Source organism: Pseudonocardia sulfidoxydans NBRC 16205 (genome assembly GCF_007989085.1).
GTDB classification, from domain to species: domain Bacteria; phylum Actinomycetota; class Actinomycetes; order Mycobacteriales; family Pseudonocardiaceae; genus Pseudonocardia; species Pseudonocardia sulfidoxydans.
In genome coordinates this window covers 1-57,671 of the sequence record NZ_BJVJ01000026.1, presented here as the reverse complement: position 1 = coordinate 57,671, position 57,671 = coordinate 1, and the positions used below count along the sequence as shown (strand labels likewise).

The window sequence follows — 57,671 nt, the reverse complement described above, 5'->3', positions numbered from 1 at the left end:
CGCGCCCGACGTCATCGTCGTCAACACGTGCGGGTTCGTCGAGCAGGCCAAGAAGGACTCGATCGACACGGTGCTGTCGGCGTCCGACGTCGCCAAGGCCACCGGGGCCAAGGTCGTCGCCGTCGGCTGCCTCGCCGAGCGCTACGGCGCCGAGCTGGCCGAGAGCCTCCCGGAGGCCGACGCCGTCCTCGGCTTCGACGCCTACCCCGAGCTGGCCGAACGCCTCGGCGACGTCCTGGGCGGGCACGCGCCCGCGCCGCACACCCCGGTCGACCGCCGCACCCTGCTGCCGCTCACGCCGGTCGCGCGGCCCTCGGCGGCCGTCGACGTGTCGGTGCCCGGCCACGAGTGGGTCCCCGACCTGTCGCGGGTCCGGCTCTCCGACGGGCCCGTCGCCAACCTCAAGCTCGCCTCCGGCTGCGACCGGCGCTGCGCGTTCTGCGCGATCCCGTCGTTCCGGGGCGCGTTCGTGTCCCGCCTGCCCGCCGACGTGCTCGCCGAAGCCGCGTGGCTCGCCCAGCAGGGCGTCCGTGAGCTGGTGCTGGTCAGCGAGAACTCCACGTCCTACGGCAAGGACCTGCCCGGCGGCACCCGCGCCCTGGTCGACCTGCTGCCGCGGCTCGCCGCCGTCCCGGGCATCGAGCGGGTCCGTGCCTCCTACCTGCAGCCCGCCGAGATGCGACCCGACCTCGTCTCCGTGATCGCGACGACGCCCGGCATCGCGCCCTACTTCGACCTGTCGTTCCAGCACGGCTCCGCCGCGGTCCTGCGCCGGATGCGCCGCTTCGGCGGCCGCACCGACTTCCTGGAGCTGTGCGAGCGCATCCGCACCCTCGCGCCCGAGGCCGGCATCCGCAGCAACGTCATCGTCGGCTTCCCGGGCGAGACCGAGGACGACCTCGCCGAGCTCGAAGCCTTCCTCACCGGCGCGCGGCTCGACGCCGTCGGCGTCTTCGGCTACTCCGACGAGGAGGGCACCGAGGCCGAGGGCTACGACGGCAAGATCGACCCCGACGAGGTCCAGGCGCGGGTCTCCCGCATCTCCTCGCTGGTCGACGAGCTGATCGTGCAGCGGGCCGAGGACCGTGTCGGCACCGAGGTCGTGGTGCTCGTCGAGCAGGCCGAGGACGACGACTTCGAGTGCACCGGGCGCGCCGCGCACCAGGCCCCTGAAGTCGACGGCGAGTGCGTGCTGGAGCGCGGTTCCGGCCTGGAGGCGGGCGAGCTGGTGCGCTGCGTGGTCGTCGACACCGAGGGTGCTGACCTGGTGGTGTCCCCCCGCGAGGTCCTCCCCGGTGGTCGCGCCGGGCTCGTCGCGGCGGCGGCGTCGTGACCCGGGGGTGTCGATGAGCGAGCGGGCGAGCAGAGCGTCGACACTGCGCCCGCGCACTGCGCCGGACTTCCGTGGGCCGCGCCCGCGTAGCGAGGGAGAGCGATGAGCACCTCACCGGCGGACGCGTCGTCACCGCCGGTGCTCAACATCGCCAACGTCCTCACGGTCGTCCGGCTGTTGCTCGTCCCGGTCTTCCTCGTCGTGCTCTTCGTCGACGACGGGCACTCCGTCGCGTGGCGGCTCGTCGCCGCCGGCGTGTTCGCCGTCGCCGCGATCACCGACCGGCTCGACGGGCAGCTCGCCCGTAGCCGCGGCCTCGTCACCGACTTCGGCGCGGTCGCCGACCCCATCGCCGACAAGGCGCTCACCGGCGCGGCGTGGATCGGGCTGTCGCTGCTGGAGCTGATGCCGTGGTGGGTGACGATCGTCATCATCGGCCGCGAGGTGGCGGTCACGCTGCTGCGGTTCTGGGTGATCCGGCACGGCGTGATCGCTGCCAGCCGTGGCGGCAAGGCGAAGACGTTCGTGCAGAGTCTCGCGATCGGGCTGTACGTGCTGCCGCTGGACGAGCTGCTCGGCCCGTCGGCCACCCTGACCGGCCTGCGGTGGGCCGTCCTCGGGCTCGCGCTCGTGCTGACCGTCGTCACCGGCGTCGACTACGTGGTGCGCGCGGTCAAGCTGCGCCGCGCGGCCCGCCGCGCCGTCCACGACGAGGTGCCCTGAGCGGCCTGCCGGAAGGGCGGTGTTCGCCCTCGGCGGACACGTCCGACCGGCCCGGCAGGCGACGCGGAACGCCCCCAGTCGGTACGGTGAGGCCACCGGGTCGTCCGCGGCCCGGGCGCGTTCCATCGGCCCCCGTTCGGCCGGCCGGCGGGTCGCGGCACGTGTGGACGAGGAGGGTCGCATGGCTGTGCTGCTGCGTGAGGCGATCGGCGGCAGCCTTCGGCGTGCCCGGACCGCCCGCCGCCGGACGCTGCGAGAGGTGTCCCGGCAGGCCCGCGTGAGCCTCGGCTACCTCTCCGAGGTCGAGCGCGGCGTCAAGGAGGCGTCCAGCGAGCTGCTGGCGTCCATCTGCGAGGCCCTCGACATCTCGCTGCCCGACCTGCTCACCTCGGCCGCCGAGGAGATGGCGCTGTCGATGGCGACGCAGTCGATGCGGTCCCCGCTGATCGTGCCCATCGGGCAGCGCCACGCCGACCTGCGGATCGCGGGTTCCGGCTCCGCCGTCGTCAGCCCGCAGCCGGTCACCGCCCCGGCGTCGCCGGTGGCGAGCGTCAGCGCCGCGGCCTGATCGTCGCGGCTGATCTTCTCCGGATCTCCGACGGGCCCCCGGCCCGTCCTGCGCACCCGTCTGCCCGGCGCCCCCGGCCTGGGCGATTCGTGCTGGTGGCGCGCGTCGGCGCCCGGCCTCCGGGATGTCCCGCGATTCGGTAGCCTGGCCCCCGGGTCGCCCGGACGGCGGCCTCCGGACGATCCCCGATATCGTCGTCCCGCGCTGGCACATCGGTCGTGCGCGGTGCCACGATGGGGGCCGCAGCGCGCACCGGGACAGATGTCCGGAACGGCGCGGTGACTGATCGGTGTCGCACTCGGAGGTAAGGCGGAGCAGATGGCCAACGGTTTCGCGAAGGCCTGGAACTACCTGATGGCGCTGTTCTCGTCGAAGGTCGACGAGTACGCCGACCCGAAGGTGCAGATCCAGCAGGCCATCGAGGACGCCCAGCGTCAGCATCAGGCTCTCTCGCAGCAGGCGGCGGCCGTCATCGGCAACCAGCGCCAGCTCGAGATGAAGCTCAACCGGCAGCTCGGTGAGATCGAGAAGCTGCAGGCGTCGGCGCGGCAGGCGCTCGTCCTGGCCGACCAGGCGCGGGCGAGCGGCGACGAGCAGAAGGCGGGACAGTACGAGCAGTCCGCCCAGGCGTTCGCCACGCAGCTGGTCACGGCCGAGCAGTCGGTCGAGGACCTGAAGACGTTGCACGACCAGTCGATCGGCGCTGCGCAGCAGGCCAAGCAGGCCGTCGAGCGCAACTCGATGATGCTGCAGCAGAAGATCGCCGAGCGCACCAAGCTGCTCAGCCAGCTCGAGCAGGCCAAGATGCAGGAGCAGGCCGCGGCGTCGCTGCGGCAGATGAGCGAGCTCTCGGCGCCGGGCAACACCCCGTCGCTGGAGGAGGTCCGCGAGAAGATCGAGAAGCGCTACGCCAACGCGCTCGGGTCCGCGGAGCTCGCCCAGAACTCGGTGCAGGGCCGCATGCTCGAGGTGCAGCAGTCCACCGTGGACATGGCCGGGGCCAGCCGCCTCGAGCAGATCCGCGCGTCGCTGCACGGCACCCCGGTCGCGGGCGAGGTCACCTCGGGGCAGACCGCCCCGGCGCCGGCCCAGCCGCAGCCGGGTCCGTCGATCCAGAAGCAGCCCGGCACCACCTGATCGGCTTCGTCACGCAGCGCCCGCTCCGGTCCGCCGGGGCGGGCGCTGTTCCGTGTCAGTAGCGTCGGGGCGCGCCCGGGCCGGTCCGCCGGCGTGACTGCCGCGGTGTCGGGGCGGGCGCGGGGCCGGGCTGGCAGTGCGGGCACCAGTAGGCGATGCGCGCGTAGACGCCGTCGCCCTGGTTCGCCGTCAGGATCCGGGTGCCGCAGCGCCGGCACTCCCGCCCGCCGCGCTCGAACACCCAGTGCGTCTCGCCCCTGCGCGTCGACCCCGTCGTCGTCTGCTCGGGACGATCGGCGTTCGCGCACAACAGCTTGCGCGACAACGTGATCACCTCCGACGGGTCGGCCAGGTCACGCACCTTCGTCCACGGCGAGACGCCCAGCAGGAAGCACACCTCGGTCTTGTAGAGGTTGCCGACGCCGGCCATCACCCGCTGCTCCAGCAGCACCAGCCCGACCTCGTGGTCGGCGCGGGAGGTGAAGCGGCGCAACGCCTCCGCGGCCATCTCCGCGTCCCACGCGGGATCGAGGAGGTCGGGGCCGAGATGGCCGACGAGCCGGTCCTCCTCGTCGGTGGGGAGGAGTTCGAGGTCGTGCAACGCGAACCCGACCGCGACGCGCTCCTCGACGCCCAGCACCGCGCGGGCCTCGTGGTCGGGCCGGCGCCACGCCATCCCCGGCCGGTACAGGTGCCAGGAGCCGTCCATCCGGAAGTGGCTGTGCAGGCTGGTGCCGTCGTCGAATCGTGTGAACAGGTGCTTGCCGACGCTCTGCACGCCCGTGACGGTCAGCCCTGCCAGGTCGTGCTCCGCCCAGCGGGGGTGGCGGAGCTCGCCGCGCAGCAGCAGCTTGCCGGCGAGCGCGGCGTGCAGCCGTTTCCCGGCGAGGAAGACGGTGTCGCCCTCGGGCACGCCCCGACCGTATCCCGCCGCGCCCGCCCCCGCCTCCGGCCGTCTTTCGCGCGCAACCTCACTGCTGCCCACGGCCGGGTGGACGACAGTGAGGTTGCGCGCCGAACCCCGGCCGCAACCTCACTGCTGCTTCTCGGCGCTCGGACAGCAGTGAGGTTGCGCGTGGGGTGAGGGGATCGGCAAGCGCACCCGGATTTCCGCAGGTCGAACGCCGCTCACATGGTTGGGTCAGCCGATCGGTTGATGGGCTCATCCACCACGGGCTGCGGGCACTGCAGCCGCGCGTCCGATCCGCCGCGACGCCCACGACGACACCCTTGATGCATGACGGTCATCGAGGTCAACGGCCTGCAGAAGCGCTACGGCGAGCATGTCGCCGTGGCCGACGTGTCGTTCGAGGTGCAGGAGGGGGAGATCTTCGGCGTGCTGGGCCCGAACGGGGCCGGCAAGACGACGACGGTCGAGTGCGTCGAGGGCCTGCGGGTCCCCGACGGCGGCACGATCCGCGTGCTCGGGCTCGACCCGCAGCGTGACGTCGTCGCGCTGCGCCAGGTGCTCGGCGTGCAGCTGCAGGACAGCAAGCTGCCCGAGCGGATGACGGTGGCCGAGGCCGTCTCGCTGTACTCCACGTTCTACGACGACCCTGCCGACGGCGACGCGCTCGTCGACAGGCTGAACCTGGCACGCCAGCGCGACACCCGGTTCGGGAACCTGTCGGGCGGGCAGCAGCAGCGGCTCGCGATCGTGCTCGCGCTGCTGGGCAGGCCGCGGGTCGCGGTGCTCGACGAGCTGACGACGGGCCTGGACCCGCAGTCGCGCAGGCACACCTGGGAGCTGGTCGAGCAGATTCGCGACGACGGCGTCACGGTCGTGCTGGTCACGCATTTCATGGAGGAGGCCGAGCGCCTCTGCGACCGGATCGCGCTGATCGACGCGGGGCGGGTCGTCGCCGTCGACACCCCGTCCGGGCTGGTGGAGCGCACCCGGGCGCCGCAGGTGATCCGTTTCCGCCCGTCGGGGCCGGTGGACGAGGACATGCTGCGGGCACTGCCCGAGGTGGGGTCCGTCGTCACCCACCGCGACGGGCGCGTGGAGGTCACCGGCACCGGCGACGTCCTCGCGACCGTCACCACCGCACTCGCGCACGAGCGGATCATCGCCGCGGAGCTGCGCGTCACCCAGCCACGACTCGACGACGCGTTCGTCGCCCTCACGGGGGAGGGGACTCGATGACCACCACGACCTTGCCGACGACCGCGCACCGGCGCAGCCGCGGCCCGTTCGCCGGGCTGCGGGCGCTGACGCTGTCGGAGTCGCGGCTGTTCGCCCGTGACCGGGTCGGGGCCTTCTTCACGCTCGCTTTCCCGACGGTGCTGCTCCTGGTGCTGGGGCTGATCCCGTCGTTCAAGGAGCCGCTCGCCCCGGGCGGCCCACGGCTGATCGACGTGTACACGCCGATCATCGTCGCGATGGTGCTGTCGACGTCGGCCGTGCAGGGCCTGCCCGCCGTGGTTGCGACGTACCGCGAGCAGGGGGTGTTGCGCCGCATGCGGACCACTCCGGTCCGTCCGCAGACCCTGCTGCTCGCGATCATGGCCACGATGATGGGTGTCACGCTGGTGTCGACGGTCCTCGTGCTCGTCGTGGCCCGGCTGGCGTTCGGGGTGCCGCTGCCGCAGTCGCCGCTCGCCTACCTGGTGGCGCTGCTGTTCACCGGTGTCGCCGTGTACGGGCTGGGGCTGCTCGTCGCCGCCGTCGCGCCGAGCGGTCGCGCCGGCAACGCCATCGGCACGGTCCTGTTCTTCCCGCTGATGTTCTTCGGTGGGCTGTGGCTGCCGCGTGACGTGATGCCGGAGCTGCTGCGCGGGATCAGCGACTTCACCCCGCTCGGCGCGGGGGCGGGCGCACTGCAGGCCGCCGCCTGGGGGGAGTGGCCGCAGCTGCTGCACCTGGCGGTCCTCGCGGGCTGGGCCGTGCTCACGGCCGCGCTCGCGACTAGGTTCTTCCGCTGGGAGTAGGGGGCGCGATGACGACGCGGGAGCAGGACCGTCTCGACGCCGTCGAGGAGCGGGTGGACAACCTCATCGACCGCTTCGCGGCGGTGGTCGGCCTCGTCATCGGCCTCGTCCTCACGGCGGTCGCCCTCAGCGACGAGACGGCCGGGACCTGGGCCTGGATGGGCTCGCTGAGCGCGGTCGCCCTGGTCTGGATCTGGCTGTTCTCGGTCCGGCAACCGGTCCCGGCCCGCATCCCGTGGCTCGGCGCGGTCTACGTCGTCGGGCTGATCGTCCTGATGGCGGCGCTGACGTGGTTCTCGCCGTTCTTCGCGTTCATGACGATCGGCGCCTACGGTCACGCCGCCTGCTACCTCCATGGGAACTGGCGCTTCCCGGCCATTGCCGCGGCGGCGGCCTGCGCCGCGTTCTCCCAGATGGGTGGGCGGCTCGCCCTCCCGTGGAGCGCGGGCTGGCTGGGCGGCATGATCGCCCTGCTCATCGGCAACTCCCTGATCGCGGGTGGGTTCGTCTGGTTCTCGACGATGAGCGCGCAGCAGACCGTACGTCGCAAGAAGATGATCGCCGACCTGGAGCGGGCCAACGCCGAGCTGGAGGCCGCGCTCGCGGAGAACGTCCAGCTGCACGCGCAGCTCGTCGTCCGCGCCCGGGAGGCGGGTGTGCAGGACGAGCGCACCCGGATGGCGCGCGAGATCCACGACACGATCGCCCAGGGCCTCACGGGGATCGTGACCCAGCTGGAGGCCGCCGACGCCGCCGCCGACGACGCCGACGTGCGCGATCGCATGCGGATCGCCCGCGGCCTGGCCCGGGAGAGCCTCACCGAGGCCCGCCGATCGGTCGACGCGTTGCGCCCCGAGCCGCTGGAGGACGCGCAGCTGCCCGAGGCACTCGGCGACCTCGTCGACCGCTGGTCGGAGACCACCGGCATCCAGGTCCGCCGCGAGACCACGGGGGCGACGCGGCCGTTGCTGCCCGACGTGGAGGTCGCCCTGTTCCGGGTCGCGCAGGAGGCGCTCGCCAACGTCGCCAAGCATTCCGACGCGACGACCGTCGGCATCACACTGTCCTACATGGACGACGTGGTGGTCCTCGACGTCCGCGACGACGGCCGCGGTTTCGACCTGCCCGACCGCGCCGGTGGCGGGTTCGGGCTGACCGCGATGGAGCAGCGCGTGCACCGGGTCTCGGGCAGGCTGACGGTGGAGAGTGCGCCCGGTGAGGGGACCGCGCTGAGTGCGAGCGTGCCGGCGATCCCGGCCGAGATGCCGTCATGAGAGCCGCGATGCCGTCATGAGAGCCGCGATGCCGTCATGAGAGCCGCGATGCCGTCATGAGAGAGGTGTGCCCGTGAAGCCGCTGATCCGGGTCCTGATCGTCGACGACCACCCCGTCGTCCGCGACGGGCTGCGGGGGGTGCTGACGGCCGAGCCCGATCTGGCCGTCGTGGGCGAGGCGGGTGACGGCGCCGAGGCGCTCGCCCGGATCGCCGACGCCTCGGCGGCAGAACCGGTCGACGTCGTCCTCATGGACCTGCGGATGCCGGTCATGGGTGGTGTCGAGGCGATCAAGGAGCTGCGGCGCAACGGGTCCGGACCGCGCGTCCTCGTGTTGACGACGTTCGACACCGACCGCGACGTCCTGCCCGCCATCGAGGCCGGCGCCACCGGTTACCTGCTCAAGGACACCCCGCGCGAGGAGCTGCTGCGCGCCGTCCGCGCCGCGCACCGCGGCGAGGCCGTGCTCTCGCCCGCGGTCGCCGGCCGGCTGATGGGGCAGGTCCGCAGCCCCGCCGAGGAGTCCCTCTCGGCCCGCGAGCTGGAGGTGCTGCAGCTCGTCGCGGGCGGGGCCACCAACCGCGAGGCCGCCCGCAGGCTGTTCATCAGCGAGGCCACGATCAAGACCCACCTGCTCCACATCTACGCCAAGCTCGACGTCCGCGACCGCGCCAGCGCCGTGTCCGCCGCCTACCGGCGCGGGCTGTTGACGGCCTGAGTGCCGCGACGTCCGGTACCGTCGTCTGCGGCGAGGGGGTGACGATGCGCGGCGAGCCGATGGTGCAGGCCTTGGTCCTGCTCGTCCTGGGCTACGCGTTGCTCGCCGGCGAGCCCGGCGTCGTCATCGGCGTCCTCGGTGCCGCGCTGTGGGCGTGGGGGATGGCGCGGCACGCGTCCGCCGTCCTGCGCGTGGCCGCCGCACCGCTGCACGCCGTCACCGCCCGCGCCCTGCGCCAGGCCCGCTCACGCAGCGCGCCACCGCGTCAGGACGACCCGGACGCCGCCGGGCACACCCGGGCGCGAGCCCCGTCGGGTCCGCTCCCGGCGGTCTGACGCCTGTCCGGACCGACCGCCGGGACACCCCTGTCCCATTCCGACGGTCCTCCTGGAGCCCCACCGTGTCCTCATCCGGTCACGCGCGCGTCCCGAACGGGGCGGCGCCGTGCTGAACTTCCTCTACTACCCCGTCTCCGCCGTCATGTGGTTCTGGCACCAGGCGTTCGCGCTGGTCCTGGGCCCGTCGAGCGGGTTCGCCTGGGCGCTGTCGGTCGTCTTCCTGGTGCTGACGCTGCGCGCGATCATGATCAAACCGTTCCTGTCGCAGGTGCGGTCCGGGCGGCGGATGCGCGTCATCGCCCCGCAGCTCGCCGAGATCCGTCGACGCCACGCCGGCGACAAGCAGAAGATGGCCGAGGAGACCCAGAAGCTCCAGCGCGAGCACGGCGTCTCCATGATGGGTGGCTGCCTGCCGCTGCTCATCCAGATGCCGGTGTTCCTCGCGCTGCTGCACGTGCTGCGCTACTTCAACCGGCCCGGCCTCACGTTCGAGCAGAACTCGGCCATCGGCAACTACGTCTTCGGTCCCGACGAGGTGCGGTCCTTCCTGGAGGCCCGGCTGTTCGGGGCGCCGCTGTCGTCGTGGGTGCGGATGCCGCAGTCGCTGCTCGACTCGTTCGGCGCCCACGTCGACCGCTGGGAGGTGGTCGTCGTCGCGGTGCCGCTGATGCTGCTCGCGGCCGTCGCCACCCACGTCACCGCCCGCAACTCCCAGCGCCAGCAGCTGGCCACGCAGACCGTGGTGCCCGAGCCCGGCACCCAGGCCGCGCAGATGGCCGGGTTCATGAAGCTGACACCGTGGATCTTCCCGCTCGGCGTGATCGTCGGCGGACTGTTCTTCACGTTCCCGATCGCGATCCTGCTGTACTGGCTGACGAACAACTGCTGGACGATGGTGCAGCAGCACCTCGTCCACAAGGCGATGGACCGGGAGGACGAGCGCCTCGCCGAGCAACGCGCCGCCGCCGCGGTGGTCGCCGGGGACACCGCGCCGCGGCCCGGGGCCAGGCCTGCAACGCCGGCGCGCAAGCCGGGGGCCAAGCCCGTGGCGGCAGGTGCCCGCCGCGCAGGGCCGGCGCAGGTGTCCCCGGCCGCCCGCCGCCCGGCGGGGACGTCGGGGAAGGCGGCCGCGGGCCGTCGCAAACCGGGCGCCCGCAAGGGCGGACGGCACTGAGCTGCCGGTCCCCGTCGTCGCCCTCTCCGAACGAACGGCACAGTCGCGCAACTCAACGGCGTGACTGTGCCGTTCGTTCGTTCGCTCGGGAGCAGGCGGGTGGGCGCCGGCGGATTCGGTGGCGGGCATAGGGTCGGCGACGTGCCGGTGTCTGTGCGAGGTCCCGTCGGTCCCCGGTTGCGTCTGCTCCTCGGGGTGCTCGCCGCCGTCGCCGCGCTCACCGCCGGGTGCGCGCAGACCCCGCAGAACTCGACGACCTCCGCGCAGGCCTCCCGCGACTCCTCGCCCACGGCCCAGCGCGAGGACGTCGTCGACAAGCTCACCGTCTTCGCCAAGGACGAGTGCGCCACCCAGGACGCGACGCAGGTCTACCCGCAGTGCGCACGGTTCGCCCGGGAGGTCGCCAACGCGACCGTCGCCGCCCGCGCCGCCGCCCACGGCCCCGCCGAGGAGGCAGCAGTCACCGCGGCGGCGAACTCCGTCGACGGGTCGGTCGACCGGCTCACCCAGGGCGGGTGCCTCCTGCCGCCCGGCCAGGGCCCGGCCTCCGACCCGGCGGTGTGCGGGCCCGCGCTCGCGTCGCTGCAGGACTCCCTGCGCGCGCTGCGCACGGCGTTCGGCGCCTGACCCCCCAACTCCCGCCGAGCTCGGCGCGGGAGGCGGGTCAGGTGCGGGCGGCGTCCCGGTAGGCCGCGACCGCGTCGAAGTCGCTCACCGCGTCCGCGCTGATGACATCGGCGGGTTCCTTCCCGAGCAGCACCTGCTTGATCGGCTTCTCCAGCTTCTTGCCCGTCAACGTCCGCGGCACCGCGGGGACGGCCGCGATCACGTCGGGCGCGTGCCGCGGCGACAGCTCCGCGCGCAGGGTGTCGCGGATCCTGCCGCGAAGCGTGTCGTCGAGCTCGGCGCCGTCGCGCAGCACCACGAACAGCATCAGGTTCCCCGACGTCGCCCCCGTCGCGTCCTCCAGGTGCACGACGAGGCTGTCGTCGATCTCCGGCAGGTCCTCGACGACGGAGTAGAACTCGGCGGTGCCCAGCCGCACCCCGCCGCGGTTGAGCGTCGCGTCGGAGCGGCCCGTCACCACGAAGCTGCGGTAGCGGGTGCGGATCACCCAGTCGCCGTGGCGCCACACGCCCGGGTAGGTGTCGAAGTAGGCCTCGCGGTAGCGCTCGTCGCCGGGGTCGCCCCAGAACCGAACCGGCATCGACGGCATCGGCGCCCGCACCACGAGCTCGCCCAGCTCGTCGACGACCTCCTTCCCGTCGGGGTCGAACGCGGTGACGTCCACGCCCAGGCACGGCCCGGCGATCTCGCCCCGGTACACCGGCTGCCACGGCCCGCCGCCGACGAACGCGCTGCACACGTCCGTGCCGCCGCTGATCGAGTTGACGAGGACGTCGTCGCCGAACTGCTCGGCGATCCAGTCGAACGCCTCCGCCGGCAGCGGCGCGCCCGTCACCCCGATCTGGCGCAGGCCGGCGGCGCTGCCGCCGAGCAGCTCGGTCGGCCGGATGCCCTTCGCGCGGCACGCCATCAGGTAGCCGGGGCTCGTCCCGAGCAGCGACGCCCCCGTCTCGGCGACGATCCGCCACTGCTCCTGCAGGTCCGGGTAGAGCGGGTTGCCGTCGAGCAGCACCAACGAGCCGCCGACGAGCATCGCCGAGATCGTGATGTTCCACATCGCCCAGGCCGTCGTCGTGAACCAGAGCGCGCGGTCGCCGGGGCGGGTGTCGAGGTGCAGGGCGTGCAGCTTGAGGTGTTCGAGCAGGATGCCGCCGTGGGAGTGGACGATGACCTTGGGCAGCCCGGTCGTCCCCGACGAGAACAGCACGTAGAGCGGGTGGTCGAACGGCACCGGATCGAACTCGGGCGGGCCGGGCTCGGCGAGCAGCTCGTCCCACGACGTCGCGTCCGGCACCTCGACCGGCCCGAACGGCACCGCGACGACGTTGCGCACAGTCGGCAGGCCCGCCCGGATCGCGGCGACCTCCTTGGTCTTGTCGATCGCCTTGGCGCCGTGGGTGTAGCCACCGACGGTCAGCAGCACCGTCGGCTCGACCTGCGCGAACCGGTCGACCACCGACCGCGACCCGAACTCCGGCGCGCACGACGCCCACGTCGCCCCCAGGCTCGCCGCCGCCAGGAACGCGACCAGCGCCTCGGGGATGTTGGGCAGGTAGGCGACGACGCGGTCGCCGGCCTGCACCCCGAGCCGCGCCAGCCCGGCGCGTGCCCGCCCGACCTGGTCGGCCAGCTCCGCGAACGTCAGCTCCACCGGCTCCCGCGTCTGGGACCGGGCGATGATCGCGACGTCGTCGCCCGCGTCGCCGGACAGGGCGTGGCGCAGCATGTGGCCCGCGTAGTTGACCGTCGAGCCCGGGAACCACTGCGCCCCCGGCATCTCCGTCGACCCCAGCACCCGCTCGTGGTCGCCGTCGACGGCGAAGTGGTCCCAGATCGACTCCCAGAAGTCCTCCGGTTCCGCGACCGACCATTCCCACAGGGCAGCGTAGTCGTCGAACCGCAGGTCCCGCTCCGCGGCGAGCCACCCGACGTAGCGACCGATCGCGGTCGTGTCGAGAACATCCGCGGCGGGACGGCGCATGACAGGACCGAGGGCGTCGTCGCTCATGGACCGATCATCCGACGCCGGCGCCGCCGTGTCACCTTCGCCGGTTCATGATCGCAACCGTGTCCTGCTCCGGGCACGTCGCGACCAGCGCGTGGCCGTCCGGCATCTCGGCGATGCCGCCGGGCCCGCAGTCCAGCGCCACCGTCGTCACCTGCACGCGGCGCCGGACGTCGATCTCCGCGATCTCGGTGGCCGTCGTCCCGACGACGTAGGCGCGCGACCCGTCCGCCGACATCCGCAGCTCCGACGCCCCCTCCGCCGCGCCGAGCGTCGCGAGCAGCTCCGAGGACCGCGGATCGATCACGTACAGCTCGCTGCGCACCGGGTCGAGCGCCAGCAGCGTCGACTCGTCCGGGGACACACCGAGCTTGATCGGGTTCCCGATGGTCACAGCGCTCGCCGGCAGCCGGACCTCGCCCGCCACCACCCCGTCCCGGGTGAGCACCGCGATCGCGCGGTCCGCCGTCAGAGCGACGTACACGTGGGCGCCCGCGGCGACGACGTCGCTCGGTGACACCCCGACCGGACGGACCACCGCCGCCCCCGACGCCAGGTCGACCACCGTCACCGAGCCGCCCCGGCCGCTCGCCACGTAGGCCCGGGAGTCGTCCGGCGCGACCGCGACCGCCACCGTGTCGTCGGCGGAGATGCGCGCCACGACCGCCATCGACCGCGGATCGATCACCGTGACCGCCCCCGCCGAGCGAGAGAACGCGTACAGCCGGGCGCCCCGGTGGTCGGCGGTGAGGGAGTCGGTGAAGGGCGCGTCGACGGGAACGCGTTCCCGGCCGCTCGACGTGTCGACGGCGCGCACGACTCCGTCGGCCTGGTCGATCACGTAGGCGACGCCGCCGTCGGGGGACAGCGCCAGGTCGCCGGGGGAGTGGACGTCGAAGGTCCGGTCGCCTGCCGGTGACCCGGTGCACGCCGCGGCCACCAGGACGACGGCGACCGCGAGCCACCGCACGGCGGTGCTCGACGGCCGGCGTGTCATCGACAGACGCTCCCGTGATCCCGACGCTCCCGGAACGCAGGGTCGGCGCAACGCTGCGCGGGGCACCCAGGATGCTGCGGCCACGGACGATCCGGCAAGACGTGGCTCCCGCCGGCCTCGTCCGGTCGGGGCCGGGCGCAGTCCGATGTCGAGCTCGGCGGGTCGTGCCGACGGCAGCGCGACGGTTCCGGCTCCCGACCGGCGCTCCCCTACCCGAATGATCATGCTCACCGCGGGTGATGCCCTCCCGCGGCCCAGACCCCCCGAACGGCCGCCACGTCCCCCACGATCGACGGGACGAGGCCGGTCACAGGTGTCCCCGTCGCCGTGATCGAGCACCCCGTGGACGTCCGGTCCGAACGACGACGAGCCGTACGACGAAAGGAGAACGCGACCGTGATCACGCAGGAGATGACCCGCGACCTGATCGGCCGTCACGCCTACGACCAGCACGGTGAGAAGATCGGCAAGATCGGTCAGGTCTACGTCGACGACCGCGACGGCACCCCGAGCTGGGCGACGGTCAACACCGGTCTCTTCGGTCTGCAGGAGAGCTTCGTCCCGCTCGACGACGCCGACGTCAAGGGCGGCGACGTGGCCCTGGGCGTGGAGAAGGCGCAGGTCAAGGACGCCCCGCACGTCGGTGAGACCGCGGACCGCCTCGACGCCCGCGAGGAGGAGGCGCTGCGCCGCCACTACGGCCACTGGGACCCGTCGACGACGTCGCACGACGGCGGTCGGGGCGACGGCGGACACCGCGATGCTGCCGGGCGCAGTGATGCTGCCGGGCGCGGTGGTGCTGCCGGGCGCGGTGGTGCTGCCGGGCGCGGCGGTGCTGCCGGGCGCGGCGACGCGATGACCCGCTCCGAGGAGCGGATGCGCGTCGGCACGGAGGCCGAGGAGGTCGGCACGGTCCGGCTCCGCAAGTACGTCGTCACCGAGGAGCAGCAGGTGACGGTGCCGGTCAGCCACGAGGAGGTGCGGATCGAGCGCGAGCCGGTCACCGACGGCGGACGCGGCACCGGGCGGTCCACACTGGGCGAGGAGACCGAGGAGGTCACCGTGCACGCCGAGAAGCCCGTCGTGAGCACGACGACCGAGGAGGTCGAACGCGTCCGGCTCGGCACCCGCACGGTCACCGAGGACGAGACGGTGTCGGGGACGGTCCGCAAGGAGCAGATCGACGTCGACGACCCGCAGCACCACCTGCCGTCCGGCGACCGCCGCCGCGACAGCTGACGGCAGCGACAGCCGACGGTAGCGACAGCCGACCGCAGCGACGGCCGGCGAGCACCCGACGACAGACCGACCGCGCCCGCCGCGGGACCCGGCGCCACGGGTTCCGCGGCGGGCGCCGTCGCGGCCGCACAACACCACCGCCGAGTTCGACGCCGGACTGGTTCGATCATGGTCCGGAGGAGTACGACGTCGAAGTCGGCGCAGCGTGACGGCCGGGGTCAGGCGCGCAGGCGCAGGCCTTTCGGGGTGACGCGGAAGCCCGCCTCCGTGAGGACGTCCGCGAGGGCGGAGGTGAGCGACCCCACCCCGTCGGCCTTCTCGACCGCGAGCGACCCGAGCCAACCCTCGTGCACCGCGCCGGCCAGGGCCTCGGCCCCGGCGCGGAGCTCGCTGCGGTCGTCGGTGAACGACAGCAGGGACCGGCCACCGCGCTCCACGTACAGCGCGGGCGCCCCGTCGACGAGCACCACCAGCGCGCCCGCCTTGCGGCCGGGGCGATGCGCCGACTCGCCGACCGTCGACGGCCAGTCGAGTGCGGCGCCGTAGGGCTGGGCGGGGTCGGCGGCCGCGAGCACGACGGCAGACGGGCCGGAGGGTTCCTGCCGCCCACGTACGCCGCGGCGGCTCGTCCCCGGTCCGCCCGGGTCGGGGGCGGACAGCTCGCCGTCGAACTCGTCACCGGCAGGGGCGTCCGGGGCGGGGGCCGCCGACCCGTCGGGACGCGACAGCGCCCGCAGCCGGTCGATCGCGCCCGGTACCGCGAACTGCGCCGCCCCCAGCCCGTCGACGACGTACCCGCGCCGGCACCGTCCGGAGTCCTCCATCGCGCGGAGCACCCGGTAGACGGCGGCGAACCCGCCCTTGCCCCGCTCGGTGGACAGCGCCCCGCGGGTCAGGACGCCGTGTCGTTCGAGGTAGGCCTCGGCGCGGGCGTGGGCACGGCGCGTGGAGTCGGTCTCGCGACCGGTCGCCAGCGCCCAGCGTCCACCGACGGACGGCGGCCCACCACGGGTCGGCATCGCGGGACGGCCCGCGCGCAGCTGCGCGTAGCGGCCGCGGGGGGCCTGGCGGCGCTGCCTGTGCGCGCCGCCCCGGCCACCGGAGAGCTTGGCGCGCAACGGTCCGAGAGTGTCGTTGGTGAGCAGCCCTGCCCAGACGAGGTCCCAGACCGCGGTGCCGACGGCGTCGTCGGTGGGCGCCTGTTCGTCCTGGTCGAGCAGAGTGCGGGCGGCGGCGTCGGCGAGGCCGCGGAAGAACAGCGCGGCGCCGGGGTGCGCGGGCAGCTCGGTGGCGTCGGGCGGCATCCCGAGCGCACCGAGGATCGCCCGGTGCAGCGGCGTGGCCGCGACATCGGGTTCGGGCTCGGGCAACAGCAGGTCGGCGACGTCGGCGGGGGCGACCGCGAGCCAACCGTCGGCGCCGGCGAGGGTGCCGCACCCGGTCCAGGTGACCTCACCGGCGGCGGTGAGCTCGTCGAGCAGCGCGGGGGAGTAGCCGGGCAGCCGGGCGGGCAGGATCAACGACTCCAGCGCGCTCGCGGGCAGCGGCGCCCCGGCCAGCTGTTCGACCACGCCCATGACGTCCTCGGGGCCGGGTGCTGCGCGGAACCGGCCGCGCCGGCCCGGGGTCGCGGTCGCGGCGCGCACGCCCTGCCACGCGGGCAGGAACCGGCCGAGTGCCCGCTGCTCGACGGGCTCGACCTCGGACCGCAGCCGCGCCAGCGACGCCCGGCGCAGCCGGCGCAGGACCTCGGCGTCGCAGTACTCGATGCCGTCGGCGCCCGGGCGCAGCTCGCCACGGACGAGCCGTCCGGTGCCGGTGAGCCGGTCGAGCACCCCGGACACGACGGCGACACCGAGCCCGAACCGGGCGGCGACGTCGGCGGCCGGGAACGGGCCGTGCGAGCGGGCGTAGCGGATCACCAGGTCGCCCAGCGGGTCCGGGACGGGCTCGGTGAACGTCTCGGGCACCCCGACGGGCAGGGCGGCACCCAGCGCGTCGCGGACCCGGCCGGCGTCCTCGATCGCGAGCCAGCGCTGCTCCCCGCCGATGCGCACGCGGATGGCGCGGCGGGCGGCCTCCAGCTCGGCCAGCCACGGGGGCTGCACCCCGCGGGCGGCGGCCTCGGCCTCGGTGAGGTCGCCCAGGAACCGCAGCAGGTCGGCGGCGCCCTCGGCGTCGCGGGCGTGCCGGTCCTCGGCGGTGCGCTGCAGCGAGGCCTCGACCTCGGCGAGCACCTCCGGGTCGAGCAGCTCGCGGATCGCCTCCGACCCGAGCAGCTCGGCGAGCAGTGTCGAGTCGAGCGACAGGGCCGCGGCCCGGCGTTCGGCCAGCGGGGCGTCGGCCTCGTAGAGGAACATCCCGACGTAGCCGAACAGCAGGCTGCGCGCGAACGGCGACGGCTGCGACGTCGCGACCTCGACGACCTTGACCTTGCGCGACCCGACGTCGGCCATCAGCTCGCGCAGCCCGGGCAGGTCGTAGACGTCCTGCACGCACTCGCGCATCGCCTCGAGCGTGATCGGGAACTGCTCGTACTTCCCGGCGACCGACAGCAGCTGCGCGGACTTCTGCCGCTGCTGCCACAGCGGGCTGCGCCGGCGGGGGTCGCGGCGCGGCAGCAGCAGCGCGCGGGCCGCGCACTCGCGGAACCGCGACGCGTACAGCGACGACCCGCCCAGCTCGCCGACGACGATCTGCTCCACCTCGGCCGGGTCGAGCAGCACGTCCTCGGCGGTGGGGACGACCTCGGCGCCGTTGTCGTCGACCGCGTCGGGCAGGCGCAGGACGATCCCGTCGTCGGCGCCGGCGGCGCTGACCTCGACACCGCGCCGCTCCCGCATCCGGGCCGCGATCGCGAGCGCCCACGGCCCGTTGACCTGGGAGCCGAAGGGGGAGTGGACGACGAGGCGCCAGTCGCCCAGCTCGTCGCGGAAGCGTTCGACCAGGATGGTGCGGTCGGACGGGACGTGGCGGGTGGCGTCGCGCTGTTCGTGCAGGTAGGCCAGCAGGTTGTCGATGGCCCACTCGTCGAGACCCGCCGCGGCGGCGCGCTCGCGCGCCTGGTCGTCGGGCAGACCCGCCATCTCGCGGACGAATGCCCCGACCGCCCGGCCCAGCTCCAGCGGCCGCCCGATCGACTCGCCCTTCCAGAACGGCATCCGCGCCGGTTCCCCGGGCGCGGGCGTGACGATGACGCGGTCGTGGGTGATGTCCTCGACCCGCCAGCTCGACGTGCCGAGCAGGAACGTGTCGCCCACCCGGGACTCGTAGACCATCTCCTCGTCGAGCTCGCCGACGCGCGACCCGGCGCCGTCGGCGCCGCCCGGCGTCATGACGGTGAACAGGCCGCGGTCGGGGATCGTGCCGCCGGAGGTGACCGCGAGGCGTTGCGCGCCGGGGCGCCCGGCCAGCTCGTCGGTCACGCGGTCCCACGTGATGCGGGCGCGCAGCTCGCCGAACTCCTCCGACGGGTAGCGCCCGGAGAGCATGTCGAGGACCGAGTGCAGCGCCGAGTCGGGCAGCGCCGCGAAGGGCGCGGCCCGGCGGACGACGGCTGCGAGGTCGGACAGCGTCCACGTCTCCATCGCGACCATGGCCACGATCTGCTGGGCCAGCACGTCGAGCGGGTTGCGCGGGTAGCGCATCGACTCGATCGCGCCGCCGGCCATCCGCTCGGCGACGACCGCGCACGACACCAGGTCGCCCCGGTACTTGGGGAACACGACGCCGCGGGACACGGCGCCGACCTGGTGCCCGGCCCGGCCGACCCGCTGCAGGCCCGACGCGACACTGGGCGGCGCCTCGACCTGGACGACCAGGTCGACCGCGCCCATGTCGATGCCCAGCTCCAGGCTGGAGGTGGCGACCACGCAGGGCAGGAGCCCGCTCTTGAGCTCCTCCTCGACCTGGGTGCGCTGCTCGCGGGACATGGAGCCGTGGTGGGCGCGCGCGACCGTCGGCGGGGCGCCACCGCCGATCCCGGACTGCCCGATGGCCTCGGCGGGGAACGCCGCGCCGTCGGCGACCTCGTCGAGATCGATCGCCTCCGCCTCTGCCTCCTCGGCGGCCAGCTCGTTGAGCCGGGACGTGAGGCGCTCGGCGAGACGTCGCGAGTTGGAGAACACGATCGTCGACCGGTGCTCCCGGACCAGCTCTAGCAGCCGCCGCTCCACCGCAGGCCAGATCGACGGCTTGCGCGCGGTGCCCGCGGCCGAGCCGATGACCTCCTCGTCGGCGCTGCCGGGGGCGGGCTGCTCGTCGAGCGCTGCGAGGTCGGGCACCGGGACCTGGACGTCGACCTCGATGGTCTTCGGCGTCCTCGGCTGCACGATCTCGACGGGCCGCGCCCCGGCCAGGAACGTGGACACCTCGTCGAGCGGGCGGACCGTGGCCGACAGGCCGATCCGCTGCGCGGGACCGTTGCCCTGGCGGGTGAGCAGCTCGTCGAGCCGTTCCAGCGACAGTGCCATGTGCGCGCCGCGTTTCGTGCCGGCGACGGCGTGCACCTCGTCGATCACGACGGTCTCCACACCCAGCAACGACTCGCGGGCGGCCGAGGTGAGGATCAGGAACAGCGACTCCGGCGTGGTGACCAGCACGTCGGGCGGGGTGCGGCCGAAGCGGCGGCGCTCCTCGGCCGGGGTGTCGCCGGTGCGCATGCCGACCGTGACGTCGGGGACCGGCAGGCCCATCCGCTGAGCGGCCTGCCGGATTCCGGTGAGCGGTGAGCGGAGGTTGCGCTGCACGTCGACCGCGAGGGCCTTGAGCGGGGAGACGTAGAGGATGCGGCAGCGGCGTCGTGGGTCCTCGGGGACCGGTTCGGTGGCCAGCCTGTCGAGCGCCCAGAGGAACGCCGCGAGCGTCTTGCCGGACCCGGTCGGCGCGACGACCAGCGCGTTGCGGCCCGCCTGCGCCGCCGCCCACGCGCCCTCCTGCGCGGGTGTGGGCGCGGCGAAGGCACCCGTGAACCAGTCACGGGTGGCGGGCGAGAAACCGTCGAGCGCGCTCACGCCGACCATCATGCGACTCGGCACCGACAATTCGCCTGTCGGAGCGGAACAGCACCAGCGTGACGCCGACGGCCGTCAGCGCGACGCCGGGCAGCGCCAGCAGGCCGGGAACCTGGCCGAACATCAGGTACGCCCAGATCATCGTGGTCGGCGGGGTCAGGTAGAGCAGCGTGCTCGCGCGCGTCGGACCGCTGCGGCGCACCACGAACAGGTAGGCGCCGTACCCGCCGAACGTCGACAGCCCGACGACCCACGCGACCGACCACCAGAACCCGGGATCGGCCGGCGGGGCCAGCCGCCCGCCCACCGCGGCGACGATCGTGAACAGGACGGCGGCGGTGACGGCCTGGATCGTCAGCGACTCCAGCGGCGACTCGGTCGTCCCCGCCCGCCGGGTGAGCAACGTCCCCGCCGAGAGCACGAACATGCTCGCGACGGGCAGCAGGAACGCCCACCACGGCGCCCCGTCGGAATGGACGTCCCCGCCGACGACGAGCGCCACACCGGCCAGCCCCACCAGCAGTCCCACCCGCTGACGCCGCCGCAGGTGCTCGCCGAGCAGCGGGCCCGCGAGCGTCGCGACGACCAGCGGCTGCGCGGCGGCGATCAGCGCGGTCGTGCCCGCGGGGACGCCGAGCGCGATGCCGGTGACCGTCCCACCGAGGCAGAGGAACAGGCTGAGCACCCCGAGTGGGACGTGCCGGCGCAGCGCGGCAGGTCGGAATCGGGCGCCCCGGGCCAGCGCGACCGGCCCCAGGACCACGGCCGCGACCAGGAACCGCCAGGCCAGCAACGTGTCGGGTGCGGCGTGGGACGTCCCGAGGACGGCTCCGACGAACCCCGAGCTCCACAGGACGACGAGTGTTGCGGCGGCGAGGGCGTCGGTACGGGATCGGATCACGTCGACGACGTAACCATACCGGTCGGTATACTCGCAGTGGAGTTGTGAGGAGGACCGCCGTGCTCGAACCCCTGCCCGTGCTCACCCCGGCCGGGACGCGACTGCTCGACGCCGCGTCCACGCTCTTCTACGAGCACGGCATCCGTGCCGTCGGCGTCGACCTCATCGCCGAACGCGCCGGGACCACGAAGAAGACGCTCTACGACCGGTTCGGCTCCAAGGACCGGCTCGTGGCGCTCTACCTGCGCCGCCGCGCCCAGCGGATGCACGAGTTCGTCGACAGCAGGAATGCCGACGTCCCGCCCGGACCGGCCCGCGTCCTCGCCGTCTACGACGCTCTCGCCGAGTGGCTGTCCATGCAGGGACGGGGCTGCGGGTTCGTCAACGCCTACGCCGAGGTCGGCGGGACCGACCACCCGGCCGTCGAGGTCATCCGCGCCGAGAAGGCGTGGACGCGCGAGCTGTTCGCCGGGCTCGCTCGCGAGGCCGGACTGGCCGAGCCGGACCGCGTGGCCACCGAGCTCCACCTGCTCTACGAGGGGGCGACCGTCATCGCGACCGCGGGCGGCGACCCCGACGTGCTCGCGGCCGCCCGCGCCGCCGCCGCGCGGGTCGTCGCCGGGGCGTGATCAGCGCTTGCGCTGCTGGATCCACCAGCGCAGGAGCATCACCAGCGACGCGAGGAGCGCCAGCAGCACGACGACCTGGCCGACCGTCGAGGACAGGCCCGTGGGGTCGCCCTGTGCAGCAAGACCCAATGGAACGGACACGACGGACAGGCTACGTCGCCGCCTTCCCCGTCGGCCACGTCGCGGGCGCCGCGCCGTACGCAGGTGGGGGAGCCGGCCAGCGCAGGGTCCTCCCGTCGACGGTGCCCGGCGGCGACGCGAGCGTCAGCACCCCGTCCGGCGTCGCGACCTCCTCGGTCCACGGCGTCGCGTCGACGACCTCGGCCGTCGTCGGCTCCGCGGTGCGCGGCAACGACTGCAGCCACGACGCCGTCCCCGCCAACGCCAGCCGCACGTGCAGCGTCCCGCCAGAACGCCGCTGCCGGGCCAGCGCGAGCAGCGCGGCCGCCGCACCCAGGTAGCCCGTCGCGTGGTCGAGGACCTGCGCGGGCAGGGCTCCCGGCGCGCTCGCCGGGTCCGGGTCGCGACGCTCGCTCTCCCCGATCCCGCACGCGGCCTGGACGAGGCTGTCGAACCCGCGCCGCCCCGCCCACGGTCCCGGCTCGCCCCACGCCGACAGCGTCACCACGACCAGCCCCGGGAACCGCTCCGCCAACGTCTGCGGCGCCAGCCCGAACCGGTCGAGCGCGTGCGGCCGGTACCCGGTGACGACGACGTCCGCGCCCGCGAGCAGGGCGTCGAGCTGTTCCCCGCCGGTCGCCAGGTCGAGCAGCGCGCTGTGCTTGCCCGCCAACGTCTCCCACGCCTGCGCGGGCAGCTCGGGCCGGTCGGGCGCGTCGAGCCGGACCACCTCGGCGCCGTGCGCGGCGAGCGTCCGGGTGGCGACGGGACCCGCGATCACCCGGGTCAGGTCCAGCACCCGTGGCCGCCGCACGGGCCGCGGCGCGGCCTCGCCGAGTACCCGCGTACCGACCAGCGGCAGCGCGGCCGCCGCCACCCCGGCCGGGGTCGCCCGCCACTGCTCCTCCGTCCGGACGGCCGCCGCGACGCCGCCGTTGCGGTGGACGGCCGTCTCCAGCTCCTCCGCGTTCCAGTGCCGGGCCGCGGCGGCGACGTCGCCGGGACCGGCGTCGTCCGGAAGGTCGAGCACGCGCCGCGCCGCCGCCCGGTGCCACGGGTAGTTGGCGTGCAGCCGCAGCCAGCCGTCGGCCGTGCGGTGGTAGGCCGACAGCGGGTCGAACGGATCTCCCGGGCTCGCCCCGTCGCGGCGCAGGTACCGCTCGGACCGCATGGCGACGCCCAGCTGCCGCGTGTCGATGCCGACCTCCGGGCCCGCGCCGCCGGTGCCGTCGCCCGCGGTCGCCGCCAACAGCGCCGCCCCGACGACCGCCGCAGAGACGTCGGTGACCGGGAAGCGCGAGGTCAGCGTGGTCGGTGGGCCGGTGATCGTCAGCCTCTCCAGCTCCCCGGCCGCTCCGCCGAGGAGGTCCCACACCTGTCGGGTCAGCTCGTCGCGCACGCCTCCAGGCTGGCACGCGGCCGGTACGCTCGCCGCGTGCGACTGAGTCACTTCCGGGAGCTGATGGAGGGGGAGTTCGGCGTCGTCCGCGCGGGGTCGCTGGCCAAGGACCACGTGTTCGCCGAGCTCGACGGCCGCACGGTCGAGCAGGCCATCGAGGCCGGGATCGACCCCAAGCGGGTGTGGCGCGTGGTGTGCGAGGCCTACGACGTGCCCGTGGACCGTCGCTGACCGGTCGTTCCTCGCGGGCCGCGTCCCTCGTTGCGCGGGGCGGCGCACCGCTCGGCGCGACACAATAGCCGATCGGCGTGTCGGATCCCGCGATCGAACACCTGTTCGTATAGTCTCCGTCCACAACGCCCCCGGTTGTCCACAGCGGGGGACGCGCACGCCGGAACTGTCGGTCGGACCCAATACGGTTCTTCCGTGGCTCCCCGCAAGACATCGGCCAAGACGCCGGACCGATCCAGCACCGACAGCGCATCAGCGAGGTGGCAGACCGAGATGACCGCACCCGACCGCGAGAAGGCCCTCGAGCTCGCCCTCGCCCAGATCGAGAAGAACCACGGCAAGGGCTCCGTGATGCGCCTGGGCGACGACACACGTCCGCCCATCGGTGTGATCCCCACCGGCTCCATCGCGCTCGACGTGGCGCTGGGTGTCGGCGGGCTGCCCCGCGGCCGTGTCGTCGAGATCTACGGCCCGGAGTCCAGCGGTAAGACCACGGTCGCGCTCCACGCCGTGGCCAGCGCCCAGGCCGCCGGCGGCATCGCCGCCTTCATCGACGCGGAGCACGCGCTCGACCCCGAGTACGCCAAGGCTCTGGGGGTCGACACCGACGCGCTGCTCGTCTCGCAGCCCGACACCGGTGAGCAGGCGCTCGAGATCGCCGACATGCTGATCCGCTCCGGCGCGCTCGACATCATCGTCATCGACTCGGTGGCCGCACTCGTGCCCCGCGCCGAGATCGAGGGCGAGATGGGCGACAGCCACGTCGGTCTGCAGGCCCGCCTCATGAGCCAGGCGCTGCGCAAGATCACCGGTGCGCTGAGCAACTCCGGCACCACCGCGATCTTCATCAACCAGCTCCGCGAGAAGATCGGTGTCATGTTCGGCTCGCCGGAGACCACGACCGGTGGCAAGGCGCTGAAGTTCTACGCCTCCGTGCGCCTCGACATCCGCCGCATCGAGACCCTGAAGGACGGCACCGACATGGTCGGCAGCCGGACCCGGGTCAAGGTCGTCAAGAACAAGGTGGCCCCGCCCTTCAAGCAGGCCGAGTTCGACGTGCTCTACGGCGTCGGCATCAGCCGCGAGGGCTCCCTGATCGACGTGGGTGTCGAGCAGGGGATCATCCGCAAGTCGGGTGCCTGGTACACCTACGAGGGCGACCAGATGGGGCAGGGCAAGGAGAACGCCCGCAAGTTCCTCAAGGAGAACCCCGACATCGCGGCCGAGGTCGAGAAGCGCATCAAGGAGAAGCTCGGCATCGGCGCGGTGCTCGACGCCGAGGCGGTCGAGCCGCTCCCGGCGCCGGTCGACTTCTGATCGGGTGCCCGACTCGCACGACCCCGACCAGCCCGACAGCCCTCGCCGCGTGATCGCGGTCGCCGGCTTCGACTTCGACTCCGATCCGGATGTCTCCGACCCGGATGTCGACGACGACGCCGGCGGCGCGATCGGGCTCGCGAGGCTCCGGGAGGACGCGCCCGGGGCAAGGCGTGATGTCCCCGTCGTCGACCTGACGGAGCCGCTGAGCGTCGCCGGCGCGGAGCGATCCGTTCCGCAGGTCGCCGACATGAGCGCGGACCGTCCGGCAGCTGCGGCGGACGGCGACGAGGCGCCGGTCGTGGTCAGAGCCGCAGACCTCGCGCGGCCGAACGGTCGGGGCGGCCGAACCGGCGGCCGGCGGCCCCAGCGCGAACGGGTTCGTACAGTGCCGACAGCCGACGAGCCTGCACCCGAGCAGGACACCGGGCGGACGGACACCGGGCGGACCAGCCGCGGACGACGCGGCGGGCGCTCGGGTGAGCACAGCCGGCGCGCCGGACCGCCCGCGCCTCCCGACGATCCGGTGGCCGAGGCGAAAACGATCTGCCTGCGCCAGCTGGAGGTCCGGTCGCGGACGCGGCAGGAACTCGCCCAGACGTTGCGCCGCAAGGGTATCCCCGACGACGCCGCCGCTCAGGTCCTCGAACGCTTCGGCGAGGTCGGTCTGATCGACGACAAGGCCTTCGCCGACCAATGGGTCCGCTCCCGCCACACCTACAGCGGCCTGGGGCGCCGCGCGATCGCCATGGAGCTTCGCCGCAAGGGTGTCGACTCCGAGGCGGCGGGGGAGGCCCTCGCCGAGATCGACGACGCCTCCGAGGAGGCCCGCGCCCGCGCCCTGGTCGACCGCAAGCTCCGCACCCGCAGCGGCGTCCCCGACGAGGCCATGACCCGGCGGCTGCTCGGCATGCTGGCGCGCAAGGGTTACCCGGCGGGAATCGCGTACCGCGTCGTCAAGGAGGCCGTCGCCGAGCACGCGGCGGAGCTGGCCGACCAGATCCCCGACGGCGACGACGCAACCCTGTGAGCGGCAATAGTCGCTATCGCGACTATTGCCGCTCACGAGTCCTGACCTGGCCGGATACGCCGGGGCCCTCGCCAGTGCCGGACGCTCGCAGCCAACTTGAGCGCCGCTCGTGACGTTCAAGTCCCGCAAGCACGACCGCCACCAGCTGCACCGCCCGCGCTGCGGCGGCCCACCTGCGGCGGCCCTGCGGCAGCGGCCGTCTCACGGTGTGGGCGCGCGGTGCAGGACCTGGACGTCGGTACCCAGGTCGCCGATCGTCTCGGCCTCGGCCAGGAAACCCAGCAGCGTGTCCTGGAACACCTGCACCGCGGGAGTCGGGGACACGTCGGTACGGCGGGCGAGGGCCACGGTGCGGTACAGCGGCGGGGTGAGGGCGGTGCGGCGCAGCCGCGGCCGGCCCGCGAACACGAGGTCGGGCACCACGGCGACACCCGTCCCGGTCTCGACGAGGCGCAGCACGGCGTCCATCTCGCCGCCCTCCACGGCGAACCGCGGCTCGACGCCGGCGTCGGCGTAGGCGCGCAGGGTGACCTCACGCAGGTCGTAGCCGCGCCGGAACATCACGAGCGCCCGCCGGGAGAGCTCGGTGACCGACATCGTCCCCCGGCCCGACAGCGGCGGCTCGGAGCGCGGGGAGGCGACGGAGAGCCGTTCGCGCAGCAGCGGCGTCACCTCGAGGGAGGGGTCGAGGCCCTGGCGCGGCACGACGAGGACGGCGACGTCGAGCTCGCCGCGTTCGAGGCCGCTGACGAGCAGCTGGGAGCCGTTCTCGGACAGCTCGATCGACAGGTCGGGGTAGCGGTCGTGGAACACGGGGATGGCGTCGGCGAGGACGCCGATGCACAGCGACGGGGTGGCGCCGACGCGGACGCGGCCGCGGCGCAGCCCGACGACCTCGGCGACGGCGGCGCGGGCGTTGTCGGCGTCGGCGACGATGCGCCGGGCGAGGGGTAGGACGGCCTCGCCGGCGGGGGTGAGGGTCAGTGGGCCCTGGGACCGGTTGACCAGCAGGGCGCCGAGGCTTTCCTCGAGGGCTCTGAGCTGGCGCGACAGTGTGGGTTGGGCGACACCCATCCGATCCGCCGCACGAGTGAAGCTGCGCACGTCGGCGAGGGCGAGGAAGTACGCGAGCTGCTGCAGCGTCACGCCTATACCCTACGTGCATCAGTGTCGTCGTTCTCATGCATTGGACCTTTGGCGGGTGTGGGACGTCCACTTGACCCGTGACGACGACTGCCGACCGGCCCACCACCGCGGGGGCCACCCCTGCGAAGCGGCCGGTTCCCGTTCGCCGCCGTCGGCGAGTGCCGTCGGTGGTCCTCAAGTACGTGATGGCGGCCTCCGGTGCCGCGATGCTGCTGTACCTCGTGCTCCACATGATCGGCAACCTGAAGATCTTCTTCGGTGCCGACGCCCTCGACTCGTACTCGGCCTGGCTGCGCACCCTGCTGGAGCCGGCCGTGCCCTACGCCGGTGTGCTGTGGGTGATCCGTGTGATCCTCACGGTGGCGCTGGTCGCGCACGTCGCGTCGGCGATCGTGCTGGCCCGCCGGGCGCGCGCGGCCCGCCCGGTCCGCTACGTCCACCGTCAGCCGGTGCAGGGCAGCTACGCGGCCCGCACGATGCGCTGGGGCGGCGTGATCATCCTGCTGTTCGTGATCTACCACGTGCTGGACCTGACGACGGGCACGCTCAACCCGAACGGCGTGCACGGCGAGGTCCACTCGAACGTCGTGGCCGACTTCGACCCGTCGCGCTGGTACGTGACGCTGTTCTACACGCTCGCGGTGCTCACGGTCGGCTTCCACGTCCGGCACGGGCTGTGGAGCGGTCTGCAGACGTTCGGCCGCTCCAACGCCCTCGTCCAGCGATCGCTGAAGACGTTCGCGTTCGTGTTCGCGGCGGTCCTGGTCGTCGGATTCCTGTCGGTGCCGTTCGCCGCGACGTTCGGCCTGGTCTGAGGAGGGACACCATGACCACGTACTCGGACTTCACCGTCGGCGACCCGGCCGCCGACCGCGCCGCCCCCGACGGCCCCATCGAGACCCGGTGGGAGCGTCGCCGCTTCGGTGTGAAGCTGGTCAACCCGGCGAACAAGCGCAAGATGCACGTGATCGTCGTCGGCACGGGCCTGGCGGGCGGGTCGGCGTCGGCGACGCTCGCCGAGCTGGGCTACCGGGTCAGCTCGTTCTGCTACCAGGACAGTCCGCGGCGCGCGCACTCGATCGCGGCGCAGGGCGGCATCAACGCCGCGAAGAACTACCGCAACGACGGCGACAGCGTCTACCGGCTGTTCTACGACACGGTGAAGGGCGGCGACTTCCGCGCGCGGGAGTCCAACGTGCACCGCCTCGCCGAGATCAGCCGCCAGATCATCGACCAGTGCGTCGCGCAGGGTGTGCCGTTCGCGCGCGAGTACGGCGGTCTGCTCGACAACCGTTCGTTCGGTGGGGCGCAGGTGTCGCGGACGTTCTACGCGCGCGGTCAGACGGGCCAGCAGCTGCTGCTGGGCGCCTACCAGGCGTTGGAGCGCCAGGTCGACGCCGGCGGGGTCACCATGTACCCGCGGCACGAGATGCTGGAGCTGATCGTCGTCGACGGGCACGCCCGCGGCATCGTGGCGCGCGACCTCGTCACCGGTGAGACCCGCAGCCACCTGGCCGACGCGGTCGTGCTGGCGTCGGGCGGGTACGGCAACGTCTTCTTCCTGTCGACGAACGCGAAGGGCTGCAATGTCACCGCCTCGTGGCGGGCGCACCGCAAGGGCGCGTTGTTCGCCAACCCGTGCTTCACCCAGATCCACCCGACGTGCATCCCGGTGAGCGGCGACCACCAGTCGAAGCTGACGCTGATGTCGGAGTCGCTGCGCAACGACGGCCGCGTCTGGGTGCCGGCGCGCAAGGGCGACGACCGCGATCCGAACCTGATTCCGGAGGCGGAGCGCGACTACTTCCTGGAGCGTCAGTACCCGGCGTTCGGCAACCTGGTCCCGCGTGACATCGCGTCGCGCGCGGCGAAGAACGTGTGCGACGAGGGCCGCGGCGTCGGCCCCGGCGGACTCGGGGTGTTCCTCGACTTCGCCGAGGTCATCGGCCGTCTCGGGCGACCGGCGGTGGAGGCGAAGTACGGGAACCTCTTCCAGATGTACCAGCGCATCACCGGTGAGGATCCTTACCAGGTCCCGATGCGTATCTACCCTGCCGTGCACTACACGATGGGTGGCCTGTGGGTCGACTACGACCTGCAGTCGACGATCCCCGGCCTGTTCGTCGTGGGCGAGGCGAACTTCTCCGACCACGGTGCGAACCGGCTCGGTGCCTCGGCGCTGATGCAGGGCCTCGCCGACGGCTACTTCGTGCTGCCGTCGACGATCGGTGACTACCTGGCGACGTCCGGGCACGACCCCGTCGACCCCGACCACCCGGCGGTGCTGGCGGCCGAGCAGGACGTGGCGCACCGCATCGACACGCTGCTGTCGATCAAGGGGACGCGCACCGTCGACTCCTTCCACCGGGAGCTCGGCCACCTCATGTGGGAGCACTGCGGCATGGAGCGCACCGAGGCCGGGCTGCGCAAGGCGCTGGACCGGATCCCGGAGCTGCGTAAGGAGTTCTGGGAGAACGTGCTGGTGCCGGGCACCGGCGTCGAGCTCAACCAGAGCCTGGAGCGTGCGGGCCGGGTCGGCGACTTCTTCGAGCTGGCCGAGCTCATGTGCCTGGACGCGTTGCACCGCAACGAGTCCTGCGGCGGCCACTTCCGCGCGGAGAGCCAGACGCCCGACGGCGAGGCCGCTCGTGACGACGAGAACTTCTCCTACGCCGCGGCGTGGGAGTTCACCGGCCGCGGCGAGGCGCCGGTCCTGCACAAGGAGGACCTGGCGTTCGAGTACGTGGCCCCCACGCAACGGAGCTACAAGTGAGCCGGCGGAGCCAGGGATGAAACTTCACCTGAAGGTCTGGCGTCAGCGCGACGCCGACGACCGCGGCCACATGGCGACCTACGACGTCGACGACGCGTCGCCGGACATGTCGTTCCTCGAGCTGCTCGACGTCCTCAACGAGAAGCTGACCGTCGAGGGCGAGGAGCCGGTCGCGTTCGACCACGACTGCCGCGAGGGCATCTGCGGCGCGTGCAGCATGGTCATCGACGGGCAGCCGCACGGCCCGGAGAAGGCCACGACGACGTGCCAGCTGCACATGCGGCACTTCTCCGACGGCGACACGATCACGGTGGAGCCGTTCCGGGCGGGGGCGTTCCCCGTCGTGAAGGACCTGGTCGTCGACCGGGGAGCGTTCGACCGGATCATCGCCGCCGGCGGCTACGTCTCCGCACCGACGGGGTCGGCGCCCGATGCCCACGCCGTCCCCGTGCCCAAGGACCAGGCGGACCGCGCGTTCACCGCGGCGGCCTGCATCGGTTGCGGTGCATGCGTCGCGGCCTGCCCGAACGGGTCGGGGTCGCTGTTCCTCGGTGCCAAGATCACCCACCTCGGCGAGATGCCGCAGGGGCAGCCGGAGCGCAACAGCCGGGTCCTCGCGATGGTCGACGAGCACGACGCCGCGGGCTTCGGCGGCTGCACCAACACGGGCGAGTGCGCCGTCGCCTGCCCGAAGGAGATCCCGCTCGACGTCATCTCCCAGCTGAACCGTGACTACCTCGCGGCGCGGCGTGCGCGGAGGCGCAGCGCCTGACCGCGGGCGGCGCAGGGCGCCGCACGACGAGAGCCCGACCCCTCCGGAGGGGTCGGGCCCTTCGGCGTTCCCGGTGATCACCTCCAGCGGTGTGACCCGTGTCTCGACCTGCGGACTTCCGTCGGCCCGACGACACGGCCGGACGCCCGACGTCGTAGGCTCCGGCAAATCCAACAGCCCCGGCGTCGAGGCGGATCTCTGGTCAGAGTCAGCGACGACGCCTGGAACAGATGAGGATCCCGACGTGTCATCCACCACAGACGCGTCCACCGGCAGGGCGCAGATCAGCGAACGGACGCTGCGCACCGACCGGTGGTGGCTGTCGCCCCTGCTGAACGTCGCCGGACTGGGCGCATGGGTCATCTACGCGACCGTGCGGGTGTTCATGCAGTCGTACTACTTCACGGACCTCCCGGGTCAGCAGTACAGCTACCTGACACCGTTCTACTCGCCCTGCTTCTCGGTCGGCTGCACTCCCGAGGCCTCGCACTTCGGGCAGTTCCTGCCCGACTGGTGGTGGCTGCCCTACGCGGCGATCTCGCTGCCGTTCCTGCTGCTCTTCCGGCTCACCTGCTACTACTACCGGAAGGCGTACTACCGGGCGTTCTACCTGTCGCCGCCCGCGTGCGCGGTGGCCGAGCCGCACAAGAAGTACACCGGTGAGACCCGGTTCCCGCTGCTGGCCCAGAACCTGCACCGCTACTTCTTCTACTTCGCGGGGCTGGTCACGCTCGTCAACACCTACGACGCCGTCGTCGCGTTCATCAACAAGGACGGCAGCTTCGGGTTCGGGCTGGGCAACATCATCCTGGTGGCCAACGTCGTGCTGCTGTGGCTGTACACGATCTCCTGCCACTCCTGCCGCAGCATCATCGGCGGCCGGCTCAACCACTTCAGCAAGCACCCGGTGCGCTACAAGCTGTGGGGCCAGGTGTCCGTCCTGAACGGCAAGCACATGCAGCTCGCCTGGACGACGCTGGCCAGCCTGGCGATCACCGACTTCTACATCATGGCCGTGTCCGCCGGTTGGTGGGGCGACCCCCGGATCGTGGGGTGACCGAAATGACTGACGTGACTGAACACGACAAGACCGTCGAGGTCCACGACTACGACGTCGTCGTCATCGGGGCCGGCGGTGCCGGACTGCGCGCGGCGATCGAGGCCCGTGCGCAGGGCAAGCGGACCGCGATCATCTCCAAGTCGCTGTTCGGCAAGGCCCACACGGTCATGGCCGAGGGCGGCTGTGCCGCCGCGATGGGCAACGCCAACCCGAACGACAACTGGCGCGTCCACTTCGGCGACACGATGCGCGGCGGGAAGTTCCTCAACAACTGGCGGATGGCCGAGCTCCACGCCAAGGAGGCCCCGCAGCGGGTCTGGGAGATGGAGACCTACGGTGCGCTGTTCGACCGCACCAAGGACGGCAAGATCAGCCAGCGCAACTTCGGCGGGCACACCTACCCGCGGCTGGCGCACGTCGGTGACCGCACCGGCCTGGAGCTGATCCGCACCCTGCAGCAGAAGATCGTCTCCCTGCAGCAGGAGGACTTCAAGGCCACGGGCGACTACGAGGCCAACATCCGCGTCTTCCACGAGACGACGATCACCGACCTCTTCAAGGCCGACGGCGCCATCGCCGGCTGCTTCGGCTACTTCCGCTCGACGGGCACCTTCGTCCGCTTCAACGCGCCGGCGATCGTGCTGGCCACCGGCGGCGTCGGCAAGAGCTACTCGGTGACGTCGAACTCTTGGGAGTACACCGGCGACGGCCACGCCCTGGCCCTGCGCGCCGGCGCGACGCTGATCAACATGGAGTTCCTGCAGTTCCACCCGACGGGCATGGTCTGGCCACCGTCGGTCAAGGGAATCCTGGTCACGGAGTCGGTCCGCGGCGACGGTGGCGTCCTGCGCAACTCCGACGGCAAGCGGTTCATGTTCGACTACATCGCCGACGTCTTCAAGGACCTGTACGCGACGACGGAGGAGGAGGCGGACCGCTGGTACACCGACGCGGACAACAACCGCCGCCCGCCGGAGCTGCTGCCCCGTGACGAGGTCGCCCGCGCGATCAACTCCGAGGTCAAGGCCGGTCGCGGCACCCCGCACGGCGGCGTGTACCTCGACGTCTCCACCCGGCTCAAGCCCGAGGAGATCCTCAAGCGGCTCCCGTCGATGCACCACCAGTTCAAGGAGCTGGCCGACGTCGACATCACCAAGGAGCCCATGGAGGTCGGGCCGACCTGCCATTACGTGATGGGTGGTGTCGAGGTCGACCCCGACACCGGCATGTCGCGCGTGCCCGGCCTGTTCGCCGCGGGCGAGTGCTCCGGCGGCATGCACGGCTCCAACCGGCTCGGCGGCAACTCGCTGTCCGACCTGCTGGTGTTCGGGCGGCGCTGCGGCGCCGGCGCGTCGGAGTACGTCGACGGGCTGGCCGGGCGCCGTCCCGCGGTCGTCGAGACCGACGCGGCGGCCGCCGTCGACCGGGCCTTGCTGCCGTTCACCACGGCCGCGGAGGGCGGGGAGAACCCGTTCGTCGTGCACCTGGAGCTGCAGAAGACGATGCACGAGCTCGTCGGCATCATCCGCAAGGCCGACGAGATGGAGATGGCCCTCAAGAAGCTCGAGGACATCGCCACCCGCACGCGCACCGTCGCCGTCCAGGGCGACCGCAAGTTCAACCCGAACTGGCACCTCGCGCTCGACCTGCGCAACATGCTGCTCGTCTCGATGTGCGTGGCGAAGGCGGCGCTGGAGCGCCAGGAGAGCCGCGGCGGGCACACCCGAGACGACTTCCCGGTCATGGACGCCGACTGGCGCCACGTGCTGCTGGTGCTGTCGGCGCTGGGCGAGGACAACGTCGAGATGGTCCGCAAGGAGCAGATCCCGATGCGGCCCGACCTGCTCGACATCTTCGAGATGGACGAGCTGAAGAAGTACTTCACCGGCGAGGAGCTCGGTGGCCACCGGGCGGACCAGGGAGAGCGGGCATGAGCTACTGGGCCCATTTCCGGGTGTGGCGGGGCGACTCCGACAAGGGTGAGCTCGTCGACTACCCGGCCGAGGTGAACGAGGGCGAGGTCGTCCTCGACATCATCCACCGGCTCCAGCAGACGGAGGCCCAGGACCTCGCCGTCCGCTGGAACTGCAAGGCCGGCAAGTGCGGCTCCTGCAGCATGGAGATCAACGGCCGCCCGCGGCTGGCGTGCATGACCCGGATGAACACGTTCGCCGAGGACGAGGTCGTCACGGTCACGCCGCTGCGCACGTTCCCGGTGATCCGGGACCTCGTCACCGACGTGTCGTTCAACTACACGAAGGCCCGCGAGATCCCCAGCTTCGCGCCCCCGGAGGGTGTGGAGCCGGGCGAGTACCGGATGCAGCAGGTCGACGTCGAGCGGAGCCAGGAGTTCCGCAAGTGCATCGAGTGCTACCTGTGCCAGAACACCTGCCACGTGGTGCGCGACCACGAGGAGAACAAGGAGGCCTTCGCCGGCCCCCGCTACCTCATGCGCATCGCCGAGCTGGACATGCACCCGCTCGACTCGGCCGACCGCCAGCAGGCGGCGCAGGAGGAGCACGGCCTCGGGTACTGCAACATCACCAAGTGCTGCACCGAGGTCTGCCCCGAGCACATCAAGATCACCGACAACGCGCTGATCCCGCTCAAGGAGCGCGTCGTCGACCGCAAGTACGACCCGGTGGTCTGGCTGGGCAACAAGCTGTTCCGCCGCGGCGAGGCGGCGAACAAGAACCGCTGACCCCGACCCCGTGAGCGGTGATGGTCGCTATAGCGACCATCACCGCTCACGAGCCGGTCGCGACGAGGGCGACGGCCGCGGCCGTCGCCCTCTCGCGTGTCAGGCGCCGCCGAGAGACCGGCGGATCTCGTCCAGCTTCTCCTTGGCCTTCTTCTCGCGCTCGGCCTCCTGCTCGGCCACCGAGCGTCCGGCCTCGGTCTCGCCGGCCAGCTCGGCGGCGCCCAGCGACGTCGCCCAGCGGCCCTCGATCTTGTCGCGGACGTGGTCGAGGGTCGGGACGCCGCGGTCGGTGTAGCCGCTCGCGTTCTCGATCCCCGGGTCCGGCACCGCGGGTGTGATCGCCGCCGCGGTGCCGGCCGGGGGCGCCGGGGACTCGACGATCTCCGCGTCGACGGTGTCCGCGGGCTGCTCGTCACGGTTCGGGTCGTTGCTCATGTGTCGCTCCCGGGTGCCGACGGTCCGTGCGCGCCACGCTACGGGTTCGGCGTGCCGCGCGTCGGCCGCCCGGTGTGTCCTGGCACAGTTCGGCCATGACGACCACGGGGCCGCGCGCCACCTGGTCGCGACGCCTGCTCACCGGCGCCGCGGCCCTCGCCGTCGTGTGCGCCTTCGCCGCCACGACGGCCCTCGTCGCCGAACGCAACCTCGCCTCCGCCGCCTCCGCGCTGCTGCTGGCCCTCGTCGCCGGCGCCGCGGCAGGCGCGTCGGCGGTGTCGGTGGCCGACGCCGGCTCCCCGCGGATGACCCGCTGGACCGCCGTCGGCGTCGCCTTCGGCGCCGCTCTCGCCGCCGCCGTGCTGGGTGGCGTCGGAGCACTGCTGGGCCTCGTCGTGCCCGAGCTCGCGGCGGACATCGTCGTCGGCGTCGTGGCGCTCGTCGCCGTGCTCCGGGAGGCGGGCGTCCTGCGGTTCCCGCTGCCCGCCAACCCGTTGCGCATCCCCAAGGACGTCCCCGACGACGACGAATGGGGCGAGGCCCGCACCGGGTTCGCCGTCGCCACCCTCATGCGGGGCGGGGTCGCGGCGCGCCTCGTGTCGGGGCTGCCGTACCTGCTCGCTGTCGCGATGCTGTTCGCCGTGCCGTTCGGGATGGCGTTCGTCGTCGCCGCCGGGTATGCGGTGGGGACGATCACCGGGGCCGCCGCCCGGCCCGCCGGCCGTGCCCTCGTCCCGGCCGCCGGGGTGCGGCTGCTGCTCGCGCTCGTCTGCGGCGTTTCCGTCGGGGTGTCGATGACCATCTCGATCGGCGCATCCTGACCTCGTGGCCGCCCGGGTGCGTGAGCTCGTCGTCGTGTTCGACGTCGACTGCCCACGGTGTTCGCGGATCGCGCGCGAGCTGCCCGACTGCGTCACGGTGAAGGTGCGGGTGCGCTCCTGCGCCGAGGCGCGGCTCGCCGAGATCTACCCCAACCTGCCTGCACCCGTCGCTGCGTGCGGGCGGCCCGCGATCGGGGTGGTGCGCGTCGACGGTTCGGTGCGCTGGTGGACAGGACTGACCGGGGCGATCGGGGTCCTGCCCGTCCTCCGACCCGGAGCGGGGCCGCGTGCGGTCGCGCTGCTGCGCGAGGCCGCCCGCGGCCGCTGACGCTCCTGCGACCGCCCAGAAGCCGCGCGCAACCTGGCTGCTGTGTTCGACCCCCGCGGACAGCAGTGGGGTTGCGCTCGGATGGGACGGCGCGCCGTCACGGTCAGCCAGGATCCCCAGGGGTCGTGCGGCGGGGCGTGCACGCGGGGCCGGGCGGCTCCGTCCAGAATGACGCCGTGACCGCCCCCTTCGGCTCCTGGCCGACCCCAATCACGTCGGAACTCGTGGTGGCCGCCGCCGTGCGCCTCGGCGAGGTCCGGGTCGACCCCGCCGATCCCGGCTCCGGCACCGTCTGGTGGGCCGAAGGCCGCCCGGCCGAGGGCGGCCGCACGCAGATCGTGCGTCGCGACCCCGACGGCACCCTCACCGACCTGCTACCGGAGGGCTACGACGCCCGCACCGCGGTCCACGAGTACGGCGGCGCCGCCTGGTGGGTCCACGGCGGCGCGGTGTGGTTCACGAACTGGGCCGACCAGCGGCTGCACCGGCTCGGCGACGAGGCCGGCCCCGTCGCGGTCAGCCCCGAGCCGGAGGCGCCGCGGGGCGACCGGTGGGCCGACGGCGAGGCCGCCCCCGGCGGGGCGCTGGTGCTGGTCCGCGAGCACCATGCCGTGGGCGCCGGACCCGCGCAGGTGCGCAACGAGATCGCGCGCCTGGACGTCGACGGCAGCGTCGAGGTGCTGGTCAGCGGCCCCGACTTCGTCACCTCGCCCCGGCTCGACGCCGCGGGCACCCGGCTGGCGTGGGTGTCGTGGGACCACCCGTCGATGCCCTGGGACGACACCGTCCTCACCGTGCGTGACCTCGCCACCGGCGCCGACACGGTCGTCGCGGGCGGGCCGGGGGAGTCCGTGTCGGAGCCGCGCTGGCAGGCCGACGGGTCGCTCCTGTTCGTCTCCGACCGCACCGGCTGGTGGAGCCTCTACCGCTGGACACCCGCCGACGGCGTCGCCCCGGTCCTCGTCGACGAGGCAGAGATCGGCGTCCCCGGCTGGACGCTCGGCACCTCGCGGTACGCCACGCTGGCCGACGGGCGGATCGTCGCCGCCTCGCGGCGCGACGGATACGACCGGCTCCTCGTCCGCTCACCCGACGGCTCCGTCTCCGCCCTGGACCTCCCGCTGTCCGCGGCCGGCTCGCTGCAGGCCGCGGGCCCGGACGAGATCGTGCTCGTCGCCGGCAGCCCGACCCGCGAGGCGTCGGTCTGGCGGGTCACGCTCGGCACCGGTGAGTACGAGGTCCTGCGCCCCGCCCGCGACCTCGGCGTCGACGAGGGCTACCTGTCGGTGCCCGAGCCGGTGGAGTTCCCGTCGACCGACGGCACCGACGCACCCCGGACCGGCCACGCCCTGTTCTACCCGCCCGCCAGCGCCACCCACCGCGGCCCCGACGGCGAGCTGCCGCCGCTGCTCGTCGTCATCCACGGCGGGCCCACCGCGTCGGCGTCGCCGGTGCTCTCGGTCGGTGTGCAGTACTGGACGAGCCGCGGGTTCGCGGTCGTCGACGTCGACTACGGCGGCTCCACCGGGTACGGCCGCCCCTACCGCGACCTGCTGAAGGGCGCATGGGGGATCGTCGACGTCGCCGACTGCATCGCCGCCGCCCGCTGGCTCGGCGAGCAGGGTCGTGTCGACCCGCAGCGGCTCGCGATCCGCGGCGGCTCGGCCGGCGGGTACACGACGCTCGCCGCGCTCGCCCGCGACGACACCCCCTTCGCCGCGGGTGCCGACCATTTCGGTGTCGCCGACCTCGAGGCGCTCGCCGCTGACACCCACAAGTTCGAGAGCTGCTACCTCGACGGCCTCGTCGGCCGGTACCCGCAGGAGCGCGACGTGTACGTCGAGCGCTCGCCGATCCACCACGTCGAACGGTTCACGAAGCCGCTGATCGTGTTGCAGGGCAGCGAGGACGCGATCGTGCCGCCCAACCAGTCGCAGGCGATCGTCGACGCCCTGCGGTCGCGGAAGGTGCCCGTCGCGTACCTGCTGTTCGAGGGGGAGCAGCACGGGTTCCGGCGGGGGGAGAACATCCGCCGCGCGATGGACGCGGAGCTGAGCTTCTACGGCCAGGTCCTCGGCTTCGACCTGCCCGCGGACGAGGGCATCGAGCCGGTCGAGATCGAGCGCTGAGCCAGGCCGCACCACCCACGCGGCGCGCATCCGCGCAGGTCAGACCTCGTGAGCGGCAATAGTCGCCATAGCGACTATTGCCGCTCACAGGGCCTCTTATGTGGCGCTGCCACACTCGGTGCGTGGCCTCCGACCCGTTCTCCGTCGTCACGACGGGCCTACAGACGGCGCTCGACCGCCCCGAGGTGCTGGTCCCCGGCCTGGTGGCGCTGGCCGTCGTCGTGTGGACGCTGACGTGGCGGCTCACCCGCACCCTGGTGACCATCGCGCACGAGGGCGGGCACGCGCTGCTGGCCGTCGTCACCGGGCGTGGGCTGACCGGCATCCGGCTGCATGCCGACACCTCCGGGGTCACGCACTCGACGGGCCGGGGCAGCGGGCCGGGTGTCGTGCTGATGTTCCTGGGTGGCTACCCGGCGCCGCCGCTGCTGGGGCTCGCGGGCGCGCTCGCCGTCGCGGGGGGCCATGCCGACGTCGCGCTCTGGGTGGCGACGGGTCTGCTGCTGGTGACCCTCGTCCACATCCGCAACGCGTTCGGGGTGCTCGCGGTCCTCGCGGCGGGCGGCGCGACGGCGGGTGTCGCGTACGCGGCCCCGCCGGACCTGCGGACGGCGTTCGCGACGGCGGTGGTGTGGTTCCTGCTGATCGGTGGCCTGCGGGCGGTGCGCGAGCTGCAGCGGGGCCGCCGGATGGGTAGGCGGGGCAGTTCGGACGCCGATCAGCTCGCCCGGCTGACAGGCGTCTCCGGCGGAATATGGGCCGCGCTGTTCTGGTTGCTCGCGGCGGCGGCGTTGATCCTCGCCGTCTGGGTACTGCTGCTACGCAGCTGACCACGAGCGAAGGGACGGCCGTTGAGCGACTTCAACGCCAAGGTCATCGAAGAGTTCCGCACCAACGACGGGAAGGTCGGCCCCCCGTTCGAGGGTGCGCCGATGGTGCTGGTGCACCACCTGGGCGCGAAGTCGGGTACCGAGCGCGTGACACCGGTGGTGTACCTGCCCAACGGCGACCGCATCGCCATCTTCGCCTCCGCGGCGGGCGCCCCGAACCACCCGGCCTGGTACCACAACCTCAAGGCCCACCCCCGCGTGACGGTCGAGGTGGGCGACGGCAAGGGGCACGTCGAGACGTGGACCGCGCAGGCCACGGAGGTCACCGGCACCGAACGCGACGAGCTCTACGCACGCCAGGCGGCGGTGATGCCGGGCTTCGCGGACTACGAGGTGAAGACCGAGGGCATCCGCACCATCCCGGTGATCACGCTCACCCGCGCCGCCTGAACACCGGCCCCGACCTGGGGCGCTCAGCGAACCCTCAGGACCTGGCTGCGGGACACGCCGCCACGTTCGCTTGAATCATCGGCATGTCGTGGCTCGCGCGTCTGAGCCTGGCCAACCGTGCGGTCGTCGGTCTGGTCACGGTCCTGGTCATCGGTTTCGGTCTGTTCGCGACGACGTCGCTGCGCCAGGAGCTGTTCCCGTCGCTCGATGCGCCCGTCGCGACGATCCTGACGCCGTACCCGGGTGCGTCGCCGGACGTCGTCGAGCAGCAGGTCACCAGCCCGATCGAGGCGGCCGTCGACGGTGTCGACGGCGTGGAGGACACCCGGTCGACCTCGACGGGCGGGTCGTCGGTCGTCACGCTCGACCTGGCCTACGGCACGGACCTGTCGACGGTCACCGCGTCGTTGCAGCGCGCCGTGCAGGGGGTGGCTCTGCCGTCGGGGGTGACGTCGAACGTCGTCACGGGCAGCACCGACGACATCCCGGTCCTGGTGCTGGCCGTGTCGTCGAACCTGGGTGCCGACCGGGTGGCCGCCGTCCTGCGCGACCAGGTGCAGCCGCAGCTCGCGGGCATCGACGGCGTGTCGGGGGTGACGCTGTCGGGCGTCGCCGACCCGCAGGTCACCATCTCCGTCGACGCGGCGGCCGCGGCCGCACGAGGGGTGTCGCTCGCGAGCCTGACGTCGCTGCTGCAGTCCAACGGCGTCCGCATCCCCGCCGGTCAGCTGAGCCCCGACAGCAACCCCACGACGGTCGAGGTCGGCGGCCCGATCACATCGGTCGACGACCTGCGCAACCTCTACGTGACGCCGGGCGCCTCCGCGTCGGCCGGCGCGACCGCGGCCCGGCCGGGGGCGCCCGCCGCCCCCAGCGCCCCGGCCGCGGGCGCCCCCGTGCGGCTCGGCGACATCGCCACCGTCGACCAGGCCCCCGCGCCCGCCACCGGCTACACCCGCACCAACGGCGAGGACAGCATCGGCCTGTCGGTCACCAAGGCGCCCGACGCCAACACCGTCGACGTCTCGGCCGCGGTCCGCGACGCCGTCCCGTCGATCATCGACGCGCTCGGCGGCCCCGCCCAGAACGCCCAGGTCACAACGGTGTTCGACCAGGCGCCGTTCATCTCCAGCTCCATCGAGGACCTCACCACCGAGGGACTGCTCGGTCTGCTGTTCGCGATCCTGGTGATCCTCGGGTTCCTGCTGTCGGTGCGCGCCACGCTGGTCACGGCGGTGTCGATCCCGCTGTCGGTGCTCGTCGCGATGATCGTCCTCGACCTCACCGGCGAGACGCTCAACATCCTCACCCTCGGCGCGCTGACCATCGCGATCGGCCGCGTCGTCGACGACTCGATCGTCGTCATCGAGAACATCACCCGCCACGTGGCCAGAGGTGGGCCGCGCCGGCCCGCGATCGTCACCGCGGTGAAGGAGGTCGCGGGCGCGATCACGGCGTCGACGATCACGACGGTCGCGGTGTTCGCACCGATCGGGCTCGTCGGCGGCCAGGTCGGGGAGCTGTTCCGGCCGTTCGCGGTCACGGTCACCGCCGCGCTGCTGGCGTCGCTGCTGGTGTCGCTCACCGTGGTGCCGGTGCTGGCGTCGGCGGTGCTGAAGGTTCGCCCACCTGCACCCGGCGCCTCGCCGGAAGCCGACGAGGACAGCCCGCTCACGCACCCGACGCGGCTGCAGCGCGGCTACCTGCCCGTCCTGCGCGGCGCGCTGCGCCGGCCCGTCGTGGCGATCCTCGTCGCGATCCTGATCCTCGCCGGTACGTTCGCGCTCGTCCCCGGCCTGCGCACCGACTTCCTCGGCGACGCCGGCGGCAACACCGTCTCCATCAGCCAGGAGCTGCCTCCCGGCACCGGGCTCCCGGCCGCCGACGCCGCGGCCCGCCAGGTCGAGGGCGTCCTGCGCGACACCCCCGGCGTCGCGACCTACCAGGTCACCGTCGGCACACCCGGTGGCGCGCAGGGCCTCGGCCGGCCCGGCGGCGGCGGGGGAGCCACCCGGTTCTCCGTCACCCTCACCGACGACGCCGACTCCACCGCCGTCACCGACGACCTCCGCGCCCGCCTCGACGCCCTCGGCGGCCCTGACAGTGTCGGGAACCTGACCGTGCAGGGCGGCCAGGGCGGGTTCGGCTCCGACCAGCTGCAGGTCACCGTCCGCGCCGAGGACCCCGCCGTCCTCGAGGCCGCCGCCGGGCAGGTCGAGCAGGCCGTCGCCGCCATCCCCGGCGCCGCCGACGTCCGCAACAACCTCGCCGCCGCCCAGCCGTCGATCCGCGTCACCGTCGACCGGCAGAAGGCCGCCGTGGCCGGGCTCACCGAGGCCGCCGTCGGTCAGCTCGTCGCGGCCTCGTAGCGCGGCACCACGATCGGCACCGTCACCGTCGACGGCGTCCAGCAGGACGTCGTCGTCCGCTCCGGCACCGCGCCCGCCGACCTCGCCGCCCTGCAGGCCCTGCCCATCGCCGGACCGCTGCGCCTGTCCGACATCGCGACGGTCGCCGAGGTCCGCACCGCGCCGAGCATCAGCCACACCGACGGCTCCCGCAGCGCCCAGATCACCGCCCGCCCGGCCGCCGACGACCTCGGCGCCGTCACCCGCGACCTGCAGACCACCCTCGACGGCCTGCAGCTGCCCGCCGGGGCCACCGCGGAGATCGGCGGGGTGTCGACGCAGCAGTCCGACGCGTTCGCACAGCTCGGGATCGCACTGCTCGTCGCCATCGCCGTCGTCTACCTGGTCATGGTGCTGACGTTCGGCAGCCTCCTGCAGCCGCTCATCCTGCTCATCTCGATCCCGTTCGCCGCCACCGGCGCGCTCGGCTTGCTCCGCGCCACGAACACCCCGCTGGGCGTGCCGGCGCTGATCGGCATGCTGATGCTCGTCGGCATCGTCGTCACCAACGCGATCGTGCTCATCGACCTGGTCAACCAGCGCCGCCGCGCCGGGGTGCCGCTGCGTGAGGCGATCCTCGACGGAGCGGCGCAACGACTCCGGCCCATCCTCATGACGGCCGTCGCCACCGTGTTCGCCCTGCTGCCCATGGCGCTCGGGCTCACCGGCGGCGGGGTGTTCATCTCCCAGCCGCTCGCGATCGTGGTCATCGGCGGGCTGATCAGCTCCACGCTGCTGACGCTCGTCCTCGTCCCGGTGCTGTACTCGCTGGTGGAGCGCTTCCGCGACCGGCTCCGCCGCCGCCGCCGCGCCCCGGCCCCGGTGCTCCCCGGGGAGCCGGCCGCTGTGGAGGAGCCGCGCGAGTCGCCCTGGACCGAGCCCGAGACCGCTCCGCTGCCCGTCGTCCCCGGCGTGCACGGCCGCGTCGGCGACCGGTCGGGCCGGGCCCTGCGCGGGGTCGAGGTGTCGCTGTTCGACACCGCCGGCGAGCTCCTCACGACCACCGAGACCGCCCCCGACGGCACCTACCGCATCGACGTCGACGGCGGCGGCGAGTACGTCGTCGCCGCCAGGTCGGGCGAGCGCGAGCCCGTCGCCGAGCTGGTGACCGTCAACGGCGGGCCCGCCTGGTACGACCTCATCGTCGACGGCCCGGGCGCCGCGACCGGGGTCGTCCGTGACCCGGCCGGGCACGGCGTCGTCGCCACGGTGACGCTGGTCGACGACCGCGGCGAGGTCGTCGCGGCCGGGCGCACCGATGCCGCGGGCCGCTACGAGCTGCGTGACGTCGCGGCGGGGGAGTACCACTTGCTGGTCGCGGCGGCAGGCAGCTCCGCGACGACGAGGGTCACCGTCCCGGCCACCGGTTCCGTCACGACGGAGGTCGACGTCCCCGCAGCCCCCGTCGCCGCCCCGAACTGACGCCCGAAGACACCGCGCGCAACCTCACGGTCGGCCCTGGCCCTGTCGGCGACGCCGAGGTTGCGCCCGCAGATCGCGCGCAACCTCACGGTCGTTCCGGAGCCCGCTGACGACAGTGAGGTTGCGCGCGGTGTCGTGCCGCCGAGGTGAGGCGGCGCCCCACACGAGCCCGAGCCGCGCGCAACCTCACTGCTCCCGACGGCGCCGGAGACAGCAGTGAGGTTGCGCGCGGGTGGTTACAGCTCGCCGCCGACGGTGTCGTCGACCAGGGCGGCGCGGCCGGCCTCCAGGCGCGCGACCGGCACCCGGAACGGGGAGCAGGACACGTAGTCGACGCCCGCGTAGTGGAAGAAGTGCACCGAGTCGGGGTCGCCGCCGTGCTCGCCGCAGACACCGAGCTTGATCCCCGGCCGGGTCTCGCGCCCCTTCTCGACGGCCGTCCTGATCAGCGCGCCGACGCCGTCGCGGTCGAGCGACTCGAACGGCGACACCGTGAACACGCCCTTCTCCAGGTAGGCGGCGAAGATCGCGGCCTCGACGTCGTCGCGGGAGAAGCCCCACGTCGTCTGGGTGAGGTCGTTGGTGCCGAAGGAGAAGAACTCCGCCGACTCCGCGATCCGCTTCGCCGTCAGCGCCGCCCGCGGCAGTTCGATCATGGTGCCGATCGGGATGTCGAGGCGCACGCCCGCGGCCTCCTGGATCTCGCCGATGATCCCGTCGATCTCGTCGCGGATGAGGTGCAGCTCCATGACCGAGCCGACGAGCGGCACCATGATCTCGACGCGCGGCTTCCCGCCCGCCAGCGCCCGCTCGGCGGCGGCCTCGGTGATGGCGCGGACCTGCATGCCGTAGAGGCCCGGTACGAGGAGCCCGAGGCGGACGCCGCGACGGCCGAGCATCGGGTTGGACTCGTGCAGCCGCTCCACGGCGGCGAGCAGGCGCTCGTCCTCCTCGGAGGCGCCCTCGCCGGTGGCCTTGGCGACCGCCACCTTCACGGCCAGCTCGGTGTGGTCGGGCAGGAACTCGTGCAGCGGCGGGTCGAGCAGCCGGATCGTCGTCGGCAACCCGTCCATGGCCTCGAGCAGCTCGACGAAGTCGGCGCGCTGCAGCGGGAGCAGCTCGGCGAGGGCGGCGTCGCGGGAGGCGGCGTCGTCGGCGAGGACGAGGCGCTCGATCAGGACACGCCGGTCGCCGAGGAACATGTGCTCGGTCCGGCACAGGCCGATGCCCTGGGCGCCGAGGGAGCGGGCGCGGGTGGCGTCCTCGGCGCTGTCGGCGTTGGCGCGCACCGCGAGGCGCCGGGTGCGGTCGGCGTGGCGGAGCAGCCGGTCGACGGAGCGGACGAGGTCGGCGGCCTCCTCGTCGACGCCTTGGAGGGCGGCGTCGAGGCCGCTCTCCAGGTAGGTGACGACGGGCGACGGGACGACGGGCAGCTCGCCCGCGAACACCTCGCCGGTGGAGCCGTCGATGGACAGCAGCTCGCCCTCGGCGACCGTGGTGCCGTTGACGCGCAGCACCTTGTTCTCGGCGTCGACGTCGATCTCCTCGGCCCCGCACACGCAGGTGCGGCCCATCCCGCGGGCGACGACGGCGGCGTGGGAGGTCTTGCCGCCCCGGCTGGTGAGGACGCCGGTCGCGTGGATCATGCCTTCGAGGTCGTCAGGGTTGGTCTCGCGACGCACCAGCAGGACGCGGCGGCCCTCGGCGGCCCGGGCGACGGCGGTGGCGGAGTCGAACACGACCTCGCCGACCGCGGCGCCGGGCGAGGCGGCCATGGCCTTGGTGAGCAGGGTGCGGGGGGCGTCCGGGTCGAACTGGGGGAACATCAGCTGCGCGAGCTGATGGCCGGTGACCCGGGTGAGCGCCTCGTCGCGGGTGATGACCTGTTCGTCGACGAGGTGTGTCGCGATCCGGAACGCCGCGCCCGCGGTCCGCTTGCCGACGCGGGTCTGCAGCATCCACAGCTTGCCGCGCTCGACGGTGAACTCGATGTCGCACAGGTCGCGGTAGTGGGTCTCGAGGCGCCTCATGATGCGGGTCAGCTCGGAGTGCGACGCCGGGTCGAGCCGGGCGAAGTCCTCCAGCGACAGGGTGTTGCGGATGCCGGCGACGACGTCCTCACCCTGGGCGTTGACCAGGTAGTCGCCGTAGACGCCCTGCTTGCCGGTGGCGGGGTCGCGGGTGAAGCAGACGCCGGTGCCGGAGTCCTCGCCCATGTTGCCGAACACCATCGCGCAGATGTTGACGGCGGTGCCCAGGTCGTGGGGGATGCGCTCGCGGCGGCGGTAGATCCGGGCGCGGTCGGTGTTCCAGGAGTCGAACACGGCGCGCATCGCGAGGTCGAGCTGTTCGCGGGGGTCCTGCGGGAACTCGCGGCCGGTGGCGTCGGCGACGATGCCCTTGAAGTCCTCGACGAGGCCCTGCAGCGCGACCGGGGTGAGCTCGACGTCGGTGGTGACGCCCTCGCGGGCCTTGACCTCGTCGAGGCGGTCCTCGAAACGCTCGGACGGGATGTCGAGCACGGTGCGGCCGAACATCTGGATGAGGCGTCGGTAGGAGTCCCACGCGAAGCGCTCGTCCTTGGCGGCCTCGGCGAGCCCCTTGACGGAGTAGTCGTTGAGGCCGACGTTGAGGACGGTCTCCATCATCCCGGGCATCGAGACCTTGGCGCCCGAGCGCACCGAGACGAGCAGCGGGTCCTGGACGTCGCCGAGGCGGCGGCCCAGGCCGTCCTCGAGGCGGCGCAGCGCCATGGTGACCTGCACGCGCAGCGACTGCGGCTCCTCGCCGCGGTCGAGGTAGAACTTGCAGGCCTCGGTGGTGATGGTGAAACCGGGCGGCACCGGGAGCCCGAGCCGGGTCATCTCGGCGAGGTTCGCTCCCTTGCCGCCGAGGAGATCGGTCTGGGTACGGTCGCCGTCGGCGAAGTCGTACACCAGCTGGGCGCGGTCGCGCATCGCCGCTGTCATGGCTCCCCCAAAAATGCGTCGTGGGTCGATTGTCCGGCCCACGGGTCGGCGGGGGCGCAGGAACGAAGTAGAACCGACGTCGTCGCACAACTCAACACCGCCACCGCGGTGTTCGAACACCCTCGTCTCAACTCTGCGACACCTCGCGGCCCTCCTCGTGTCGCCGCGATGTCGCCTCGCCCCTGGTGAGGCCATCGTGACCGGCACCATCGGACCGACGTGCGGCGCCGGTGGCCCTGCGAGTGTGCGTGATCACGGAATGACGAACGCCACGAATCTTGATCGATTCCACTTCCGACCCCTTATCGATCCAGGTCAGACGGCCCGGCACACGGATCTCGCGCGGGCCCGCCGGGTCCGGGAGCGGTTCGGCGGGGTCACGTCCCGCAGTAGGTGACGTGCGGGAGCGCGTCCTCGGGCGGCGGCCCGGCCAGGTCGGCGAGATCGGCGCGCTCCGCGAACGGGGACGACACCGCGTCGAGCAGCCGCCGGAACGGCGCGAGATCACCGCGCTCGGCCGCGCGCAACGCGGGCTCGACGTGATGGTTGCGCGGAATGTACACGGGATTGACCCGGTTCATCGCGGCAGCCACCCCGTCCCGGTCGGCCGGGAGCAGCCCCTCACGACGGGCCGCCCAGGCGTCGAAGGCGTCGCGGTCGAGGAACAGGTCACGGGCGGTGCCCGCGGCGAGCGCCCGGAAGAACGACGTGAAGTCGATGCGCTGCGCGTGCAGCAGCGTCATCAGGTCGGTGCCCAGCTCGCGGTCCGGCGCGGCGAGCCCCAGCTTCGCGGCCATGCCCTCGGCCCAGCGCTGCGCGTAGACGTCCGGGAACGCGGCGAGGATCTCGTTGAGGGCCGCGCCAGCGGCGTCGAGGTCGCCATCACCGTCGCCGTCATCGTCGACCAGCAGCGGCACCAGCGCCTCGCCGAGCCGCGCCAGGTTCCAGGCCACGACCGACGGCTGGTTGCCGTACGCGTAGCGACCGCCCGCGTCGATGGAGCTGAACACCGTCGCCGGGTCGACGCGGTCCATGAACGCGCAGGGGCCGTAGTCGATCGTCTCGCCGGAGATCGTGGTGTTGTCCGTGTTCATGACGCCGTGCACGAAACCCACGAGCATCCACCGCGCCACCAGGGCGGCCTGGGCCGCGCAGACCCGGCGGAACAGCTCCAGGTAGGGCTGCTCCGCCTCGGCGGCCTCGGGATGGTGCCGGGCGACGGCGTGGTCGGCCAGGGCGCGCAGCGCGTCGCGGTCGCCGGTCGCGGCCGCGTACTGGAACGTCCCCACCCGCAGGTGGCTGGCCGCGACCCGGCACAGCACCGCGCCCGGCAACAGCCGCTCCCGCTGCACCCGCACCCCGGTGGCGACGACGGAGAGCGCACGGGTCGTCGGGACCCCCAGGGCGTGCATCGCCTCGCCCATCAGGTACTCCAGCAGCATGGGCCCGACGACCGCGAGGCCGTCGCCGCCCCGGGCGAACGGCGTGCGGCCCGACCCCTTGAGGTGCAGGTCCCGTCGGCGGCCGCGGACGTCGACGACGTCGCCCAGCAACAAGGCCCGCCCGTCGCCGAGGCGCGGCTGGTACATGCCGAACTGGTGGCCCGCGTAGACCTGCGCGACGGGCGTCGCGCTCTCCGGCAACCCCAGGCCGACGAGGAACCGCACACCGTCGGGCTCGCGCAGCGCCGCCGGGTCGGCCCCCAGCTCGGCCGCCAGCTCCTCGTTCAGCACCAGCAGCTCCGGCGCCGGGGCCTCGGCCGCCGACCACGGCAGCGACATGCCCGGCACCTCGCGGGCGTAGGTGGCGTCGAGCTCGAACAGGGTGCGTGCGGTGGTCACCCCACGAGCGTACGAGCCGTGTCGGGCTCGCCGCAGACGTCGGTGATCGGCCAGGATGCGGACGCCGGTCGAGCAGGGGAGTGCGATGAGCGGTGACGACCCGGCCACGACGGCCGAGCCGGAGGACGACGAGCCCGGCGACGGTGCCGTGGAACCCGCCGGAGTGGGCAGGCTGCTGGCGTTCAGCGACGGCGTCTTCTCGATCGCGTTCACGATCCTCGTCCTCGACATCGCCGTCCCCGACGACCTCAGCCCGGCGGGCCTGCGGAACGCGCTGGCCGGTCAGGTGCCGCAACTGCTGTCGGCGTTGCTCAGCTTCGCGGTCATCGGCCGGTTCTGGGTGTCGCACCACGACATGCTCCGGCAGGTCCGCGGTGCCGACGCCGGGCTGCTCGTGGTCAACACGGCGCTGCTGGCGGCCGTCGCGCTCATCCCGTTCACGACGTCGCTGCTGGCCGAGTACGGCGACCTCGTCGAACCGACCGTCTACTACGCGGGGATGGTCGCGATCACCGCGGCGCTGCAGCTGGTGATGCTGTGGTGGATCACCCGCCGCGGCCTGCTCCTGCCGGGGACGCCACGGTCCTCGCTCGAAGCCGCCGCCGGCGGGCTGGGCAGCTCCGTCATGGCGTTCGTCGTCTCGATCCCGGTGGCCTTCGCCTCGACGACGGCTGCGCAGCTGTGCTGGCTGCTCGCCTTCGTCCCGTTGGCGCCGCTGCTCCGCCGCCTGCGCCCGGCCCGCTGACCGCCACACACGACGACGGCCCGGCACCCCACGGAAAGGGACACCGGGCCGTTGGCTGGGGATCAGACGTCGTAGTACATCGCGAACTCGTAGGGGTGCGGGCGCAGCCGCAGCGGGTCGATCTCGTTCTCCCGCTTGAACGCGATCCACGTCTCGATCAGGTCGGAGGTGAACACGCCACCCTCGAGCAGGTAGTCGTGGTCGGCCTCGAGCCGGTCGATGACCGCGTCCAGGCTGGCCGGGACCTGCGCGATGTCCTTGGCCTCCTCGGGCGGCAGCTCGTAGAGGTCCTTGTCGATCGGCGCCGGCGGCTCGATCTTGTTCTTGATGCCGTCGAGGCCGGCCATCAGCATCGCGGAGAAGGCCAGGTACGGGTTGCCCGACGAGTCGGGGCAGCGGAACTCGATGCGCTTGGCCTTCGGGTTGTTGCCCGAGAGCGGGATGCGGATGCAGGCCGAGCGGTTACGGGCCGAGTAGACCAGGTTCACCGGGGCCTCGAAGCCGGGGACCAGGCGGTGGTAGGAGTTCACCGTCGGGTTGGTGAACGCCAGCAGCGACGGGGCGTGGTGCAGCAGGCCGCCGATGTAGTAGCGCGCCATGTCGGACAGGCCGCCGTAGCCGGACTCGTCGTGGAACAGCGGCGCACCGTCCTTCCACAGCGACTGGTGCACGTGCATGCCGGACCCGTTGTCGCCGAAGAGCGGCTTGGGCATGAAGGTCGCGGTCTTGCCCTGCGCCCACGCGACGTTCTTGACGATGTACTTGAACAGCATGATGTCGTCGGCGGCCGACAGCAGCGTGTCGAACTTGTAGTTGATCTCCGCCTGCCCGGCGGTGCCGACCTCGTGGTGCTCGCGCTCCACGTCGAAGCCCATGGCGGTCATCGTCGAGACGATGTCGGCGCGCAGGTCGGCGTAGTGGTCGACCGGCGGGACGGGGAAGTAGCCGCCCTTGTAGTTGACCTTGTAGCCGAGGTTGCCGCCCTCCTCCTCACGACCGGTGTTCCACCAGCCCTCGGCGGAGTCGATGTGGTGGTAGGTCTCGTGGGCGCTCGAGCCGAAGCGGATCGAGTCGAACACGTAGAACTCGGCCTCGGGCGCCATGTAGGCGGTGTCCGCGATGCCCGAGGCGGTCAGGTACTCCTGCGCTTTGCGGGCGACGTTGCGCGGGTCGCGGCTGTAGGGCTCACCCGTGATCGGGTCGTGCACGAAGAAGTTGATGTTCAACGTCTTGTGCTTGCGGAACGGGTCGAGCCGCGCCGTGGTCGAGTCGGCGAACAGGGCCATGTCGGACTCGTTGATGGTCTGGAAACCACGGACCGACGAGCCGTCGAACGCCGCGCCGTCCTCGAGGAGGTCGGCTGCGGTGTGGGCGGGGACGGTGAGGTGCTGCATGACGCCGGGCAGGTCGCAGAACCTGATGTCGACGTACTCGACCTTCTCGTCCGAGATGTACTTGAGTACCTCTTCGGAGTTGCTGAACACGCTCACTCGCTCCTTCGGATGGGCTCAGGGATCCGGCGAGTCCGCGATGACCCGCGTCTGTCGACGTGCGACGTCGACCGAATTTCGTCGGTGACGCTATGGCGACGGTGTTGCCCGGCCGTCACCCTCTCGTTTCACCGAGGTTAACGGCCGGACCTGGGACTGACCTCACAGCGCCCGCCTACGCTAGAGGGCATGAGCCGTTGGATCGACTCCTGGATGCCGGGTTCACCCACCGGATCCGAGCCCGCTTCCGGGGCGTCGCACCCGGGTGAGAAGTTCGGCCTGCCCGCGTCGGGGCCGGGATCGGTGGCCGGCTTCTGGCGCCGCTTCGGCGGCGTCACGATCGACTGGCTGCTGGGATACCTGGTGTCGCTGCTGTTCGTCGGGGCCGACTCGTTCGATCGGGGGTCGACGTTCGGCTGGACGATCTGGCTGGTGTGGTTCGGCATCAGCGCCCTGGCCGTCGCGGTGTTCGGGTCGACGCCGGGCATGCTCGCGCTGGGCATGCGGGCGGCCCCGGTCGACGGGCGCGCCGTGGTCGGGGTGCCGCGCGCCGTGGTGCGCACCCTGTTGCTGGGGCTGGTGATCCCGCCCCTGGTGCGCGACGACGACGGCCGCGGCTGGCACGACCGCGCCGGCGCGACCGTCGTCATCAGGACCCGCTGACGGCGGGCACCCTCGGCCTGCGGTCAGCGGCGGCGGACGGTGCGCTGCACGCTGCGGATCTTGGCGCCCTGCGGCATCGGGCCCTTGGGCATCGCGGCCGTTCCGGTGCGGGAGCCCAGCGCGGCGAGGCGTTTCTCCAGCGAGTCCATCTGGCTGCGCTGGATGTTGCGCGGCAGCTTGCGCAGGTGGACGTGCAGCTTCGACAGCGGGACCTGGCCCTCGTCGTTGCCGACGACGACGTCGTAGATCGGCACGTTGCCGACGACCCGCGCGGTGCGCTTCTTCTCCTGCGCGAGCAGCGACTTCACGCGGTGCGGCGCACCCTCGGCGACGAGGACGACCCCGGGCAGGCCGATGACCCGGTGCACGGCGTCGAGGTGGGTGGTGCCGGCGATGCTGGTGGTGACGCGCCACTGGCCGCGCAGGTTGTCGAGCGCCCAGCCCGCGGCGCCGGGCTGCCCGTCGGCCTTGGTGTAGACGGTGCGCTGCACGCGGCGGCCGAAGATGCTGACGGCGGCGAGTGCGCCGACGGCGACGCCCAGCGGCAGCGTGAACCACTGCAGGCCCCAGATGAGGCCGATGAGGAAGCCCAGTGCCGCGCCCAGCAGGACGCAGCCGACCATCAGCGGGATGAGCAGCTTGTCCTCGCGGCGCTGCATCTTGAACGCCTCGAAGATCTGGGAACGTCGCTGCTTGGACGCCGCGCGACGGGCGCGCTTCGCCTCTGCTTTCGCTGCCTTGTCGGGCTTGTCGGCCATGTGTCCCAGGATACGGGTCAGCTGCGTGCGAGCAGGGACCGAGCCTCCTGCGATGCGGCGCCTTCCGCGGCGAGGTGGGCCAGCGCCGGGGTCAGCTCCTCGCCGCGGGCGGCGACGGTCTGGGCGTAGAGCCGTCCGGCCCGGTAGGACGAGCGGACCAGTGGCCCGGCCATGACTCCGGCGAAGCCGATGGCCTCGGCCGTCTCGGAGTGGGCGACGAACTCCTCGGGCTTGACCCAGCGCTCCACCGGGTGGTGCCGCGGTGAGGGGCGCAGGTACTGGGTGATCGTGATGATCTCGCAGCCCGCGTCGTGCAGGTCGCGCAGTGCCGCGGTGACCTCGTCGGGGGTCTCGCCCATGCCCAGGATCAGGTTCGACTTCGTGACCAGTCCCGCGGCGCGCGCCTTGGTGATGACGTCGAGGGAGCGGTCGTAGCGGAACGCCGGACGGATGCGCTTGAAGATCCGCGGCACCGTCTCGAGGTTGTGGGCGAACACCTCCGGGCGGGAGGCGAACACCTCGTCGAGCAGCTCGTCACGGTTGTTGAAGTCCGGCGCCAGCAGCTCGACACCGGTGCCGGGGTTCATCCGGTGGATCTGGTCGACGGTCTCGGCGTAGAGCCAGGCGCCGCCGTCGGGGAGGTCGTCGCGGGCCACACCGGTGACGGTGGAGTAGCGCAGACCCATCTGCTGCACGGACTCGGCGACGCGGCGGGGCTCGTCGCGGTCGAGGTCGGCAGGCTTGCCCGTGTCGATCTGGCAGAAGTCGCAGCGTCGGGTGCACTGCTCGCCGCCGATGAGGAAGGTGGCCTCGCGGTCCTCCCAGCATTCGTAGATGTTGGGGCAGCCGGCCTCCTCACACACTGTGTGCAGCCCGCCGGAACGGACCAGACCCTTCAGCTCCGTGTACTGCGGGCCCGTCCGCGCCTTGGTGCGGATCCACGACGGCTTGCGCTCGATCGGGGTCTCGCTGTTGCGGACCTCCAGCCGGAGCAGCTTGCGACCTTCGGGTGCGATCGTCACGGCCGCCAGCCTACGCCGCGCACCTCACCGCGGATCGGGTTCGACCCCCGTCGCCGCGGCCGTCGCGTCCCACAGCCTGCGGGCCAGATCGACGTCGTGCGCCGCACCGCTGCGCCGCGCCGGACCGGGCCTGCCCGCGATCTCGAACGGGCCCCGCGGACCGATGTAGTCGCCGCCGCTGACCTGCCGGGACGTCGCCGCTGCCAGCTGCGGCAGCACCCCGGTCCGGACGGGCTGGGTGACGACGGCGTTGATCGGGCGGGCCAGCCGTCCCAGCAGCGCCGACCGCTGCCGCAGGGAGTTGCCCAACAGCTCCGACTGCGTCGACCCGGGATGCGCCGCGACGGAGATCACGGGATCACCCGCGGCGCGCAACCGACGGTCGAGCTCGGCGGTGAACAACAGGTTCGCGAGCTTCGACGCGCCGTAGCCGGCGGCGGGGGAGTAGCGACGCCGCTCGAAGCTCAGGTCGCCGGGATCGAGGCCGCCGCGGTTGTGCGCGATGCACGACACCGTCACCACACGGGCGGGGGCGCCGACGGCGCCCGCGCCGCGCAGGGCCGGCATGAGCAGCCACGTCAGCGCCGCCGGCCCGAGATGGTTGGTGCCGATCTGCAGCTCGAAACCGTCGACGGTCGAGCCCCGCGGCGTCGCCATCACCCCGGCGTTGTTCACGAGCACGTGCAACCGGTCGCCTGTCCGTTCCCGGACGTCGGCTGCGGCGGCACGGACCGAGTCGAGGTCCGCGAGATCGAGCTCGACGAGCTCCGCGCGCCCCGACACCTTCTCGAGGGCGGCCCGGCCACGCCCCCTGTCGCGTGCCGTCATCAGCACCCGGGCGCCCGCACCCGCGAACGCCTCGGCCGACGCGAGGCCCAGCCCCGACGTCGCCCCGGCGACGAGCACCGTGCGGCCGGACAGGTCGGGGAGCGCGATCATGGCTGAAGCATCCCTGTGAGTGGCAATAGTCGCTATAGCGACTATTGCCACTCACGACGTCGTCGCGCGGCGTCCAGGTCCAGGTCCAGGTCCAGGTCCAGGTCCGGCGTCCGGGTCCGGCGTCCGGGTCCGGCGGGCGCGGTCGGCGGGGGATAGCGTTGGGCGCGTGGACTTCCGGATCTTCACCGAGCCCCAGCAGGGTGCCCACTACGACGACCTGCTGCGCATCGCGCGGGCCGCCGAGGACGCCGACTTCGACGCCTTCTTCCGCTCCGACCACTACCTCGTCATGGGCGGTGCCAGCGGCGAACCCGGCCCCACCGACGCCTGGATCACCCATGCGGGCCTCGCCCGCGATACCACCCGGATTCGGCTCGGCACCCTCGTCAACGCCGCCACGTTCCGGCTCCCCGGACCGCTCGCGATCTCCGTCGCCCAGGTCGACCAGATGTCGGGCGGTCGCGTCGAGCTGGGCATCGGCGCCGGCTGGTACGAGGCCGAGCACGCCGCCTACGGCATCCCGTTCCCGTCACTGCGCGAGAGGTTCGACCGGCTCGAAGAGCAGCTCGCGATCATCACCGGGCTGTGGGGGACGCTGCCCGGCGACCGCTTCGAGTTCACCGGCGAGCACTTCACCGTCACCGACTCGCCCGCGATGCCCAAGCCCGTGCAGCAGCCGCGGCCACCGGTGATCGTCGGCGGGCGCGGCGCCAAGCGCACCCCGATGCTCGCCGCCCGCTACGCCGACGAGTTCAACCTCGCCTTCGGCTCGCCCGAGCAGGCCGTGACGCAGTTCGACCGCGTCGCCACCGCGTGCGGGGACATCGGCCGCGACCCGCGGGACCTGGTGTACTCCGTCGCCCAGACGCTCGTCCTGGGCCGTGACGACGACGAGGTCGCCCGCCGCGCGTTGACCATCGGCCGTGAGGCCGACCAGGTCCGGGCCGAAGGCCTCGCCGGCACCCCGGCCGAGGTCGTCGACCGCATCGGGGCTCTGCGCGACAAGACCGGTATCACCCGGCTCTACCTGCAGATCCTCGACATCGCCGACCTCGATCACCTCGAGCTGTTCGCCTCCGACGTCGCGCCGCAGCTGGCCTGAGGACGCTCGGCCCGCCGCTCGGGCGGCCTGTCGTCGACGACAGCGGGGTGTCGTCGACGTCCTTGCGGCGGGCCGGGAAACAACACGTCGATTGCGCTGATGCCAGGTCCGTTGCCGTCGGCGGCGGCTCCGTGATCTGCCGAGCTCGGCTCGGCGCGCCCCCGCCGGGCGACGCCGTGCCCGCGCCGGGTCCGGACCACCGGCGACCAACGACTCCCCGGCGAACGACGGTCGGCCACCCGCCACCGCGGCGTCGACCAGCGCGGCATCGCCGAGCGGGGCGCAAGGATGTCCGTTTCGCAGCGTGGCGTCGTTGACCCCGTTCGGCGGCTGGGGGACCGTGCGGGGACGGCGTACCTTCAGCCGACATGACGGCAGCGACACGTTCGACGTCCGGTGTGGAGTCCGCGATCCGCGGCGTGTGGTGGCTGGTGCTGCTGAGAGGCGTCCTGGCGATCCTCTTCGGACTCGTCATGCTCTTCACACCCGGCACCGCGCTGCTCGCGCTCGTCCTGGTGTTCGGCGTGTACGCGGTGCTCGACGGCGTCACCGCCGTCGTCGCCGGCATCCGCCACCGCGCCGACGACAACCACTGGGGCTGGCACGTCGTCCAGGGCGTGATCTCGGTGATCGCCGGTGTCGTCGCCTTCGCCTGGCCCGGTGTCACCGTGCTCGCGATCCTCTTCGTGATCGCGTTCTGGAGCATCGTCGGCGGCATCGCCGAGATCTCCGAGTCGATGACGATGCGCCGCAACGGCTCCTCGACCTGGGGCTGGGTGCTGGCCGCGGGGATCCTGAGCGTCGTCTTCGGCATCCTGCTGGTCGTCCAGCCCGGCGTCGGGCTCGTGACGCTCCTCTGGATCGCCGGGATCTGGGCGCTCGTCTTCGGTGTCGTCGTCGTGATCTGGGCGTTCCGGCTCCGCTCCGCGGTCAGCGCCGCCACCACCCCGCCGGCTGCCGCCCCGCCCACCGCCGCGCCTCCTGCGGGCCCCGACGGCCCGGCCCCGCAGGACACGCCGCCGACCAGCGGCGACCGGTAACCACCCGCGCCACCGTTCGGACGCAACCTGACGGTCGTGGACGGGCCGGGGGCGCTCGGGCCAGGCGCGCGCGGCGTCCGCCCGGGGCCGGTCGCGGGGGCTGCGCCCCGAACGTGTCGTCACCGCTTCGCAGCCGCTCTGGTGACACGCCGGGTGGTGCGGTCGTCGTCGAGCGTGTCTTCAGCGCGTTCGGGCCGCGCTCACGACACGTTGCGCGGCCTGATGCGCCCGGCCCTCAGCGGCCAGCACCCATGCGCATGTACCGCCGCGTCCGGGCGCAACCTCACGGTCGCGATCGGGCCGCGGGACGACAGTGAGGTTGCGCGCGGTTGTTCGGCTTCTCCGCGGGTGGTCAGTGGAGGCGGGGGTCCAGGCGCAGGTCGAGGCCCGCGGGGGTGGCGGGACGTTCCACCGTGTGGTCGGCGACCGCGAGGGTGCCTTCGAGGGCGGCGAGCACGGCGTCGCGGGCAGCGTCGCGGACCTCCTCGACCGTGACCGGCCGCTGCAGCTCCAGGCTCAGCGAGGTGACCCCGGCGTCGGTGATGCCGCAGGGGACGATCTTGGCGAACGAGGACAGGTCGGCGTCGCAGTTGAGCGAGAAGCCGTGCAGCGTCACCCCACCCTGGACGCGCACGCCGATGGCGGCGACCTTGCGCTCGGGGCGGCCCGCGTCGGCGGGGAGCCAGACGCCGCTGCGGCCAGCGACCCGCCCCGCGTCGGCGAGCCCGAGGTCGTGGCAGACCTTGATCATGGCCTCTTCGAGGCGGCGCACGTAGTCGACGACGTCGAGCGGCTCGGCGAGCCCGATGATCGGGTAGCCGACGAGCTGGCCCGGGCCGTGCCAGGTGATGAGCCCGCCGCGGTCGACGTCGACGACGGGGGTGCCGTCGGTCGGGCGGTCGGAGGGGCGGGTGCGCTTGCCCGCCGTGTAGACGGACGGATGTTGCAGCAGCATGAGGACGTCGGGGCCGCCGTCGCGGCGGGCCTGGGCGTGTTCGCGCTGCCGGTCCCAGGCCTCGAGGTAGCCGATCAGCTCGATGACCTCGACCTCGACGGGCCCCTCGGCGGTGCGGGCGCGGCGGGTGGCGGTGACGGCCGGGGTGAGCGTGTCGGACATGGTCCCACCGTACGTCAGCGCCCGGCCGGGTCAGACGGCCGCGGACAGGGCTTCGGTCACGCTGTTGTGCCGGTGCTGGTAGCCGGCGTCGAGCAGCGCGGTGGGCAGGGCGCGTTGCCCGAACAGGAGCATCTCCTCCCCCATCTCGCCGAGGACGGCCTTGATCACGAATGCCGGGACGGCGAAGGGGGCGGGCCGGCTGAGCGCGACGCCGAGGGCGCGCGTCATCTCCCGGTTGGTGACGGGTGTCGGTCCGGTGACGTTGACGGGCCCGGACAGCTCGGGGTTCTCGACGGCGAAGCGGATGGCGCCGACCTCGTCGTCGAGGGAGACCCACGACATGTACTGGCGGCCGTTGCCGAGCCGGGCGCCCAGGTAGAGCTTCCAGACGGCCTTCATCGGGCCGAGGAGGCCGCCGGCGGGGGAGAGGACAGGGCCGGTGCGGAGCCGGACGACGCGGGCGCCGGCGTCGGCGGCGGGCTGGGTGGCGGCTTCCCAGTCGCGGCACACGTCGGCGAGGAACCCTTGCCCGGGTGGGGCGGACTCGGAGACGGTGCGGGGGCCGGTGTCGCCGTAGTAGCCGACGGCTGAGCCGCTGACCAGCGTGGGCACGCCGTGGTCGGCGACGGCGCGGGCGAGGACCTCGGTGGGGACGTTGCGGCTGTCGCGGATGGCCTGCTTGCGTGATCCGCTCCAGGGGCGGTCGCCGATGCCGACGCCACCGAGGTTGACGACGGCGTCGACGCCGTCGAAGGTGCCGTCGTCGATGCGCGCGGCGGGCGGATCCCAGCCGCGTTCGTCGGGTGCCGCCGGTGTCCGCCGGACGAGGCGGACGACGTCGTGCCCGGCCGCGCGCAGGGCGGCGACGAGGCTGGTTCCGATGAGACCGGACGAACCGGCGACGACCACGCGCACAGCCGTGATCCTTCCCGAGCCGCGCCCGGCCCGCGACCGGAGCGTCCCGGCGGCCGTCGCGGGCCGCCGGGACGCCGGCAGGTCAGAGTCCC

General features: G+C 72.9%; 49 protein-coding genes and 1 pseudogene (1 of these 50 running past the window's edge). 33 read left to right on the top strand and 17 right to left on the bottom strand.

Annotation, left to right across the window (positions count from 1 at the left end; translation table 11 throughout):
- The 4 genes from rimO to PSU4_RS14575 all read left to right on the top strand — a co-directional run.
- Positions 1 to 1,333, top strand: partial view of a 30S ribosomal protein S12 methylthiotransferase RimO gene (gene rimO, locus PSU4_RS14590; RefSeq protein ID WP_147108053.1) — the 3' portion only. 155 nt of this gene lie to the left of the window's left edge; only the last 1,333 of its 1,488 coding nucleotides appear in the window; its start codon lies beyond the left edge, outside the window; its stop codon occupies positions 1,331 to 1,333.
- A 102-nt stretch (positions 1,334 to 1,435) separates the two neighbouring features.
- A complete protein-coding gene (gene pgsA / locus PSU4_RS14585) occupies positions 1,436 to 2,056 on the top strand; it encodes a CDP-diacylglycerol--glycerol-3-phosphate 3-phosphatidyltransferase (RefSeq protein ID WP_147108050.1) in 621 nt (206 codons plus the stop codon).
- Between the two features lie 181 nt (positions 2,057 to 2,237).
- On the top strand, positions 2,238 to 2,624 hold the full coding sequence (locus PSU4_RS14580) for a helix-turn-helix domain-containing protein (protein WP_147108047.1): 387 nt from the start codon (positions 2,238 to 2,240) through the stop codon (positions 2,622 to 2,624).
- 318 nt (positions 2,625 to 2,942) lie between these two features.
- Positions 2,943 to 3,761, top strand: coding sequence for a PspA/IM30 family protein (locus PSU4_RS14575; RefSeq protein WP_147108045.1), 819 nt, complete (start codon positions 2,943 to 2,945; stop codon positions 3,759 to 3,761).
- Between the two features lie 55 nt (positions 3,762 to 3,816).
- Here PSU4_RS14575 and PSU4_RS14570 read toward each other — a convergent pair whose 3' ends face one another.
- Positions 3,817 to 4,674, bottom strand: a complete 858-nt coding sequence (locus PSU4_RS14570; protein ID WP_147108043.1) for a DNA-formamidopyrimidine glycosylase family protein — start codon at positions 4,672 to 4,674, stop codon at positions 3,817 to 3,819.
- A gap of 324 nt (positions 4,675 to 4,998) precedes the next feature.
- Here PSU4_RS14570 and PSU4_RS14565 point away from each other — a divergent pair, with 324 nt between their 5' ends.
- The 7 genes from PSU4_RS14565 to PSU4_RS14535 all read left to right on the top strand — a co-directional run bounded on the left by PSU4_RS14565 (position 4,999) and on the right by PSU4_RS14535 (position 10,823).
- Entirely contained in the window at positions 4,999 to 5,907 is a 909-nt protein-coding gene (locus tag PSU4_RS14565; RefSeq protein WP_147108041.1) for an ABC transporter ATP-binding protein, read from the top strand.
- Entirely contained in the window at positions 5,904 to 6,692 is a 789-nt protein-coding gene (locus tag PSU4_RS14560) for an ABC transporter permease (protein WP_147108039.1), read from the top strand. Before PSU4_RS14565 ends, PSU4_RS14560 begins: the two co-directional genes overlap by 4 nt.
- An 8-nt stretch (positions 6,693 to 6,700) precedes the next feature.
- Positions 6,701 to 7,966 (top strand): sensor histidine kinase, encoded by a 1,266-nt coding sequence (locus PSU4_RS14555; protein ID WP_147108034.1) that lies wholly within the window; start codon positions 6,701 to 6,703, stop codon positions 7,964 to 7,966.
- Between the two features lie 82 nt (positions 7,967 to 8,048).
- Entirely contained in the window at positions 8,049 to 8,684 is a 636-nt protein-coding gene (locus tag PSU4_RS14550) for a response regulator (RefSeq protein WP_147108114.1), read from the top strand.
- Between the two features lie 44 nt (positions 8,685 to 8,728).
- On the top strand, positions 8,729 to 9,019 hold the full coding sequence (locus PSU4_RS14545) for a DUF6412 domain-containing protein (RefSeq protein ID WP_147108031.1): 291 nt from the start codon (positions 8,729 to 8,731) through the stop codon (positions 9,017 to 9,019).
- A 109-nt stretch (positions 9,020 to 9,128) separates the two neighbouring features.
- Positions 9,129 to 10,196, top strand: coding sequence for a membrane protein insertase YidC (gene yidC, locus PSU4_RS14540; RefSeq protein ID WP_147108028.1), 1,068 nt, complete (start codon positions 9,129 to 9,131; stop codon positions 10,194 to 10,196).
- A 141-nt stretch (positions 10,197 to 10,337) separates the two neighbouring features.
- On the top strand, positions 10,338 to 10,823 hold the full coding sequence (locus tag PSU4_RS14535) for a hypothetical protein (RefSeq protein ID WP_147108025.1): 486 nt from the start codon (positions 10,338 to 10,340) through the stop codon (positions 10,821 to 10,823).
- Positions 10,824 to 10,860: 37 nt separating this feature from the next.
- Here the strand turns inward: PSU4_RS14535 and PSU4_RS14530 are convergent, their stop codons facing one another.
- Positions 10,861 to 12,831 carry an acetoacetate--CoA ligase gene (locus PSU4_RS14530; RefSeq protein WP_147108022.1) on the bottom strand — a complete coding sequence of 657 codons (1,971 nt, stop codon included), beginning with the start codon at positions 12,829 to 12,831 and terminating at the stop codon, positions 10,861 to 10,863.
- Between the two features lie 31 nt (positions 12,832 to 12,862).
- Entirely contained in the window at positions 12,863 to 13,825 is a 963-nt protein-coding gene (locus tag PSU4_RS31280) for a YncE family protein (protein WP_186816946.1), read from the bottom strand.
- A 396-nt stretch (positions 13,826 to 14,221) separates the two neighbouring features.
- Here PSU4_RS31280 and PSU4_RS14515 point away from each other — a divergent pair, with 396 nt between their 5' ends.
- On the top strand, positions 14,222 to 15,064 hold the full coding sequence (locus tag PSU4_RS14515) for a PRC and DUF2382 domain-containing protein (RefSeq protein ID WP_307724788.1): 843 nt from the start codon (positions 14,222 to 14,224) through the stop codon (positions 15,062 to 15,064).
- Between the two features lie 218 nt (positions 15,065 to 15,282).
- Here PSU4_RS14515 and PSU4_RS14510 read toward each other — a convergent pair whose 3' ends face one another.
- Together PSU4_RS14510 and PSU4_RS14505 are read right to left on the bottom strand one after the other, a co-directional pair.
- The gene (locus PSU4_RS14510; RefSeq protein WP_147108013.1) at positions 15,283 to 20,088 is read right to left on the bottom strand and encodes an ATP-dependent helicase; all 4,806 of its coding nucleotides are present in this window, start codon (positions 20,086 to 20,088) and stop codon (positions 15,283 to 15,285) included.
- Positions 20,039 to 20,977 carry a DMT family transporter gene (locus PSU4_RS14505; protein WP_147108010.1) on the bottom strand — a complete coding sequence of 313 codons (939 nt, stop codon included), beginning with the start codon at positions 20,975 to 20,977 and terminating at the stop codon, positions 20,039 to 20,041. Before PSU4_RS14505 ends, PSU4_RS14510 begins: the two co-directional genes overlap by 50 nt.
- A 59-nt stretch (positions 20,978 to 21,036) precedes the next feature.
- Between PSU4_RS14505 and PSU4_RS14500 the strand changes: the two genes are divergently transcribed.
- Positions 21,037 to 21,606 carry a TetR/AcrR family transcriptional regulator gene (locus PSU4_RS14500; RefSeq protein WP_147108008.1) on the top strand — a complete coding sequence of 190 codons (570 nt, stop codon included), beginning with the start codon at positions 21,037 to 21,039 and terminating at the stop codon, positions 21,604 to 21,606.
- Here the strand turns inward: PSU4_RS14500 and PSU4_RS31275 are convergent, their stop codons facing one another.
- Entirely contained in the window at positions 21,607 to 21,747 is a 141-nt protein-coding gene (locus tag PSU4_RS31275) for a hypothetical protein (protein ID WP_186816945.1), read from the bottom strand.
- A gap of 10 nt (positions 21,748 to 21,757) precedes the next feature.
- Positions 21,758 to 23,125 carry a CoA transferase gene (locus PSU4_RS14495; protein ID WP_222596262.1) on the bottom strand — a complete coding sequence of 456 codons (1,368 nt, stop codon included), beginning with the start codon at positions 23,123 to 23,125 and terminating at the stop codon, positions 21,758 to 21,760.
- A 36-nt stretch (positions 23,126 to 23,161) separates the two neighbouring features.
- On the opposite strand from PSU4_RS14495, the gene PSU4_RS14490 reads away from it, so the two are divergent.
- From PSU4_RS14490 to recX, 3 genes are all read left to right on the top strand, one after another.
- Positions 23,162 to 23,356: a DUF3046 domain-containing protein gene (locus PSU4_RS14490; RefSeq protein ID WP_147108005.1), complete on the top strand. Its 195-nt coding sequence runs from the start codon at positions 23,162 to 23,164 to the stop codon at positions 23,354 to 23,356.
- 273 nt (positions 23,357 to 23,629) lie between these two features.
- Entirely contained in the window at positions 23,630 to 24,673 is a 1,044-nt protein-coding gene (recA, locus tag PSU4_RS14485) for a recombinase RecA (RefSeq protein ID WP_147108002.1), read from the top strand.
- A gap of 250 nt (positions 24,674 to 24,923) precedes the next feature.
- The gene (gene recX, locus PSU4_RS32770; RefSeq protein WP_147108106.1) at positions 24,924 to 25,703 is read left to right on the top strand and encodes a recombination regulator RecX; all 780 of its coding nucleotides are present in this window, start codon (positions 24,924 to 24,926) and stop codon (positions 25,701 to 25,703) included.
- 201 nt (positions 25,704 to 25,904) lie between these two features.
- On the opposite strand, the gene PSU4_RS14475 is transcribed toward recX, so the two are convergent.
- Positions 25,905 to 26,849, bottom strand: a complete 945-nt coding sequence (locus PSU4_RS14475; protein WP_147107996.1) for a LysR family transcriptional regulator — start codon at positions 26,847 to 26,849, stop codon at positions 25,905 to 25,907.
- Between the two features lie 77 nt (positions 26,850 to 26,926).
- Between PSU4_RS14475 and PSU4_RS14470 the strand changes: the two genes are divergently transcribed.
- From PSU4_RS14470 to PSU4_RS14445, 6 genes are all read left to right on the top strand, one after another.
- Positions 26,927 to 27,664, top strand: coding sequence for a succinate dehydrogenase cytochrome b subunit (locus tag PSU4_RS14470; RefSeq protein ID WP_307724787.1), 738 nt, complete (start codon positions 26,927 to 26,929; stop codon positions 27,662 to 27,664).
- 11 nt (positions 27,665 to 27,675) lie between these two features.
- Positions 27,676 to 29,622 carry a fumarate reductase/succinate dehydrogenase flavoprotein subunit gene (locus PSU4_RS14465; RefSeq protein ID WP_147107990.1) on the top strand — a complete coding sequence of 649 codons (1,947 nt, stop codon included), beginning with the start codon at positions 27,676 to 27,678 and terminating at the stop codon, positions 29,620 to 29,622.
- Between the two features lie 16 nt (positions 29,623 to 29,638).
- Positions 29,639 to 30,394 (top strand): succinate dehydrogenase/fumarate reductase iron-sulfur subunit, encoded by a 756-nt coding sequence (locus tag PSU4_RS14460; RefSeq protein ID WP_147107987.1) that lies wholly within the window; start codon positions 29,639 to 29,641, stop codon positions 30,392 to 30,394.
- 244 nt (positions 30,395 to 30,638) lie between these two features.
- The gene (gene sdhC / locus PSU4_RS14455; protein WP_147107985.1) at positions 30,639 to 31,451 is read left to right on the top strand and encodes a succinate dehydrogenase subunit SdhC; all 813 of its coding nucleotides are present in this window, start codon (positions 30,639 to 30,641) and stop codon (positions 31,449 to 31,451) included.
- 5 nt (positions 31,452 to 31,456) lie between these two features.
- Entirely contained in the window at positions 31,457 to 33,388 is a 1,932-nt protein-coding gene (locus PSU4_RS14450) for a fumarate reductase/succinate dehydrogenase flavoprotein subunit (protein ID WP_147107980.1), read from the top strand.
- On the top strand, positions 33,385 to 34,155 hold the full coding sequence (locus tag PSU4_RS14445) for a succinate dehydrogenase/fumarate reductase iron-sulfur subunit (RefSeq protein WP_147107978.1): 771 nt from the start codon (positions 33,385 to 33,387) through the stop codon (positions 34,153 to 34,155). Before PSU4_RS14450 ends, PSU4_RS14445 begins: the two co-directional genes overlap by 4 nt.
- Positions 34,156 to 34,254: 99 nt before the next feature.
- Here the strand turns inward: PSU4_RS14445 and PSU4_RS14440 are convergent, their stop codons facing one another.
- Positions 34,255 to 34,590, bottom strand: a complete 336-nt coding sequence (locus tag PSU4_RS14440) for a PspA domain-containing protein (protein ID WP_147107975.1) — start codon at positions 34,588 to 34,590, stop codon at positions 34,255 to 34,257.
- 95 nt (positions 34,591 to 34,685) lie between these two features.
- Between PSU4_RS14440 and PSU4_RS14435 the strand changes: the two genes are divergently transcribed.
- From PSU4_RS14435 to PSU4_RS32340, 7 genes and pseudogenes are all read left to right on the top strand, one after another.
- Entirely contained in the window at positions 34,686 to 35,411 is a 726-nt protein-coding gene (locus PSU4_RS14435) for a hypothetical protein (RefSeq protein WP_147107972.1), read from the top strand.
- Positions 35,412 to 35,415: 4 nt separating this feature from the next.
- Positions 35,416 to 35,739: a hypothetical protein gene (locus tag PSU4_RS14430; protein ID WP_147107970.1), complete on the top strand. Its 324-nt coding sequence runs from the start codon at positions 35,416 to 35,418 to the stop codon at positions 35,737 to 35,739.
- A 176-nt stretch (positions 35,740 to 35,915) separates the two neighbouring features.
- A complete protein-coding gene (locus tag PSU4_RS14425; RefSeq protein ID WP_147107967.1) occupies positions 35,916 to 37,868 on the top strand; it encodes a S9 family peptidase in 1,953 nt (650 codons plus the stop codon).
- A gap of 122 nt (positions 37,869 to 37,990) precedes the next feature.
- A complete protein-coding gene (locus PSU4_RS14420; protein ID WP_222596261.1) occupies positions 37,991 to 38,698 on the top strand; it encodes a M50 family metallopeptidase in 708 nt (235 codons plus the stop codon).
- 21 nt (positions 38,699 to 38,719) lie between these two features.
- The gene (locus tag PSU4_RS14415) at positions 38,720 to 39,148 is read left to right on the top strand and encodes a nitroreductase/quinone reductase family protein (RefSeq protein ID WP_147107961.1); all 429 of its coding nucleotides are present in this window, start codon (positions 38,720 to 38,722) and stop codon (positions 39,146 to 39,148) included.
- An 83-nt stretch (positions 39,149 to 39,231) separates the two neighbouring features.
- Positions 39,232 to 42,306: pseudogene (locus tag PSU4_RS14410) on the top strand (efflux RND transporter permease subunit); the annotation flags it as partial.
- A gap of 6 nt (positions 42,307 to 42,312) precedes the next feature.
- Positions 42,313 to 42,978, top strand: a complete 666-nt coding sequence (locus PSU4_RS32340) for a carboxypeptidase-like regulatory domain-containing protein (protein WP_246115120.1) — start codon at positions 42,313 to 42,315, stop codon at positions 42,976 to 42,978.
- 236 nt (positions 42,979 to 43,214) lie between these two features.
- On the opposite strand, the gene ppdK is transcribed toward PSU4_RS32340, so the two are convergent.
- Positions 43,215 to 45,947: a pyruvate, phosphate dikinase gene (gene ppdK / locus PSU4_RS14405; protein WP_147107958.1), complete on the bottom strand. Its 2,733-nt coding sequence runs from the start codon at positions 45,945 to 45,947 to the stop codon at positions 43,215 to 43,217.
- 377 nt (positions 45,948 to 46,324) lie between these two features.
- Positions 46,325 to 47,788 (bottom strand): protein adenylyltransferase SelO, encoded by a 1,464-nt coding sequence (locus PSU4_RS14400; protein WP_222596260.1) that lies wholly within the window; start codon positions 47,786 to 47,788, stop codon positions 46,325 to 46,327.
- 85 nt (positions 47,789 to 47,873) lie between these two features.
- Between PSU4_RS14400 and PSU4_RS14395 the strand changes: the two genes are divergently transcribed.
- Complete coding sequence (locus PSU4_RS14395) at positions 47,874 to 48,533, top strand: TMEM175 family protein (RefSeq protein WP_222596259.1); 660 nt, start codon at positions 47,874 to 47,876, stop codon at positions 48,531 to 48,533.
- 62 nt (positions 48,534 to 48,595) lie between these two features.
- Here PSU4_RS14395 and glnA read toward each other — a convergent pair whose 3' ends face one another.
- Positions 48,596 to 50,017, bottom strand: a complete 1,422-nt coding sequence (gene glnA, locus PSU4_RS14390) for a type I glutamate--ammonia ligase (RefSeq protein WP_147107948.1) — start codon at positions 50,015 to 50,017, stop codon at positions 48,596 to 48,598.
- 195 nt (positions 50,018 to 50,212) lie between these two features.
- Between glnA and PSU4_RS14385 the strand changes: the two genes are divergently transcribed.
- Positions 50,213 to 50,686 (top strand): RDD family protein, encoded by a 474-nt coding sequence (locus PSU4_RS14385; RefSeq protein ID WP_147107944.1) that lies wholly within the window; start codon positions 50,213 to 50,215, stop codon positions 50,684 to 50,686.
- 23 nt (positions 50,687 to 50,709) lie between these two features.
- Here PSU4_RS14385 and PSU4_RS14380 read toward each other — a convergent pair whose 3' ends face one another.
- The 3 genes from PSU4_RS14380 to PSU4_RS14370 are packed head-to-tail and all read right to left on the bottom strand — an operon-like array spanning position 50,710 to position 53,405.
- Positions 50,710 to 51,444, bottom strand: a complete 735-nt coding sequence (locus tag PSU4_RS14380) for a DUF4191 domain-containing protein (RefSeq protein ID WP_147107941.1) — start codon at positions 51,442 to 51,444, stop codon at positions 50,710 to 50,712.
- Between the two features lie 17 nt (positions 51,445 to 51,461).
- A complete protein-coding gene (gene lipA, locus PSU4_RS14375; protein WP_147107938.1) occupies positions 51,462 to 52,466 on the bottom strand; it encodes a lipoyl synthase in 1,005 nt (334 codons plus the stop codon).
- 24 nt (positions 52,467 to 52,490) lie between these two features.
- Complete coding sequence (locus PSU4_RS14370) at positions 52,491 to 53,405, bottom strand: oxidoreductase (RefSeq protein ID WP_147107934.1); 915 nt, start codon at positions 53,403 to 53,405, stop codon at positions 52,491 to 52,493.
- A 166-nt stretch (positions 53,406 to 53,571) separates the two neighbouring features.
- Between PSU4_RS14370 and PSU4_RS14365 the strand changes: the two genes are divergently transcribed.
- Entirely contained in the window at positions 53,572 to 54,507 is a 936-nt protein-coding gene (locus PSU4_RS14365; protein ID WP_147107930.1) for an LLM class F420-dependent oxidoreductase, read from the top strand.
- A gap of 368 nt (positions 54,508 to 54,875) precedes the next feature.
- Positions 54,876 to 55,547, top strand: a complete 672-nt coding sequence (locus PSU4_RS14360) for an HdeD family acid-resistance protein (RefSeq protein ID WP_147107928.1) — start codon at positions 54,876 to 54,878, stop codon at positions 55,545 to 55,547.
- Positions 55,548 to 55,899: 352 nt separating this feature from the next.
- Here the strand turns inward: PSU4_RS14360 and lipB are convergent, their stop codons facing one another.
- Positions 55,900 to 56,664, bottom strand: a complete 765-nt coding sequence (lipB, locus tag PSU4_RS14355; RefSeq protein ID WP_147107925.1) for a lipoyl(octanoyl) transferase LipB — start codon at positions 56,662 to 56,664, stop codon at positions 55,900 to 55,902.
- Between the two features lie 30 nt (positions 56,665 to 56,694).
- Positions 56,695 to 57,579: a TIGR01777 family oxidoreductase gene (locus PSU4_RS14350; RefSeq protein ID WP_147107922.1), complete on the bottom strand. Its 885-nt coding sequence runs from the start codon at positions 57,577 to 57,579 to the stop codon at positions 56,695 to 56,697.
- Between the last annotated feature and the right edge of the window lie 92 nt (positions 57,580 to 57,671).

Bases quoted from the DNA above. Each gene is read 5' to 3' on its own strand.
- pgsA (WP_147108050.1), top strand. From the start codon at position 1,436: ATGAGCACCTCACCGGCGGACGCGTCGTCACCGCCGGTGCTCAACATC.
- PSU4_RS14360 (WP_147107928.1), top strand. From the start codon at position 54,876: ATGACGGCAGCGACACGTTCGACGTCCGGTGTGGAGTCCGCGATCCGC.
- PSU4_RS14385 (WP_147107944.1), top strand. From the start codon at position 50,213: ATGAGCCGTTGGATCGACTCCTGGATGCCGGGTTCACCCACCGGATCC.
- PSU4_RS14370 (WP_147107934.1), bottom strand. From the start codon at position 53,405: ATGATCGCGCTCCCCGACCTGTCCGGCCGCACGGTGCTCGTCGCCGGG.
- PSU4_RS14380 (WP_147107941.1), bottom strand. From the start codon at position 51,444: ATGGCCGACAAGCCCGACAAGGCAGCGAAAGCAGAGGCGAAGCGCGCC.
- ppdK (WP_147107958.1), bottom strand. From the start codon at position 45,947: ATGACAGCGGCGATGCGCGACCGCGCCCAGCTGGTGTACGACTTCGCC.
- PSU4_RS14575 (WP_147108045.1), top strand. From the start codon at position 2,943: ATGGCCAACGGTTTCGCGAAGGCCTGGAACTACCTGATGGCGCTGTTC.
- PSU4_RS14445 (WP_147107978.1), top strand. From the start codon at position 33,385: ATGAGCTACTGGGCCCATTTCCGGGTGTGGCGGGGCGACTCCGACAAG.
- PSU4_RS14510 (WP_147108013.1), bottom strand. From the start codon at position 20,088: ATGATGGTCGGCGTGAGCGCGCTCGACGGTTTCTCGCCCGCCACCCGT.
- PSU4_RS14435 (WP_147107972.1), top strand. From the start codon at position 34,686: ATGACGACCACGGGGCCGCGCGCCACCTGGTCGCGACGCCTGCTCACC.
- PSU4_RS14565 (WP_147108041.1), top strand. From the start codon at position 4,999: ATGACGGTCATCGAGGTCAACGGCCTGCAGAAGCGCTACGGCGAGCAT.
- PSU4_RS14545 (WP_147108031.1), top strand. From the start codon at position 8,729: ATGCGCGGCGAGCCGATGGTGCAGGCCTTGGTCCTGCTCGTCCTGGGC.
- recX (WP_147108106.1), top strand. From the start codon at position 24,924: ATGAGCGCGGACCGTCCGGCAGCTGCGGCGGACGGCGACGAGGCGCCG.
- PSU4_RS14530 (WP_147108022.1), bottom strand. From the start codon at position 12,831: ATGAGCGACGACGCCCTCGGTCCTGTCATGCGCCGTCCCGCCGCGGAT.
- lipB (WP_147107925.1), bottom strand. From the start codon at position 56,664: ATGTCCGACACGCTCACCCCGGCCGTCACCGCCACCCGCCGCGCCCGC.
- recA (WP_147108002.1), top strand. From the start codon at position 23,630: ATGACCGCACCCGACCGCGAGAAGGCCCTCGAGCTCGCCCTCGCCCAG.
- PSU4_RS14440 (WP_147107975.1), bottom strand. From the start codon at position 34,590: ATGAGCAACGACCCGAACCGTGACGAGCAGCCCGCGGACACCGTCGAC.
- PSU4_RS14450 (WP_147107980.1), top strand. From the start codon at position 31,457: ATGACTGACGTGACTGAACACGACAAGACCGTCGAGGTCCACGACTAC.
- PSU4_RS14465 (WP_147107990.1), top strand. From the start codon at position 27,676: ATGACCACGTACTCGGACTTCACCGTCGGCGACCCGGCCGCCGACCGC.
- PSU4_RS14555 (WP_147108034.1), top strand. From the start codon at position 6,701: ATGACGACGCGGGAGCAGGACCGTCTCGACGCCGTCGAGGAGCGGGTG.
- PSU4_RS14560 (WP_147108039.1), top strand. From the start codon at position 5,904: ATGACCACCACGACCTTGCCGACGACCGCGCACCGGCGCAGCCGCGGC.
- PSU4_RS14580 (WP_147108047.1), top strand. From the start codon at position 2,238: ATGGCTGTGCTGCTGCGTGAGGCGATCGGCGGCAGCCTTCGGCGTGCC.
- PSU4_RS31280 (WP_186816946.1), bottom strand. From the start codon at position 13,825: ATGACACGCCGGCCGTCGAGCACCGCCGTGCGGTGGCTCGCGGTCGCC.
- PSU4_RS14395 (WP_222596259.1), top strand. From the start codon at position 47,874: ATGAGCGGTGACGACCCGGCCACGACGGCCGAGCCGGAGGACGACGAG.
- PSU4_RS14460 (WP_147107987.1), top strand. From the start codon at position 29,639: ATGAAACTTCACCTGAAGGTCTGGCGTCAGCGCGACGCCGACGACCGC.